This window comes from Caulobacter sp. RHG1 (assembly GCF_013181195.1).
Taxonomy (GTDB): Bacteria; Pseudomonadota; Alphaproteobacteria; order Caulobacterales; family Caulobacteraceae; genus Caulobacter.
Map to the genome: position 1 here is coordinate 279,121 of NZ_SMZP01000008.1, position 55,147 is coordinate 334,267.

At 69.1% G+C, this 55,147-nt stretch carries 54 protein-coding genes and 2 pseudogenes (2 of these 56 running past the window's edge); 26 read left to right on the top strand and 30 right to left on the bottom strand.

From position 1 onward, the window contains the following. Together E1H18_RS21660 and E1H18_RS21665 are read left to right on the top strand one after the other, a co-directional pair. Nucleotides 1-624 carry the 3' portion of a glycine zipper domain-containing protein gene (locus E1H18_RS21660; protein WP_172272592.1) on the top strand. 387 nt of this gene lie to the left of the window's left edge, so 624 of the gene's 1,011 nt are visible here — the last part of the coding sequence; its start codon lies beyond the left edge, outside the window; it ends in the stop codon at nt 622-624. A gap of 110 nt (nt 625-734) precedes the next feature. Further along, the gene (locus E1H18_RS21665) at nt 735-1,034 is read left to right on the top strand and encodes a glycine zipper 2TM domain-containing protein (RefSeq protein WP_172272595.1); all 300 of its coding nucleotides are present in this window, start codon (nt 735-737) and stop codon (nt 1,032-1,034) included. A 79-nt stretch (nt 1,035-1,113) separates the two neighbouring features. Here E1H18_RS21665 and E1H18_RS21670 read toward each other — a convergent pair whose 3' ends face one another. The 7 genes from E1H18_RS21670 to E1H18_RS21700 all read right to left on the bottom strand — a co-directional run bounded on the left by E1H18_RS21670 (nt 1,114) and on the right by E1H18_RS21700 (nt 8,515). Beyond that, nucleotides 1,114-1,626, bottom strand: a complete 513-nt coding sequence (locus tag E1H18_RS21670; protein ID WP_172272828.1) for a DUF6702 family protein — start codon at nt 1,624-1,626, stop codon at nt 1,114-1,116. A 2-nt stretch (nt 1,627-1,628) separates the two neighbouring features. Continuing rightward, nucleotides 1,629-4,091 carry a M1 family metallopeptidase gene (locus E1H18_RS21675; protein ID WP_172272831.1) on the bottom strand — a complete coding sequence of 821 codons (2,463 nt, stop codon included), beginning with the start codon at nt 4,089-4,091 and terminating at the stop codon, nt 1,629-1,631. A gap of 64 nt (nt 4,092-4,155) precedes the next feature. Then, complete coding sequence (locus tag E1H18_RS21680) at nt 4,156-6,153, bottom strand: TonB-dependent receptor (RefSeq protein ID WP_172272598.1); 1,998 nt, start codon at nt 6,151-6,153, stop codon at nt 4,156-4,158. A 41-nt stretch (nt 6,154-6,194) separates the two neighbouring features. Then, nucleotides 6,195-6,629, bottom strand: coding sequence for a DUF1178 family protein (locus tag E1H18_RS21685; protein ID WP_172272601.1), 435 nt, complete (start codon nt 6,627-6,629; stop codon nt 6,195-6,197). 5 nt (nt 6,630-6,634) lie between these two features. Next, entirely contained in the window at nt 6,635-7,462 is an 828-nt protein-coding gene (locus E1H18_RS21690; RefSeq protein WP_172272604.1) for a carbon-nitrogen hydrolase family protein, read from the bottom strand. Further along, nucleotides 7,459-7,713, bottom strand: coding sequence for a glutaredoxin 3 (grxC, locus tag E1H18_RS21695; RefSeq protein ID WP_172272607.1), 255 nt, complete (start codon nt 7,711-7,713; stop codon nt 7,459-7,461). Before grxC ends, E1H18_RS21690 begins: the two co-directional genes overlap by 4 nt. A 25-nt stretch (nt 7,714-7,738) precedes the next feature. Further along, the gene (locus tag E1H18_RS21700) at nt 7,739-8,515 is read right to left on the bottom strand and encodes a ComF family protein (RefSeq protein ID WP_172272610.1); all 777 of its coding nucleotides are present in this window, start codon (nt 8,513-8,515) and stop codon (nt 7,739-7,741) included. On the opposite strand from E1H18_RS21700, the gene E1H18_RS21705 reads away from it, so the two are divergent. Continuing rightward, nucleotides 8,515-9,426 carry a methyltransferase domain-containing protein gene (locus E1H18_RS21705; RefSeq protein WP_172272613.1) on the top strand — a complete coding sequence of 304 codons (912 nt, stop codon included), beginning with the start codon at nt 8,515-8,517 and terminating at the stop codon, nt 9,424-9,426. The two genes, E1H18_RS21700 and E1H18_RS21705, sit on opposite strands and share 1 nt — an antisense overlap. Here the strand turns inward: E1H18_RS21705 and E1H18_RS21710 are convergent. Together E1H18_RS21710 and mutT are read right to left on the bottom strand one after the other, a co-directional pair. Continuing rightward, nucleotides 9,423-9,575 carry a Flp family type IVb pilin gene (locus E1H18_RS21710; protein WP_241736133.1) on the bottom strand — a complete coding sequence of 51 codons (153 nt, stop codon included), beginning with the start codon at nt 9,573-9,575 and terminating at the stop codon, nt 9,423-9,425. The two genes, E1H18_RS21705 and E1H18_RS21710, sit on opposite strands and share 4 nt — an antisense overlap. Continuing rightward, nucleotides 9,572-9,976 carry an 8-oxo-dGTP diphosphatase MutT gene (gene mutT, locus E1H18_RS21715; protein ID WP_172272619.1) on the bottom strand — a complete coding sequence of 135 codons (405 nt, stop codon included), beginning with the start codon at nt 9,974-9,976 and terminating at the stop codon, nt 9,572-9,574. The genes E1H18_RS21710 and mutT overlap by 4 nt, the downstream gene beginning before the upstream one ends. A gap of 406 nt (nt 9,977-10,382) precedes the next feature. On the opposite strand from mutT, the gene E1H18_RS21720 reads away from it, so the two are divergent. Together E1H18_RS21720 and E1H18_RS21725 are read left to right on the top strand one after the other, a co-directional pair. After that, nucleotides 10,383-11,876 carry a DEAD/DEAH box helicase gene (locus E1H18_RS21720; RefSeq protein WP_172272622.1) on the top strand — a complete coding sequence of 498 codons (1,494 nt, stop codon included), beginning with the start codon at nt 10,383-10,385 and terminating at the stop codon, nt 11,874-11,876. Nucleotides 11,877-12,034: 158 nt separating this feature from the next. Next, nucleotides 12,035-14,302, top strand: a complete 2,268-nt coding sequence (locus tag E1H18_RS21725; protein ID WP_172272627.1) for a sensor histidine kinase — start codon at nt 12,035-12,037, stop codon at nt 14,300-14,302. Between the two features lie 130 nt (nt 14,303-14,432). Here the strand turns inward: E1H18_RS21725 and E1H18_RS21730 are convergent, their stop codons facing one another. The 7 genes and pseudogenes from E1H18_RS21730 to E1H18_RS21755 all read right to left on the bottom strand — a co-directional run bounded on the left by E1H18_RS21730 (nt 14,433) and on the right by E1H18_RS21755 (nt 18,966). Next, entirely contained in the window at nt 14,433-15,974 is a 1,542-nt protein-coding gene (locus tag E1H18_RS21730; RefSeq protein ID WP_172272630.1) for a hypothetical protein, read from the bottom strand. Continuing rightward, nucleotides 15,971-16,711, bottom strand: coding sequence for an ABC transporter ATP-binding protein (locus tag E1H18_RS21735; RefSeq protein WP_172272633.1), 741 nt, complete (start codon nt 16,709-16,711; stop codon nt 15,971-15,973). The genes E1H18_RS21730 and E1H18_RS21735 overlap by 4 nt, the downstream gene beginning before the upstream one ends. Nucleotides 16,712-16,766: 55 nt before the next feature. After that, a complete protein-coding gene (locus tag E1H18_RS21740; protein WP_172272636.1) occupies nt 16,767-17,177 on the bottom strand; it encodes a lysozyme inhibitor LprI family protein in 411 nt (136 codons plus the stop codon). Nucleotides 17,178-17,191: 14 nt separating this feature from the next. After that, nucleotides 17,192-17,710: a hypothetical protein gene (locus E1H18_RS21745; RefSeq protein ID WP_172272639.1), complete on the bottom strand. Its 519-nt coding sequence runs from the start codon at nt 17,708-17,710 to the stop codon at nt 17,192-17,194. A 77-nt stretch (nt 17,711-17,787) separates the two neighbouring features. Further along, nucleotides 17,788-18,264 (bottom strand): hypothetical protein, encoded by a 477-nt coding sequence (locus E1H18_RS21750; RefSeq protein ID WP_172272641.1) that lies wholly within the window; start codon nt 18,262-18,264, stop codon nt 17,788-17,790. Nucleotides 18,265-18,317: 53 nt separating this feature from the next. Then, a pseudogene (locus tag E1H18_RS26940) lies at nt 18,318-18,427 on the bottom strand (hypothetical protein); the annotation flags it as partial. Next, a complete protein-coding gene (locus E1H18_RS21755) occupies nt 18,424-18,966 on the bottom strand; it encodes a TetR family transcriptional regulator (protein WP_172272644.1) in 543 nt (180 codons plus the stop codon). The gene E1H18_RS21755 and the pseudogene E1H18_RS26940, both read right to left, overlap by 4 nt. Nucleotides 18,967-19,041: 75 nt before the next feature. Between E1H18_RS21755 and E1H18_RS21760 the strand changes: the two genes are divergently transcribed. Next, nucleotides 19,042-19,359 carry an SMR family transporter gene (locus E1H18_RS21760; RefSeq protein WP_172272647.1) on the top strand — a complete coding sequence of 106 codons (318 nt, stop codon included), beginning with the start codon at nt 19,042-19,044 and terminating at the stop codon, nt 19,357-19,359. Nucleotides 19,360-19,500: 141 nt separating this feature from the next. Here the strand turns inward: E1H18_RS21760 and argJ are convergent, their stop codons facing one another. Both argJ and E1H18_RS21770 read right to left on the bottom strand, forming a co-directional pair. Beyond that, nucleotides 19,501-20,982, bottom strand: a complete 1,482-nt coding sequence (argJ, locus tag E1H18_RS21765; RefSeq protein ID WP_172272650.1) for a bifunctional glutamate N-acetyltransferase/amino-acid acetyltransferase ArgJ — start codon at nt 20,980-20,982, stop codon at nt 19,501-19,503. Next, a pseudogene (locus E1H18_RS21770) lies at nt 20,930-21,899 on the bottom strand (peptidyl-prolyl cis-trans isomerase). The gene argJ and the pseudogene E1H18_RS21770 overlap by 53 nt, the downstream one beginning before the upstream one ends. 337 nt (nt 21,900-22,236) lie before the next feature. Here E1H18_RS21770 and secA point away from each other — a divergent pair. Next, nucleotides 22,237-25,005 carry a preprotein translocase subunit SecA gene (secA, locus tag E1H18_RS21775; RefSeq protein WP_172272653.1) on the top strand — a complete coding sequence of 923 codons (2,769 nt, stop codon included), beginning with the start codon at nt 22,237-22,239 and terminating at the stop codon, nt 25,003-25,005. Between the two features lie 60 nt (nt 25,006-25,065). On the opposite strand, the gene E1H18_RS21780 is transcribed toward secA, so the two are convergent. Then, nucleotides 25,066-26,397 carry an MFS transporter gene (locus tag E1H18_RS21780; protein ID WP_172272656.1) on the bottom strand — a complete coding sequence of 444 codons (1,332 nt, stop codon included), beginning with the start codon at nt 26,395-26,397 and terminating at the stop codon, nt 25,066-25,068. An 83-nt stretch (nt 26,398-26,480) separates the two neighbouring features. On the opposite strand from E1H18_RS21780, the gene E1H18_RS21785 reads away from it, so the two are divergent. Further along, complete coding sequence (locus E1H18_RS21785) at nt 26,481-27,182, top strand: helix-turn-helix transcriptional regulator (RefSeq protein ID WP_172272659.1); 702 nt, start codon at nt 26,481-26,483, stop codon at nt 27,180-27,182. A 157-nt stretch (nt 27,183-27,339) separates the two neighbouring features. Here E1H18_RS21785 and E1H18_RS21790 read toward each other — a convergent pair whose 3' ends face one another. Then, complete coding sequence (locus E1H18_RS21790; protein ID WP_172272662.1) at nt 27,340-28,398, bottom strand: DUF2855 family protein; 1,059 nt, start codon at nt 28,396-28,398, stop codon at nt 27,340-27,342. Nucleotides 28,399-28,547: 149 nt separating this feature from the next. Between E1H18_RS21790 and E1H18_RS21795 the strand changes: the two genes are divergently transcribed. The 3 genes from E1H18_RS21795 to E1H18_RS21805 all read left to right on the top strand — a co-directional run bounded on the left by E1H18_RS21795 (nt 28,548) and on the right by E1H18_RS21805 (nt 31,764). Then, nucleotides 28,548-29,444, top strand: a complete 897-nt coding sequence (locus tag E1H18_RS21795) for an EamA family transporter (RefSeq protein WP_172272665.1) — start codon at nt 28,548-28,550, stop codon at nt 29,442-29,444. Between the two features lie 104 nt (nt 29,445-29,548). Then, on the top strand, nt 29,549-30,688 hold the full coding sequence (locus E1H18_RS21800; protein WP_172272668.1) for an epoxide hydrolase family protein: 1,140 nt from the start codon (nt 29,549-29,551) through the stop codon (nt 30,686-30,688). Between the two features lie 56 nt (nt 30,689-30,744). Next, nucleotides 30,745-31,764: a low specificity L-threonine aldolase gene (locus tag E1H18_RS21805; protein ID WP_172272671.1), complete on the top strand. Its 1,020-nt coding sequence runs from the start codon at nt 30,745-30,747 to the stop codon at nt 31,762-31,764. A 66-nt stretch (nt 31,765-31,830) separates the two neighbouring features. Here E1H18_RS21805 and E1H18_RS21810 read toward each other — a convergent pair whose 3' ends face one another. The 4 genes from E1H18_RS21810 to E1H18_RS21825 form a co-directional block, all read right to left on the bottom strand. Further along, nucleotides 31,831-34,041 carry an EAL domain-containing protein gene (locus E1H18_RS21810; protein WP_194248131.1) on the bottom strand — a complete coding sequence of 737 codons (2,211 nt, stop codon included), beginning with the start codon at nt 34,039-34,041 and terminating at the stop codon, nt 31,831-31,833. 164 nt (nt 34,042-34,205) lie between these two features. Next, complete coding sequence (locus E1H18_RS21815) at nt 34,206-34,838, bottom strand: carboxymuconolactone decarboxylase family protein (RefSeq protein WP_172272674.1); 633 nt, start codon at nt 34,836-34,838, stop codon at nt 34,206-34,208. Further along, on the bottom strand, nt 34,838-35,362 hold the full coding sequence (locus E1H18_RS21820) for a VOC family protein (protein WP_172272677.1): 525 nt from the start codon (nt 35,360-35,362) through the stop codon (nt 34,838-34,840). The genes E1H18_RS21815 and E1H18_RS21820 overlap by 1 nt, the downstream gene beginning before the upstream one ends. Nucleotides 35,363-35,475: 113 nt before the next feature. Then, a complete protein-coding gene (locus E1H18_RS21825) occupies nt 35,476-35,829 on the bottom strand; it encodes a phage holin family protein (protein ID WP_172272680.1) in 354 nt (117 codons plus the stop codon). Nucleotides 35,830-35,947: 118 nt separating this feature from the next. On the opposite strand from E1H18_RS21825, the gene E1H18_RS26945 reads away from it, so the two are divergent. The 7 genes from E1H18_RS26945 (at nt 35,948) to E1H18_RS21855 (ending at nt 43,088) form a co-directional block, all read left to right on the top strand. Beyond that, nucleotides 35,948-36,052: a hypothetical protein gene (locus E1H18_RS26945; RefSeq protein ID WP_370526568.1), complete on the top strand. Its 105-nt coding sequence runs from the start codon at nt 35,948-35,950 to the stop codon at nt 36,050-36,052. Then, nucleotides 36,049-36,945, top strand: coding sequence for an RNA polymerase sigma factor RpoH (gene rpoH, locus E1H18_RS21830; RefSeq protein ID WP_172272683.1), 897 nt, complete (start codon nt 36,049-36,051; stop codon nt 36,943-36,945). The genes E1H18_RS26945 and rpoH overlap by 4 nt, the downstream gene beginning before the upstream one ends. Nucleotides 36,946-37,019: 74 nt before the next feature. Beyond that, on the top strand, nt 37,020-37,448 hold the full coding sequence (locus tag E1H18_RS21835; protein ID WP_172272686.1) for a hypothetical protein: 429 nt from the start codon (nt 37,020-37,022) through the stop codon (nt 37,446-37,448). Nucleotides 37,449-37,658: 210 nt separating this feature from the next. After that, a complete protein-coding gene (locus E1H18_RS21840; RefSeq protein WP_172272689.1) occupies nt 37,659-38,753 on the top strand; it encodes an HPP family protein in 1,095 nt (364 codons plus the stop codon). 50 nt (nt 38,754-38,803) lie between these two features. Continuing rightward, a complete protein-coding gene (locus tag E1H18_RS21845) occupies nt 38,804-39,466 on the top strand; it encodes a glutathione S-transferase family protein (RefSeq protein ID WP_172272691.1) in 663 nt (220 codons plus the stop codon). A 153-nt stretch (nt 39,467-39,619) separates the two neighbouring features. Next, entirely contained in the window at nt 39,620-40,909 is a 1,290-nt protein-coding gene (locus tag E1H18_RS21850) for an alginate export family protein (protein WP_172272693.1), read from the top strand. Between the two features lie 133 nt (nt 40,910-41,042). Next, complete coding sequence (locus E1H18_RS21855) at nt 41,043-43,088, top strand: TonB-dependent siderophore receptor (RefSeq protein WP_172272695.1); 2,046 nt, start codon at nt 41,043-41,045, stop codon at nt 43,086-43,088. A gap of 2 nt (nt 43,089-43,090) precedes the next feature. Here E1H18_RS21855 and E1H18_RS21860 read toward each other — a convergent pair whose 3' ends face one another. Together E1H18_RS21860 and E1H18_RS21865 are read right to left on the bottom strand one after the other, a co-directional pair. Further along, entirely contained in the window at nt 43,091-43,726 is a 636-nt protein-coding gene (locus E1H18_RS21860) for a hypothetical protein (protein ID WP_172272697.1), read from the bottom strand. Then, nucleotides 43,723-44,031 (bottom strand): PadR family transcriptional regulator, encoded by a 309-nt coding sequence (locus E1H18_RS21865; RefSeq protein ID WP_172272699.1) that lies wholly within the window; start codon nt 44,029-44,031, stop codon nt 43,723-43,725. Before E1H18_RS21865 ends, E1H18_RS21860 begins: the two co-directional genes overlap by 4 nt. A gap of 110 nt (nt 44,032-44,141) precedes the next feature. Between E1H18_RS21865 and E1H18_RS21870 the strand changes: the two genes are divergently transcribed. Further along, nucleotides 44,142-44,567, top strand: a complete 426-nt coding sequence (locus E1H18_RS21870; protein WP_172272701.1) for a VOC family protein — start codon at nt 44,142-44,144, stop codon at nt 44,565-44,567. Here the strand turns inward: E1H18_RS21870 and E1H18_RS21875 are convergent. Further along, nucleotides 44,564-45,358: a LytTR family DNA-binding domain-containing protein gene (locus E1H18_RS21875; RefSeq protein ID WP_241736134.1), complete on the bottom strand. Its 795-nt coding sequence runs from the start codon at nt 45,356-45,358 to the stop codon at nt 44,564-44,566. The two genes, E1H18_RS21870 and E1H18_RS21875, sit on opposite strands and share 4 nt — an antisense overlap. Before the next feature lie 93 nt (nt 45,359-45,451). Between E1H18_RS21875 and E1H18_RS21880 the strand changes: the two genes are divergently transcribed. The 6 genes from E1H18_RS21880 to E1H18_RS21905 all read left to right on the top strand — a co-directional run bounded on the left by E1H18_RS21880 (nt 45,452) and on the right by E1H18_RS21905 (nt 51,525). After that, nucleotides 45,452-46,069 carry a DUF2306 domain-containing protein gene (locus E1H18_RS21880; RefSeq protein ID WP_172272840.1) on the top strand — a complete coding sequence of 206 codons (618 nt, stop codon included), beginning with the start codon at nt 45,452-45,454 and terminating at the stop codon, nt 46,067-46,069. Nucleotides 46,070-46,203: 134 nt separating this feature from the next. After that, the gene (locus E1H18_RS21885; RefSeq protein WP_172272703.1) at nt 46,204-47,391 is read left to right on the top strand and encodes an alpha/beta fold hydrolase; all 1,188 of its coding nucleotides are present in this window, start codon (nt 46,204-46,206) and stop codon (nt 47,389-47,391) included. A gap of 139 nt (nt 47,392-47,530) precedes the next feature. Beyond that, nucleotides 47,531-48,004, top strand: coding sequence for a transcription elongation factor GreA (greA, locus tag E1H18_RS21890; RefSeq protein WP_172272705.1), 474 nt, complete (start codon nt 47,531-47,533; stop codon nt 48,002-48,004). A gap of 97 nt (nt 48,005-48,101) precedes the next feature. After that, entirely contained in the window at nt 48,102-49,250 is a 1,149-nt protein-coding gene (locus tag E1H18_RS21895; protein WP_172272707.1) for a mitochondrial fission ELM1 family protein, read from the top strand. A 406-nt stretch (nt 49,251-49,656) separates the two neighbouring features. Next, nucleotides 49,657-50,619 (top strand): UDP-2,4-diacetamido-2,4,6-trideoxy-beta-L-altropyranose hydrolase, encoded by a 963-nt coding sequence (pseG, locus tag E1H18_RS21900; protein WP_370526570.1) that lies wholly within the window; start codon nt 49,657-49,659, stop codon nt 50,617-50,619. 51 nt (nt 50,620-50,670) lie between these two features. After that, nucleotides 50,671-51,525 carry an SDR family NAD(P)-dependent oxidoreductase gene (locus E1H18_RS21905; RefSeq protein WP_172272709.1) on the top strand — a complete coding sequence of 285 codons (855 nt, stop codon included), beginning with the start codon at nt 50,671-50,673 and terminating at the stop codon, nt 51,523-51,525. On the opposite strand, the gene pseI is transcribed toward E1H18_RS21905, so the two are convergent. Then, the gene (gene pseI, locus E1H18_RS21910; protein WP_172272712.1) at nt 51,522-52,574 is read right to left on the bottom strand and encodes a pseudaminic acid synthase; all 1,053 of its coding nucleotides are present in this window, start codon (nt 52,572-52,574) and stop codon (nt 51,522-51,524) included. The two genes, E1H18_RS21905 and pseI, sit on opposite strands and share 4 nt — an antisense overlap. A 68-nt stretch (nt 52,575-52,642) precedes the next feature. Continuing rightward, nucleotides 52,643-52,843 (bottom strand): hypothetical protein, encoded by a 201-nt coding sequence (locus tag E1H18_RS21915; RefSeq protein ID WP_172272716.1) that lies wholly within the window; start codon nt 52,841-52,843, stop codon nt 52,643-52,645. A 61-nt stretch (nt 52,844-52,904) separates the two neighbouring features. Here E1H18_RS21915 and trxB point away from each other — a divergent pair, with 61 nt between their 5' ends. After that, nucleotides 52,905-53,912, top strand: coding sequence for a thioredoxin-disulfide reductase (trxB, locus tag E1H18_RS21920; protein WP_172272719.1), 1,008 nt, complete (start codon nt 52,905-52,907; stop codon nt 53,910-53,912). Nucleotides 53,913-54,048: 136 nt separating this feature from the next. Here the strand turns inward: trxB and E1H18_RS21925 are convergent, their stop codons facing one another. Beyond that, nucleotides 54,049-55,147 carry the 3' portion of a cell wall hydrolase gene (locus tag E1H18_RS21925; protein WP_172272722.1) on the bottom strand. The gene runs 134 nt beyond the window's last position, so 1,099 of the gene's 1,233 nt are visible here — the last part of the coding sequence; its start codon lies off the right edge, out of view — the gene reads right to left on this strand; its stop codon occupies nt 54,049-54,051.

Genomic DNA, 55,147 nt, shown 5'->3' on the forward strand with positions numbered 1-55,147 from the left:
GAGGGCGCTTACGACCGCCGCAACCCGCGCGAGGCCGACCGTTTCCGCATGAGCGGGGTGAGCCAGGCCTCGGGCTATGACGCCAATCGCGACCAGTGGGAGCGCGATCGCGACCGCTACACCCGCGCCCGCGACGACTATGACCGCCGCTATGGCTACGGCGCCTATGACCGCCGCAATCCGGGCGAGGCCAGCCGTTACGGCGCACCCTACGCCGGGGCCGTGGGCATCGACACCAGCGCCAGCGTCAACTATCGCGACGACTGTCGTCAGGACGCCAAGAAGAACGCCACCGTCGGCGGCGTGATCGGCGCCCTGGCCGGCGCGGCGCTGGGCTCGAACGTCGCCGCCCGCAACGCCCGTCCGGAAGGCACCGTGCTGGGCGCCCTGGTCGGCGCAGGCGTCGGCGCGGCCGTGGGCAACGCCTCGGCCAAGTGCGACACGCGCGGCAACTACTACAGCTACGACCAGACCCAGCCCTATCGCTATAGCGACGGCCGCTACGCCAGCGCCAGCGAACGCTGCCGCCTGGCCCCTGCCCCGGCCGAGTACAATGGCCGCGTCGAGAACCGCTACGTCCGCGTCTGCCCCGACGCCGACGGCCGCTATCGCGTCGAAGGCTGACGCGTCCCCAGGCCGACGGTCGAGTTTCCGACTTTGATTGGAAACCGGCCGTCAGCTTGGGCGTTTAGGTCTCGAGGGATCGAAAATAACAAACGATCGGAGAGCTCGTCATGCGCCCCCGTATTAAAGCCATTGTCCTGGCCACCGCTGTCGCCTTCACCGCCAGCAGCGTCGCCATCACTGCCGCCGAAGCCCAGGGCCGTCGCGAACGCGTCCTGGTCTGTAACAAGTCCAAGGCCAAGAACGGCGCTATCATCGGCGCGCTCGGCGGCGCCCTGGTGGGCAACACCGTCGCGGGCCGCGGCAACAAGACCGAAGGCGCCCTGCTGGGCGCCGGCGTCGGCGGCCTGGCCGGTCACGAGATCGGCAAGGGCAAGAAGAAGTGCCACTACGAGTACCGTTATCGCTAACGGCTAGCTCGGCACTGAGCCTTCAGAAGGGCGTCGGACTCGAAGGGTCCGGCGCCCTTTCTGCGTTTGGCCTCAAGCCCTAAGGCCCGACCGCGTCGAGGCTCTGGGGCTGCCAGGCCTCGCCCGAGGCGAACACCAGGGTGCGGGTCGTGCCCAGGCGGCGGATGTTCACTTGGTTGACCTCGTCGTCATAGACGTCGGCGAACATCGCCGCCCGCACGGTGATCTCGGCCCTGACGTCGGCGGGCGCGACCTGGCCGGCATATTCGAAGCGGACCTCGTCGGCGCCCAGGGTCATGTCCTTGAGCGCCAGATCGACGGCCTGGCCGTTCACCGCCACCCGGAAACTACGCAGCATGTAGGTCTTCAGCGCCGCGATGGCGTCGGGATCGTCCAGGCTGGCCTGGGCGTTCGGCGCGATCAGGGCCAGAGCCGGCTCGGCGTCATGGGCGGGGATGCGGTGCGTGACCTTCATCCCGCCGGTCTTGGCGTCGATCTCCACGACGCTCAAGGCGCCGTGGCCGCGGTGCGCGGCCGCCGGCAGCGGGGCGAGCACAAGGCCCGCCGCCGCGATCAGGACGGCCGCACGCATCGTCACTTGGGGGCTTCGTCCTTCTTCGGCTCGGCCGCCGGCGTGAAGTCCAGACCACCCGGCTCGACCTTGACGTTGGCGTCCTTCATCCGGTTGGCCGTTTCCGGCGCCTTCTGGATCTTCAGCGTCGTGGGCGTGATGGCGCCGTCATAGACGTTGTTGCCACGGTCGGCGTCGGCGGTCTCCCACAGCGGGTCGATCTCGGCGCCCTTCAGGTCCTTGGCCGAAACGTACTGCCAGGTGACCTGCTTGGAGTTCTTGCGCCAGATCTCAGCCGGGATGCGGACGGTCTCGGACGTGCCATCGGTGAAGTCCATCTTCAGGATCACCGGCATCACCAGCCCGCCGATGTTGCGGAAGGTGAAGCGGTAGAAGTTGTCCTTGGTCGACTGCGCGGCGGCCTCTTCCGGCGTCAGGTCGTCACGCGCGGTCTTGGCCTTCTTGCGGGCGCTGTCGAAGACGGCGAACTGGTCGTTCTTGTCGTAGAAGTCGCGGGTCTTGGGATCGCGCTCGACGACCGTCTGCCCCGTATTGCGGCTGGCGGTCAGCGAAGCCGGCTCCTTGTCGTTTTCGCCCCTGCGGACCCCGGCCTCGACGTCGGGATCGCCGCTGTCGATGCGGGCGCGCACCACCTTGTCCAGCGAGATGTCGACGTGGTCGGTCGAGTAGAACCAACCGCGCCAGAACCAGTCGAGGTCGATGCCCGACGACTCTTCCATCGTGCGGAAGAAGTCGTACGGCGTCGGATGCTTGAAGCGCCAGCGGTTGGAATATTCCTTGAACGCGCGGTCGAACAGCTGGCGGCCCATGATCGTCTCGCGCAGGATGACCAGCGCGGTGGCGGGCTTGGTGTAGCCGTTCGGGCCGAACTGGATCACCGAGTCCGACTGGGTCATCAGCGGCACCTGGTCCTGGCTGACCATGTACTCGACGATGTCCTTGGGCTCGCCGCGACGGGCGGGGAACTTCTTGTCCCACTGCATCTCGGCCTGGAACTCGAGGAAGCTGTTGAGGCCCTCGTCCATCCAGGTCCACTGGCGCTCGTCGGAATTGACGATCATCGGGAAGTAGTTGTGGCCGACCTCGTGGATCACCACGCCGATCAGGCCGTACTTGGCGCGCTCGGTATAGGTCAGCTCGCCGGTCTTTTTGTCCTTCACCGGCCGCGGGCCGTTGAAGCTGATCATCGGATATTCCATGCCGCCGACCGGGCCGTTGACCGACTGGGCGGTCGGGTACGGATAGGCGAAGGTGAAGTCCGAATAGACCTTCAGGGTGTGGGCGATCGACTTGGTCGAATAGGCGTCCCACAGCGGCCGCGCTTCCTTGGGGAAGAACGACATGGCCATGACCACCGGGTGCTCGGCGGGGCCGTCCTGCTTCACGCCCAGGGCGTCCCAGACGAACTTGCGCGAGCTGGCCCAGCCGAAGTCGCGGACGTTGCTGGCCTGGAAGACCCAGGTCTTCTCGGTCGTGGCCTTGCCCTTCTCGGCGGCCAGGGCCTCCTCGGGGGTGACGACATAGACCGGCTCGGCGGCGGTGCGGGCCTTGGCCAGGCGGTCGCGCTGGGCGGCGCTCAGCACGGCGGCGGGGTTCTGCAGCACGCCGGTGGCCGAGACCACGTGGTCGGACGGCACGGTCAGGGCGACGCGATAGTCGCCGAACTCCAAGGTGAACTCGCCAGACCCCAGGAAGGCCTTGTTGTGCCAGCCTTCATAGTCGGAATAGACGGCCAGGCGCGGGAACCACTGGGCGCCCTCGTAGATGCAGTTGCCGTCCTCGCCCTTGCCGGTGAAGCACTCGTAGCCGCTGCGGCCGCCGATCACCTTGTTCTCGATCATCGGCAGCGACCATTCGATCACCAGCTTGGTCTCGCCGCCGTTGCCGCGCACCGCCTGGGGCAGGTCCACGCGCAGCAGGGTGTCGACGACGGTGAAGGTCAGCGGCCGGCCCGAGGCGTCCTTCACCGACTTGATGGTGAAGCCGCCTTCCCACTCCTTGAAGCGCTGGATGCGGCGCAGCTGGCCCAGGCTGATGCTGTCGCCCGAGACGGTCTCGGTCAGCTTGCTGATCGAGTCGCGCTTGGCGTCCTGGTCCAGCAGCAGCCACAGATAGGGCAGGCTGTCGGGCGAATTGTTCTTGTAGGTGATGGTCTCGCGACCGGTCAGCAGCTTGCTGTCCTCGTCGAGGCGGACGGCGACGTCGTAGTCGACCTTCTGCTGCCAGTAGCGATAGCCCGGCGCGCCGGCGGCGTTGCGATAGTCGGTCGGGGTGGGCCAGTCCTCGCCTTCCAGCTGGCGGAACTTGTCGTCGAAGGGCGCCTTGGTCTGCTTGATGGCGTCGGCCTGGGCGACCGAGACGAAGGTCGCGCCGGCGAGCGCGGCGGCGATGACGCCGGCCACGGCGTAGCGGATAGAGCGCTTGGACAAGTTCGGAAAGCCCCTCGGAAAACCCGGTACCCGGATGAAACCCCGCGCGGACCTTGGCGAGGGGACGGGGGGAAATCCACCCCCAATTTCGCGGGTCTGATCAGAAATTGATCTTCAGACCCGCCCGAACCGCGCGCGGTTCCACCGGGTGGAAGTGGACGTCGTCGACGCCCTGCGCCGGCTCGCCCGGCAGGCGCGAGGCGTAGGCATAGGCGATGTCGTCACGCTGGCTGCCGGTCAGGTTCAGCACCTCGACCATCAGGCTGGCCTTGCCGAAATTCTGCACGAACAGGGCGTTGACCAGGCTGGTCGGGCGCGAGCGCACCGAATTGTCCTCGATCAGCGGGGCCGCGCCCAGCCGGCGCCAGGTCAGGGAGAGGGTCGAGCCCTGGCGCAGGGTCCAGCTGGCTCCAGCGCTCATCACCGAACTGACGGCGTTGGGAATGCGGTCGCCCTCGGCCGGATCGCCGGTGAAGCGGGCGTGGGTGGCCGCGTAGGAGCCCGTCAGGTTCAGGCCCGGCAGCGGACGCCAGTCGGCCAGCAGCTCGATCCCTGCGCGCCTGGTCCCGCCGCTGGCTTCGGTGAAGCCGGCGTCGCCGACATAGACGAGCTCGGACTGCACCTTCAGCGCCCAGGCCGCCGCCGTCAGCATGAAGTCCCCGCGCTTCCAGCGCAGGCCCAGCTCGGCGCCGTCGGCGGGCGACAACAGCGGCGCGCGCTCGGCTGGATCGCCGGTGATCGGATCGACCGTGATCACCGCCCCGCGGGCGTCGTTGGAGTGGAAGCCGCGCCCGGCGTCGGCATAGAGCTCGAAGGTCTTGGACACCCGCCAGGCCAGGGCCAGCTTGGGGCTGACCAAGAGGTCGCTGACCTCGCCGGCGTTGCGCGGGTCGCCGGCGTCGACGTCCGCGCCCATCGCATCGGCGCGCAGGCCGAAGGTGGCGTCCAGCTTGCCGAACGACTTCGACGCCTCGCCCCACAGGGCCGTCGACCATTCGGTCAGGGCGTCTTGGCGAACGGTCTCGCGGCGCACGCGGGCCGTGGTGCGATAGAGGCCGACCTTGCCGATGTCGTCGACCCGGGCGGTGACGCCGGTGCGGGCGCTCCAGCCATCGCCCAGGGTCCAGCGCTTGGTCAGCGCCCCGCCATAGATCCAGCGCTGGTCGGCCTGCTGGAACTGGTCGCCATTGACCGGATCGTCGAGGAAATAGGTGAAGTTCGAAAAGAGATCGAGCTTGTAGCGCTGGACATAGACCACCGTATCCAGGCCACGCAGCAGGTCGCGGCGGCGGGCCGACAGGATGTAGCGCGAGGAGCTGCCGCCATCGGTCGTGTCGATGGCGTCCAGCCGGCCCAGGGTCCCGGCCTCGACCGCGCGGCGCGGGATCTGGTCGGTGGCGTTCCAGTCGGCGTCATAGGCCAGGGCGGTGATCGACCAGCCGCCGACGATGGCCCGGCCCAGCAGGTTGATCTTCTTGAGGTCCTCGGGCGTCGACCAGGCGCCGCGCGTGGTCGACAGGTCCGCGGCGACCATGAAGTCCTGGCTCAGCGCCTTGGAGCCAACGGCGCGGTAGTAGTCGTACTGGCCGGCCCAGGCCTGCAGGCCGTCGCCGTGCAGGTGGTCGGCGGTCTCGAAGGCTACGGCCCCGGCGGTGGCGAAATCGCCGCTCTCGGCCGAATAGGGCCCCTTCTTGAAGCCGATGTCGTGGACGAACTCGGGGGTGAGGATGTTGAGATCCAGATAGCCCTGGCCGTGGCCGTGGCTGGGCAGGTTCAGCGGCACGCCGTCCAGCGAGGCGGCCAGGTCCGTGCCGTGGTCCAGGTTGAAGCCGCGCAGGAAGTACTGGTTGGCCTTGCCCGCGCCGGAGTGCTGGGTGGCGACCAGGCCCGGCACCGCCTCGATCAGCTCACCCGGGCGCAGCAGCGGCCGCACGGCGAAGTCGGCATAGGCGATGCGGCCCTCGCTGGCCGAGGTCGCGCGGCCCAGATCATTGGCGCGCCGGCCCCAGACCGAGATCGGCTCGACGTCCTGGGCGTAGGCGGCGACGGGCAGGCAGGCGGTCAGCAGCAGCGCTGCGGAAAGACGATAGAACCCCATGCGGCGTCATAGGGCCTGGCCGCGGCCAAGCCAACGCCCCGCTAGTTCACATCCGTCTTCTTCGGCGCGGCCGGCGGCAGCGGGGCGACCCTGACGCCGTCCTCGACCAGGGCCTTGACCTCGGTGGGCGAGGCCTCGCCGTAGATGCCGCGCTCCTCGGAGGTCCCTTCGTGGATGGCGCGGGCCTCCTTGGCGAAGGCGTCGCCGACATAGTCGAAATTGTCCTCGACGTGTCGGCGGACCTCGCCCATGGCCGTCATCATCATCTCGCGCATCTTCGGGTCGATCGCCGGCGACGCGCTCTGGGCCTTCGTGCCCGCCACGGCCGGGGCCATGATCTGCTTGCGCACGCCGCGCGAGCCGCAGATCGGGCAGTCGACGAGGCCGCGCGCCGACTGGTCGTCATAGTCGGACGACGAGCCGAACCAGCCCTCGAATTCGTGGGCCTGGTCGCACTGGAGGGCGTACTTGATCATGTGCCTTACGGACCGGCGAAGGGCCGGGCGTTCTGGAGGGCCGGGATCGCCGCGCGCGCCGACAGGGCGGACGGCAGGTCGAGGTCGGCCATCAGCACGCCGGGCTCGTCGTGGTCAAGCTGGGCGATGATCTCGCCCCATGGCCCCACCACGATCGAGCGGCCCCAGGTGCCGCGGCCGTCCTCGTGGAAACCGCCTTGCGCGGCGGCCATCACGAACGAGCCGGTCTCGATGGCCCGGGCGCGCAGCAGCACTTCCCAATGGGCCTCGCCGGTCGGACGGGTGAAGGCGGCCGGGACTGTCAGCACCGTCGCGCCGGCCAAGGCGAGCGCGCGGTGCAAGGCCGGGAAGCGCATGTCGTAGCAGATCGACAGGCCGAACTTCGCCAGCGGGGTGTCGACCACCACCGCCGCGTCGCCGGGCTGGTAGGCGGCCGATTCCCGCGCCGTCTCGCCGGTCGGCAGGTCGACGTCGAACATGTGCAGCTTGTCGTAGGTCGCCACGATCGCCCCGGCCGGGTCAATGACCACCTGGCGGTTGGCCGCGCGGCCGTCGCCGTCCGGGCGCGTCACGAGGGCCGAGCCGACATCGATCCAAGTCCCGGTCTCGGCGGCGATGGCGCGCAGGCCGTTTACCACCGGATCGTCCTCGAGAGACGTCAGGGCGGGCAGCAGCTTGGCGCGGTCCTTTTGAACCACGTTGGTGCATTCCGGCGTCAGGACGAACTGAGCGCCCTGCCCGATCGCCTCGCGCACCAGCGGCGCGACATGCGCCAGCGCCGCCGCGTGCGTGGCCGGCGTACGCGTCTGAATCAGGCCGACTCGCAGGCTCATGCGGCGAGCAGGCCGTCCAGCTTGCCCTCGCGCTCCAGCGCCATCAGGTCGTCGCAGCCGCCGATGTGGCTGTCGCCGATGAAGATCTGCGGGAAGGTCGTGCGGCCCGAACGGGTCATCATTTCCTGGCGCAGGGCCGGGTCCATGCCGGCTTCGATCTCGTTGAAATCGACGCCCTTCTCGGTCAGCAGAGCCAAGGCGCGGGCGCAGTAGCCGCAGAAGGGACGGGTGTAGAGAGTGACTTGGGCCATGATCCAGCTCGACTGTGGAGCGACCTCATATAGGACGCGCTTGCGTTTCTGTAACGCGGGCGACGACCGATAGGCTCACGGAAGCCGCGCCTGCGGCCAGAAGCGCCCGCGCGCAGCCCTCGGCGGTGGCGCCGGTGGTCAGGACGTCATCGACCAGGACGATGCGCCGCCCCTCGATCTGTTTGCGCTTGCCCGGCGGCACGGCGAAGGCGGCGGCGACGTTGCGCTTGCGGCCCGAGGCCGACTTGCCGCCCTGGCTGGCGGTGTCGCGCTTTCGGATCAAGGCGTCGGGCAAGTACTGAATCCCCGCCGTCCGGGCCAGCGGCCGGGCGATCTCGGCGGCCTGGTTATAGCGACGGGTCAGCAGGCGGGCGCGGTGGACGGGCACCGGGACCACCGCATCGGCCTCGCCCAGCAGCTCCGCGCCGGAACGCGACAGCCAGCGGGCGAACAGACCCGCCAGGTCCGTTCGGTCGGCGTGCTTGAGCTTCAGGATCAGGTCGCGCGAGTGCTCGTCATAGACGCAGGCCGCTCGCGCTCGCCCGAACGCCCGCGGCTTGGCCAGGCACGACAGGCACCGCTCGGCCGACGCGTACGACATCGCCAGGCCACAGCCGTCGCAGACCGGATCGTCCAGGAAGGTCACCCGCGCGAACGCCGCCGCGGTTAGCCCGCCGCTCAGCGCCGCCTCCCCGTCCAGGCTGGAGGGCGGCAGCAGGAGATCCAGAAGCGACCGCCCAAGACCCCTAAGATGAGGCCGCGCTTTCCATCCCGGTTCGGAATCGCCATGTTCCGCGCGCAATGACCGCCTCGCCCCTGCTCTTCGACCGAACCCTGCACCGCCAGCGCCTCGACCGCGCCGCGCCCGACTATGCGTCCGCCGACTTCCTGAAGGCCCGGGCGGCCCAGGACGTGGTCATGCGGCTGGAGACGATCCTGCGACGCTTTCCGGTCGCCGTCGATCTCGGATCCAGAAACGGCAGTTTTTCCAAAGCCTTGGCCGACAGCGACGCGGCCGCCAACATCGACGTGCTGTTCGAGACCGACCTGTCGGCGAAGATGCTGGCCGGACGGCCGGGCCTACGGGTCGCGGCCGACGAGGAGCGCCTGCCATTCGGCGACGACACCCTGGATCTCGTGGTCTCGACCCTGGCCCTGCACTGGACCAATGACCTGGTCGGCGCCCTGATCCAGGTCCGTCGGGCGCTGCGGCCGGACGGCCTGTTCATCGGCGCGATGTTCGGCGGCGCCACCCTGACCGAGCTGCGCCAATGCCTGCTAGCCGCCGAGGCCGAGGTGTCGGACGGCGCGGCCATGCGCGTCTCGCCCTTCGCCGACGCCAGCGACGCGGCCGCGCTGCTGCAGCGGGCGGGCTTTGCCTTGCCGGTGGCGGACGTGGATCGCGTCAAGGTGCGATACGCCCATCCGATCAAGCTGCTGCAGGACCTGCGGGCCATGGGCGAGACCAGCGTGCTGCTGGACCGCTCCAAGAAGCCCCTGCCCCGCAAGGTGCTGCTGCGGGCGCTGGAGCTCTATGTCGAGAGGTTCGCCGAGGCCGACGGCCGGGTGCCGGCGACGTTCGAGATCGTGGCCGTCACCGGCTGGGCGCCGCACGACAGCCAGCAGAAGCCGCTGCGTCCCGGCTCGGCCAAGATGCGGCTGGCGGATGCCTTGGGAACGACCGAGCAGTCGACGGGCGAGAAGCCCGGCTAGGCCATCTTCCCCGACAGCTTGGTGAAGACGCCATTGAGGTTGCCGCCCAGGGCGCCCAGGGCGCTGATCAGCATCACGCAGATGACGGCGACCATGATGCCCAGCTCGACCGCGGTCGCGCCGGAGCTGTCAGCCCAGAAAGCGCTCAAAGAACGTCGCGCAGCCACGCGACCAGGGGCTCGTCCGCGGGGGGCATCGGATAGTCCGAGAGTTTGTCGGGCTTCACCCATGCCAGCGCCTCGTGCTCCTTGCGCGTCACCTGGCCCTCCCAGCGACGCAGCAGATACAGTGGCATCAGGAGGTGAAAAGACTCGTAACTGTGGGATGCGAACACGAACGGGGCGAGGCACGCCTGGGCGACCTTGATCCCCAGCTCCTCGTCCAGCTCGCGGATCAGGCATTCCTCGGGGGTCTCGCCCGGCTCGACCTTGCCGCCCGGAAACTCCCACAGCCCGGCCAGTTGCTTGCCCTGCGGCCGCTGGCAGATCAGCACCCGCCCATCGACATCGATCAGGGCGGCGGCGGCGACGAGAACGGTGGGCTTGCTCATGACGGCGGGTGTGGCGTGACGGAATGTCGCTGGCAAGCCCCGAATAGCTGCTCCCCCGCGATGCGGGGGAGCTGTCGCGGAGCGACTGAGGGGGCGAGCTGGATATGGGCCGAGTTGGCCCCCTCCGGCCCTCTGGGCCACCTCCCCCGCATCGCGGGGGAGGATCCGTCTTTCCCACAAAACTTGACTTCCCCGCTCGGATAACCGATATCCGCCCCGCGCCACCTTGGCGCTATTGGCGCTCCAGCCGCGTGAGGGTCCGTTTCGGACCAGCCTGTCGAGCGCTTTGAGAGCTTTCTCATCAGATCGCCCGTGCACGCGGGGCGCTCCCCGACCGACTAGCCGAATGGGCCAGCCGTGCGAGGACGCATGGGCTGTCTTTCGGCGCACGAAAGACGAAACACCCGTGACTCAATTTGCTGACCTTGGCCTGGCCAAGCCGCTGCTGAAGGCCCTTGCCGAAAAGGGCTACAAGGAGCCGACCCCGATCCAGGCCCAGGCCATTCCGGTCGTGCTGCAAGGCAAGGACCTATTGGGCATCGCCCAGACGGGCACCGGCAAGACCGCCGCCTTCGCCCTGCCGATCCTTCAGCGCCTGGCCGAAGACCGCAAGCCGGCGCCGCGCCGCGGCTTCCGCTGCCTGGTGCTGTCGCCGACCCGTGAACTGGCCACCCAGATCGCCGAGAACTTCAAGGCCTACGCCGTCCACATGGGCCTCAGCGTCCACACCATCTACGGCGGCGTGAAGTACGGCCCGCAGATGAAGGCCCTGGCCGGCGGCATCGACGTTCTGGTCGCCACCCCGGGCCGCCTGATGGACCACATGGCCGAGAAGTCGGCCACGGTCTCGGGCACCGAGATCTTCGTCCTCGACGAAGCCGACCAGATGCTGGACCTGGGCTTCGTGGTCCCGATCCGCAAGATCGCCAGCCAGCTGACCAAGAACCGCCAGAACCTGTTCTTCTCGGCCACCATGCCGTCGGAAATCGGCAAGCTGGCCGGCGAGCTGCTGAATGATCCCGTACAAGTCTCGGTGGCGCCGCAAGCCACCACCGTCGAGCGCATCGACCAGCGCGTCCTGTTCATCGAGGCGCAGCGCAAGCGTCCCCTGCTGGCCGAGATCCTGGCCGCGCCGGGCGTCGAGCGCACCATCGTCTTCACCCGCACCAAGCGCGGCGCCGACCGGGTGGCCAAGTATCTGAACGCCGCCGGCATCGAGGCCGCCTCGATCCACGGCGACAAGACGCAAGGCCAGCGCGAGCGCGCCCTGGCCGCCTTCAAGGCCGGTGAGATGCGGGCCCTGGTGGCCACCGACATCGCCGCGCGCGGCATCGACGTCAACGACGTCAGCCACGTCATCAACTACGAGCTGCCCAACGTGCCGGAGGCCTATGTCCACCGGATCGGCCGCACCGCCCGCAAGGGCAAGGACGGCATCGCCATCAGCTTCTGCGCCGATGACGAGCGTAACCTGCTGAAGGACATCCAGAAGGCCACCCGCCAGACGATCCCGTCCTTCGACCGTCGCAACGACAAGCAGCTGGCCGCGGCCGCCGCCGTCGCCGACAAGCTGGCTCCGGCCGAGAAGTACGTCGATCCGCGCAAGGCCGACCCGCGCAACGACGTGCCGTCGGAACTGCGCCGCAAGCGCAACCGTCCCGGCGCCCGCAATGGCGGCAATGGCGGCGGCGCCGGCGGTGGCGCCAAAGCCGCTGGCGGTCGCTCCGAGGGCGGACAGAAGGCCCAGGGTCAGGGCCGTCCCGGCGGTCAGGGCCAAGGTCGTGGCGGGCCGCAAGGCCAGGGCCGCAACAAGCCGAAAGGCAATGGTCCTCAGAACGAGTTTCGCGGCCCCAAGCGCGACGCCGCACCCGCGGAAAAACGCTGGTCGCCCATCGACTGAACCATAAGCAATTCCAAGAGTTTGAAGCCCGGTGCGACAGTTCGTCGCGCCGGGCTTTTCTTTTGCGCCTATGTCGGAGTCCGCCTTGTGCCAAGCCCGACGATGGGTCCACTTTAGCTCTTGGGCCGATCGGTTGATCGGATGGGGGACCACAGGGAATGAGTGAGGGCAGGCCTCGCGCCACGCCTGAACTGACGCGCATTGCCGGCGGCGAAATGGCCGCGCGGGTGGCGTCGTTCGACTGGGCGAAAAGTCCATTGGGGCCAAGGGACGACTGGTCGCCCTGCCTGCGCCTGGTCGTCGACATGATCCTGGCCACCAACTTCCCCATGGCCGTGCGCTGGGGTCCGCAGTTGGCCCTGATCTATAACGACGCCTACGCCCTGTCCCTGCACGAGCGTCACCCCGAAGCCCTGGGCATGCCGTTCGAGGTCCATTCGCCGGACTTCCAGGAGACGCTGCGCCAGATCCACGACGACATCATGAGCGGGGCCAGCGGCGGCTTCGCCTTCGAGAAGCTGCCCCTGCGCCTCTCGCGCAACGCCGGCGAGAGCGAGGTGGCGTTCTTCACGGTCAGCTACAGCCCGATCCCCGACATCGCCGCGCCGACCGGCGTGGGCGGCGTGCTGATCACCGCGGTCGAGATCTCCAAGGCCGTCCGTACCGAGAAGACCCTCAAGACCACCCAGGATCGCTACGAGATGGCGCTGGAGGCGGCCGGCGGCGTCGGCGCCTGGGAGTGGGACCTGAAGGCCGACCGGATCTATGCCGATCCGCGCTATGCCGCGCTGCATGGACTGTCGGCGGACGAGGCCGAGGGCGGGCTGCCGCTGGACCGCTTCACCCCGGCCGTCCATCCGGCCGACGCCGAGCGCGTCCGCGAGCAGGCGGTCCTGGCCCTGCGCAGCGGCGGCGACTTCACCGAGGAGTACCGCTTGGTCCAGGCCGACAGCTCGGTGCGCTGGGTCTATGTGCGCGGCAAGGCCTATCTCGGCGCCGACGGCAAGGCGCAGCGCGCCGCCGGGGTGATGGTCGACATCACCGAGCGCAAGGCCACCGAAGCCGCCCTCGCCGCCGCCCGCGCCGGTCTGGACCTGGCCGCCCAGGCCGCCGGCATGGGCCGCTGGGACTACGACCCCGACGCCCGCACCCGCTACTGGGACCCGCAGGTGCGCGCCATCTTCGGCATTCCGGCCGACACCCCGGCCTCGGCCGAGGTGTTCGAGGCCCTGATGCACCCCGATGATCTGGCCATGGTGCAGGCGGCAGTCGCGGTGGCCACCGACCCGGACGGCCCCGGGACGATCAATCTGGAGTACCGCATCTATCGCGGCACCGACGGCGACCTCCGCTGGGTCGAGGTGTCCGGCCGGGCGTTCTTCGAGCGCGGGCGCTGCGTGCGCTTCGTCGGCGTGGTCTCCGACGTCACCGAGCGGCGCCAGGCGCTGGAGCAGCAGCTGCGCCAGGACGAGACCCTGCGCCTGGCCGTCGACGCCGCCGACGTCGGGGCCTGGGACTTCGACCTTCTGCGCGACGAACTCTCCTGGTCGCCGGGCTGCTACGCCCTGTTCGGCGTGCCGCAAGGCCAGCCGGTGTCGCTGGAGATGTTCTATCCGCTGGTCCATCCCGACGACCGGCCCCGCGTGCGCGAGGCCATGCGCCTGGCCCTGGATCCGGACCTTCGCGCCGACTACGCCATCGAGTTCCGGGCCATCAACCCCACCGACGGCGTCGAGCGCTGGATCGCCGTGCAGGGCAAGACCTTCTTCGGCGACGACGGCCGCCCCGAGCGCTTCGTCGGCGCCGTGGTCAATGTCACCGAACGCAAGCGGGCCGAGCTGCACCTGCGGCTGCTGGTCAACGAGCTGAACCACCGCGTCAAGAACAGCCTGGCCACCATCCAGGCCATCGCCAACCAGAGCTTCACCGACGGTCGCGCGCTGGACGACGCCAGAGCCGCCTTCTCCAGCCGCATCGTCACCCTGTCGGAAGCCCACGACCTGCTCACGCGCGAGAACTGGGAAGGGGCGGACCTGCACGACGTGACCATGCGCCTGGCCTCGCTGCACGGCGGCGCGGGACGCTTCACCCTGAACGGTCCGGCGGTGCGGCTGTCGCCCAAGACGGCCCTGTCGCTGTCGATGGCCCTGCACGAGCTGGCCACCAATGCGGTCAAGTACGGAGCCCTGTCGGCGCCGGAGGGCCGGGTCGAGATCGTCTGGACCCAGGTCGCCCAGCCCGGCGCGCCGCGCCTGGAGCTGATCTGGACCGAACGCGGCGGCCCGCCAGTGACCCCGCCCGAAAGCCGCGGCTTCGGCTCGCGCCTGATCGAGCGCGGCCTGGCGGCGGAACTGTCGGGCTCGGCGGACATCGACTTCCGGCCCGACGGCGTGGTCTGCCGGATCGAGGCGCTGCTGGAGGCGTAAGGCCGCAGAGCGCCCCCTCCGGCGCTTCGCGCCACCTCCCCCGCTTCGCAGGGGAGGAAGGTTTTCTCCTCACCCGCCTGCGGGGGAGGTGGATCGCTGCGGATACGCAGCGAGACGGAGGGGGCGCTCCCTACGCCGCCGCCCGCAACGCCGCGGCGATCTGCTCGTCCGTCCGGCGCAGGGCCATCATCAGCGCGCCGGCGACGATCAGCGGCAGGACCGCCCAGACCAGTAGGCCGGCGATCGCCAGCGCCGTGGCGGCGCCGATCAGCAGCGACACTGCGATCTCGGCGATGGCGACCAAGAGCGAACCGCTGCGCCGGCGGCGGAAGTCTGCGCGCTTGCCGGGCTTCTGGCGCCAGACATGAACGAGGCCCGCGCACCAGGCCGACAGCCCCGCGCCGATCGCGGTCCAAAGGCCGGCCAGCGGCTGATACCAGGCCAGCACTGCGACCGGGGCGACCAGCAGGATCGCCACCGGGATCAGAGCCGCCGCCAGCTTGGCCTGGCGCAGCACCTTCATCTGCGTTGGGGCGACGGCCAGCAGATCGGGCGCGTCCTCGGCCGACAGGGTGATCCAGGCCAAGCTCCCGGCCACCTGCCCGGCCAGGATGATCACCGCCGCCGCCGAAGCCGCCAGGCTGGCGGTCGGCAGAGTCCCGGCGTTGCGGGCCATGACCAAGGCCAGCGGCGCCAGATACAGCACTCGCAGCAAGACCTGCGAGAGCAGGGCCGCATCGCGCCGCATCAGCCGCAACTCCTTGCGCACCGTGGCCTGGAAGGCGCCAGCGGCGAAGGCGCGCGTCGGACCGCGGGCGGCCTTGCGGGTCTCTGCCCCTTGGGTGGCCGCGGCCGCATCGGCGAAGCGGCGGCCCAGCACCACGACGGCCAGGGCGAAGACCCCCGCCCCGATCGCCACCATGGCCAGCAGCGGCAGCGGCTCGCCCACCGCCGCCCTCAGCGGCAGGTCGGCGAAGGGCGGCGGCTGGATCCGGCCTTCCTTGGCGTCCAGCGCGATGCGGGCGATCAGGCTCTCGGACCTCTGCTCACCCAGCAGATTGCGGTACTGGCTGGCCAGGAAAAAGCCGGCGCCGATCAAGGCGGCCAGGATCTGGGCCACGGTTCGGGTGCGGCGCGGACCGATCAAGGCGAACAGCGCCATGGCCAGCAGCAGGCCGACACCCGTGGCGCACAGGGCCGCGGCGATCAGCACGACGAACACCGCCGCCCAGGCCGGATGGCCCAGCACGATCGACGGGGTCAGCAACAGCAGCGTCGGCAGCAGGAACCAGAGACCCGCATTGACCGCCAGGCCCAGCGCCCGGATCAGCAACACCCGTCCAGGCCTCAGCGGTGAGGAAAACAGCAGGTCCAGGTCCCCGCGCTCGTAGAGGGCGTCGGCCGAGGCCGCCAGCGTGCTGGACAGCATCAGGGTCAGGACCACCGCCAGGGCGAGGTCGGCGATCACCACCGCCAGCGGAACGATCGGGACCTCGATGTCACGCAGGGCCAGGCCCATGGCGACGCCGCCGACCAGGATCAGCACGCCCAGGATGGCGAAGGCGACCATCGCCCCCTTCGACTTGCGCCCAGCCCGGAAGCCCCGCCAGGCCAGCCGCAGCTCGTGGGCCAGCAGCCAGGGCGCCGAGGCGGGCCGGAACGGCAGGCTCACGTGTGAACCTCTGCCGTCAGTTGCAGGAAGACGTCCTCGAGGGTCTTGCCGCTAGCCTCGCCCGCCCGGCCGCGCAGCTCGTCCAATGTGCCCTCGGCCAGCAGGCGGCCGCCGGCGATGATGCCGATGCGGTCGGCCATGCGCTCGGCGACCTCCAGGATGTGGGTGGTCAGGATCACCGTACCGCCGGCGTCGACCCGCGCCTGCAGCATGTCCTTGACCAGGCGCGCCGCGGCGGCGTCCAGGCCCGTCAGCGGCTCGTCCAGGATCAGGAGCTTGGGATCATGGATCAGCGCCCCGGCCAAGGCCACCTTCTGCTTCATGCCGCGCGAGAAGCCCTCGCACCGGCGGCGCGCCTCGTCGGCCAGACCCAGGGTGGACAAAAGCTGCTCGGCCTTCGCCTTGGCCGTGCGCGGCTCAATGCTCCACAGGCCGGCGACGAACTCCAGATATTCCAGCGGCGTCAGCTTGTCGTAGATCATCGCCTCGTCGGGGGCCCAGGCGACCAGGGCCTTGGCGCCGGCGGGATCCTTCCGGGCGTCCACCCCGAAGATCGCGATCTCGCCCGCGTCCGGCTGGGTCAGCCCCGCCACCATCCGCAAGGTCGTGGTCTTGCCCGCCCCGTTCGGCCCCAGCAGCGCATAGAGCTCGCCGGCCCGCACCGTCAGGTCCAGATCCGACACTGCAGGCTTGGCGAAGGCCTTGCTCAGCCCCCGCACGATCAAGGCGTCCGTCAAACCGCTCTCCTCTTGATCCCCAACCCTCTCCCGGCGAGAGAGCGGGTTCAAGTCCTCAGCGGCGGGGCCTGGCCATGCGCTCCAGCTCGACGGCGCGTTCGATGGTCAGGTTCAGGTGGCAGCTGGGACGCTCGATGAAGTCGATGGTGCCGCCGGTCAGGTTGGCGCTGCACTCGGCGTCACGGTTCTTGATCCAGGCGCGCTGGACGGTGCGCAGGTTGGTCTTGGCCTTCGGCGACAGCCGCGCCATGGCCCCGGCATAGGCGGTGTTCAGCCGCTTGTCCTGGCGGGCCAGCTCGGCGTTGATGCAGCCCGCCATGGCCGGCGTCACGCCCCGCGCCGCGTCGCCGGTCCGCAGGCAGCGCGTATAGGTCACCGAATATTCCTTCTCGACGTCGATCGAAGAAGCGGCGGCGGTCGGCGGCGCCAGCAAGGCGGCCGCCAGGGCGAGGGCGAACAGCGTCATCGCAGGGCTCCCGCTCAGAACTTGGTCTTGCAGCCTTGCCGCAGATGCACCCCGCGAAGGAAGCCGCGACGGGCCAGGCCGGCGTCGACGGCGGCGTTCATCTGGCGGTCGGCGGGGGCCGCGCCCGTCACTTCGCGCACCAGGCCGCGGAACGGGATGATGCTGTTGATGATGGTCTTGCCGCCGGCCTCGGCCAGCTTGCCGCCGCGGTTTTCCTCATAGGTGTTACCGACCACGTAATCGGGACCCAGCGTCGCGTTCAGGTCCTTCACCTCGGCGGCCAGCGCCTTGCAGGTCTTCAGGCCCTTGAGGCTGTAGGGGTCGTCGAACGCCTTGATCAGCACCGGCGGGACCTCGCGCTTGGACATGCCCACGTCGCGGGCCGGCTGCGAGCCGATGTCGATGGCCTTCTGGCGCGCCTCGCCCCAACGACCGGCGGGCTCGTCGGGCTTGGCCGGCGGCTTGGTCTGGGCGTGCGCCGCCGAGGCCGTCAGCAAGGCCGCGCCGAGAACAATGCAGAATTTCCGGGTCATTTTACGCCCTCCAGCTGAACACCGATCAGGAACGACAAGCTTGGCCTGAGGTTCCACTCACGGGCGAGTATGGAATCCTAGTTCGGCGGCGTCGCCGTTTCCAGGTCGAAAGCCGCGTCGAACGCGTCGTCATTGGGCACCGCGCCGGTCAGCGCCGCCTCGAACAGGCCCTCCAGCGCCTCCCAGACGAAACCCAACTGCTCCAGAACGGTCGGCACGCTGTAGGCGTCGAAGCCCGGATAGAGGTCCTCGACCAGCCACAGGCCCGAGCCGGGATCGAAGCCGAAGCGGCAGCCGATCAGGCGGAACTGGGCGCGGGCCATGGTCTCGAACAGCGCGGTCAGGTCGCGGGCGTCTTCCAGGTCCTCCGGACCCAGCACCAGGCAGCGGATCTGCAGCCAGCCGTGGTCGGGCAGCAGGTAGAAGGCGCTTTCGTCCTCGCCGGAAACCTCCAGGCCCCGGTCGATCGCCTCGACCACGAAGCCGGCCTCGCGGCAGACATTGGTCAGGCTCTCCAGCATCGCGCCTTCCTGGTCGGGAGTGAGATCGGTCATGGGAAGGCTCCGGGGGATGGGGATGGTGGTGTGTAGCACGGTGGCGGGCCCTGTGCGTCCTTCGAGGCCTGCTGCGCAGGCGCCTCAGGATGAGGAAATCTGTGAATCCCTCATCCTGAGGCGTGAGGCGAAGCCGAGCCTCGAAGGACGCACGACGCCTCAGTCCTCCCCGACCAGCGCCAGCAGGTCGGCGAAGATCTCGCGCCACAGCGCATCGTCCATCGGGAAGCCGACCACGTGGCGCAGCAGGAAGGCGCCCTCGACGGCCAGGAAGGCGATGCGGCGGCGTCGCTCTTCGGGGGTGGCGGCCGAGAGGTCGCCGGCCCGTTCGGCGTACCAGTCGGCCATGGCCCCGACCGTCTGGCCCGTGCCGGCGACGGCGGCCAGCAGGGTGGCCGTGCGGCTGATCGTGTCGTGGTCCTCGATTGCGGTCGAGCGGATGTGCTCGGCGATCACCGCCTGCGGCGTGGGGTCGGGACCGACATTGCGGGCGAACCGAGCCTTCTCCTGCTCGGCCCAGCGATTGAGCAGAGCGTCCAGGAGACCTTCCTTGGTCCCGAACGCCGACTGCACGCTGGCTTTCGGGACATCGGCGGCCTCGGCGACCTTGCCGAAGGTCAGGGCCGCGGCCCCGGCGTCGGCGACGACCGCCTCGGCCGCATCCAGCAGGCGATTACGATCCAGACTGCGCGGCCTTGCCATTCCCGCTCCTTGAAACTAATTAGATACGATCGTATTTAAACTGCGAAATCAGACGCACGACAAGGAGATCATACCGTGGCCTGGACCTATCTGTTGCTAGCGGGACTTCTGGAAATCGGCTGGCCGGTCGGGCTGAAGCTGGCCCAGGCGCCGGGCACGCGGATCACCGGCATCGCGATCGCCATCGCCTTCATGGCCGCCAGCGGAACCCTGCTGTTCCTGGCCCAGCGCCAGATCCCGATCGGCACCGCCTATGCGGTGTGGACCGGCATCGGCGCGGCCGGCACCTTCCTGGTCGGCGTCTTCGTGTTTGGCGATCCCAGCTCGCTGGTGCGCTATCTGGGCGTGAGCCTGATCGTCGCCGGCGTGGTGGCGCTGAAGCTGGGGCATTAGGGCTGCCAGCGCCCCCTCCGTCCGCTTCGCGGCCACCTCCCCCGCAGGCGGGGGAGGAGAAACACCCTCCTCACCCGTGAAACGGGGGAGGTGGCGCGCTGCGAATACGCAGCGTGACGGTGGGGGGCGCTCGACGCAGATCTAGCTCCGGTAGTCCCCGTTGATCGCCACGTACTGCTTGGTCAGGTCGCAGGTCCACACCGTGGCCGAGCCCTTGCCGACGCCGACGTCGACGCTGACCTCGAACTCCTGGTTCTTGACGTAGGCGCTCATCTTGGCCTCGTCGTACTCGGGCGAGATCAGGCCGTCGCGCGCAGCGTAGAGGTCGCCGAACTTGACGCTGATGCGCTCGCGGGCGACCGGCTCGTCGGCGCGGCCAACAGCCATGACGATGCGGCCCCAGTTGGCGTCCTCGCCGGCGAAGGCGGTCTTGACCAGCGGGCTCTCGGCGATGGTGCGGGCGATCTTGCGCGCGCTGGCGGGGCTCTCGGCGCCGTTGACGGTGATCTTGACGAACTTGGTGGCGCCCTCGCCGTCCTTGACCAGCTGCAGGGCCAGATCCAGCAGCACGTGCTCCAGCTTGTCCCTGAAATCGGCCAGGCGCTTGTCGCCCGGACGGCTGATCTTGGGCGCGCCCGACTGGCCCGTCGCGAACAGCAGCAGCGTGTCGTTGGTCGAACGGTCGCCGTCCACCGTCACGCAGTTGAAGGTCGTGCGGGTGTAGAGCGAAACCAGGGTCTGCAGGGCGGCGGGCGCGATGGCCGCGTCGGTGGCCACGAAGGCCAGCATGGTGGCCATGTCGGGCGCGATCATGCCCGAGCCCTTGGCGATGCCGGCGATCTTGACCTCGACGCCGTCGATCATCGCCGTCGCATACGACCCCTTGGGGAAGGTGTCGGTGGTCATGATCGCCCGACCAGCCTGGGCCCAGGCGTCGGGCGTCAGGCGCGCTTCCACGTCCGGCAGGCGGGCGGTGATCTTGGCGTCGTCCAGGATGACGCCGATGACGCCGGTCGAGGCCATCATCACGTCGCGCTGGCGGCAGTCCAGGCGTTTGCCCACGGCGGTGGCCACGCGGCGCACGGCGTCGGCGCCCGGGCGGCCGGTGAAGCTGTTGGCGCAGCCGGCGTTGACCACCAGGGCGCGCACGTCCGCGCCGCCGGTGGCGGCCAGCTGCCGCTTGCACCAGTCGACAGGGGCCGAGCCGACGCCGTGGCGGGTGAAGACGCCCGCCGCCGAGGTGCCCTCGGCGAAGCGCATCAGCAGCAGGTCTTCGCGCTCGTGCTTGTAGAAACCGGCGCGGCCAGTGGCGATCTCGACGCCGGCGATCGGCGGAATGACCGGGAACGGCACGGCCAGCGGCGAGACGGCCAGGCCAGGCTTGCCGGCCCCCGTCGCGGCCGGCTTGGCGGGCGCGGCGGCCGGGGCGGGATCGACCTCGCCGGCCGACTTCTGGGCGCGACGCAGACCGGCGCGCTTCAGGGCCGAGGTCAGCGGATCGACCAGGGCGCGCTCGATGGCCGCGCCCGCGCGCTCCACAGGGCCCGGCCCCGTGGCATTGGGCGTCGCTTCAGGCGCCGTCTCGGCGGGGGTCTTGCCGGAGGCTTTCGGAGTCTTGGTCATCTTGAGCCGCTTTAGTTCTTGGCGGTTGGAGCGGGGGCAGTTTCTGGCGGCGCCGAGGCCGGCTCCTGGGCGCCGCCGGTGTTCGGCGCGTCCTGGGGCTTGCCGATCAGCATCTCGACCTTGGCCGAGCCGCGCAGCTTCTCGAGGATGTCGCGCACTTGATCATAGGTCAGGAAACGCACGATCTGCGGTCTGGCCGCCTCGAGCGTGATCGGCTCTTCGGTGCGCTTGTCCTCGACCCGGACCAGGACCCAGCCGCCCTCGGCCGCGAACGGCCCGACCAACTGGCCCTTCTGAGCGTCCTTCAGGGCCGCGCCATAGGGCTCGGGCATCACGTCCAGGGTGAAGTAGCCCAGGTCGCCGCCGTTGAAGCGGGTGGCCTGGTCGGTCGAGCGCTCCATGGCCAGGGCGTCGAACGAGGCGCCGGTGGCCAGCAGCTTCTTCACGCTCTCGGCCTCGGCCTGGCTGCCGACGATGATCTGGCGGGCGCGGATCTCTTCCGAACGCTTGGAGAGCTTCTGCTGCTCGGCATAGAGCTTGCGGATGGCGTCCTCGGTGACGGCCTTTTCCACGACGCCCTCGACCAGCATGTCGCCCAGGATGCGCTCGCGGGCGGCGTCCAGGCGGCGCTGGGCCACGGTTTCCTTGTCCAGCTTGCGCTTGGCGGCCTCGGCGGCGAGGAGTTTCTGGTCGATGACCTCGTCCAGACGCTGGCGGAAGACCTCGCTGGAGATGTCCAGCGGCTCGCCTTCGCTGATCAGGCCTTGCGCGACGGCCTCGCGCTTGACGTCCGACGCCCAGATCACCTGGCCGTTGACGCGGGCCACGGCGGTGTCGCCCGGCTCCGGCGGCTTCTCGGCGACCTTGTTCTGACCACAGGCGGCCAGCAGCAGGGCGCAGGTCATGACGCTGAGCATGCTCAAGGCGCGAAGGGACGCGAAAGTCTTCAAGGCCCAAGTCTCCGGCTTTGCTTCAACCGGCTCTAGCGCGGTTTTTCGAGAAGAGGAAACGGCTTCGCCGCACAAAGCGTTCGAGGTGACGAAAACCGCCGTCCAGAGCCCCGGTTACGGGCGATAACCCCTCTTCGCCGAGGGGTCTTCGCGTTGACACCAAGGGGGGCGGTGCTTAAGTCTCCGGCCGCGCAGGACTAACGGATTTTTCCGTTGATCCCGCGTGACTTCATTCCCGTAGTCGAGGCCGCAACGCCTTAGCGCCGGCCTCCTCGTCACACCGTCCCCGTTCGGAATTCCCTGCATGCTTGGTTTCGCCAAAAAGCTCTTCGGCTCTTCCAACGAACGCAAGGTCAAGACCTTCCAGGCGCGGGTCGCCAAGATCAACGCGCTGGAAGCCGAGTACGCCGCCCTCTCGGAAGAGGCGCTGAAGGGCAAGACCGAAGAGTTCAAGGCGCGCCTGGCCAAGGGCGAAAGCCTGGACGACATCCTGAACGAAGCCTTCGCCGTGGTCCGCGAAGGCTCCAAGCGCGTGCTGGGCATGCGCCACTTCGACGTCCAGCTGGTCGGCGGCATGGTGCTGCACTTCTCGGGCATCTCGGAAATGCGCACCGGCGAGGGCAAGACGCTCGTCGCCACCCTGCCGACCTATCTGAACGCCCTGGAAGGCAAGGGCGTCCACGTCATCACCGTCAACGACTACCTGGCCCGCCGCGACGCCGACTGGATGGGTCAGCTCTATAACTACCTGGGCCTGTCGTACGGCGTGATCGTCAACGGCCTGTCGCAAGGTGAACGTCAGCGCGCCTATCGCAGCGACATCACCTACGGCACCAACAACGAATTCGGCTTCGACTACCTGCGCGACAACCTCGTCTACAGCGTCGAGGAAATGGTCCAGCGCGGCCACAACTTCGTCATCGTCGACGAAGTGGACTCGATCCTGATCGACGAAGCCCGCACGCCGCTGATCATCTCGGGCCCGACCGAAGACCGCAGCGAGTTCTACAAGACCGTCGACGTCCTGGTGAAGCAGCTGATCCAGGACAAGGGCACCTACGACCACGACGAGAAGCAGAAGCAGGTCATCCTGACCGAGGACGGCCAGGAGAAGATCGAAGAGATCCTGATGTCGGGCGGCCACCTGGCCGAGGACTCGGCGGGCCTCTACGACGCGGCCAACGTCTCGGTAGTGCACCACGTCAACCAGGCCCTGCGCGCCAACGTGTTGTACACGCGCGACAAGGACTACATCGTCAAGGGCGACGAGATCGTCCTGATCGACGAGTTCACCGGCCGCATGATGACCGGCCGCCGCCTGTCGGAAGGCCTGCACCAGGCCATCGAGGCCAAGGAAGGCGCCGCCATCCAGCCCGAGAACCAGACCCTGGCCTCGGTGACCATCCAGAACTACTTCCGCCTCTACACCAAGCTGTCGGGCATGACCGGCACGGCCTCGACGGAAGCCCAGGAATTCGACGACATCTACAAGATGGGCGTGTCGGAAATCCCGACCAACCGCACCATCCAGCGCATCGACGACGACGATGAGGTCTATCGCACCGAGCGCGAGAAGAACGAAGCGATCCTCAAGCAGATCGCCGACTGCCATGTGCGCGGCCAGCCGATCCTGGTCGGCACCGTCTCGATCGAGAAGTCCGAAGAGCTGTCCAAGCTGCTGTCGACCTTCGCCTTCGAGAATGACGGCAAGAAGCAGAAGGGCATCCCGCACCAGGTGCTGAACGCCCGCTTCCACGAGCAGGAAGCCGGGATCGTCGCCGACGCGGGCTTCCCCGGCGCGGTGACCATCGCCACCAACATGGCCGGCCGCGGCACCGACATCCAGCTGGGCGGCAATGTCGACATGCGCCTGGCCAGCTGGCGCCAGCAGCAGCGCGGCATGGGCCTGGAGATCGACCACCAGGACGAACTGGCCCAGAGGGCGACGTTCGAGGCCGAGATCGCCGACTCCAAGGCCAAGGCGCTGGCCGCTGGCGGTCTGTTCGTGCTGGGCACCGAGCGCCACGAAAGCCGCCGCATCGACAACCAGCTGCGCGGCCGCACCGGCCGTCAGGGCGACCCGGGCCGCTCGAAGTTCTTCCTGTCGTGCGAAGACGACCTGCTGCGCATCTTCGCCGGCGAGCGCCTGGACGCGATCATGCGCACCTTCGGCGTCCAGGAAGGCGAGGCGATCACCCACAAGTGGCTGAACAACGCCATCGCCACGGCGCAAAAGCGCGTCGAGCAGCGCAACTACGAGATCCGCAAGAACCTCCTGAAGTACGACGACGTCGTCAACGACCAGCGCAAGGCCGTGTTCGAGCAGCGCCAGGAGTTCATGGAGTCGACGGACCTCTCGGACATCATCACCGAGATGCGTCAGGACACGATCGACGATCTGGTCGCCCGTCACCTGCCGCCCAAGGCCTATGCCGAGCAGTGGGACATCGCGGGCCTGAAGGAACGCGTCCAGTCGGTCCTGGGCCTGGATCTGCCGATCGAGACCTGGGCGGCCGAGGAAGGCATCGCCGACGAGGAGATCAAGGACCGCATCGTCAAGGCCGCCGACGAGTACGCCGCCCAGCGTGAAGTGATCATCACGCCCGAGCAGATGCGCGGCGTCGAGAAGAACTTCCTGCTGCAGATGATCGATCTGCAGTGGCGCGAGCACCTGATGCACCTGGACCACCTGCGCAACGTCATCGGCCTGCGCGGCTACGGCCAGCGCGATCCGCTGAACGAATACAAGACCGAGGCCTTCTCGCTGTTCGAGAAGCTGCTGGGGGATCTCCGCACCAACACCACCCGCTGGCTGATGACGGTCGAGATCGCCTACGCCGATCCCGAGCCGCTGGAGAGCCCCGACAACCTGGTCGAGGTCCACCTGGACCCGCTGACCGGCGAGAACGCCGCCGTCGCCGGCGCAATCCCCGACGGCCTGTCGCCCGACCAGCGCGAAGCCCTGCCGGTCTCGTCGCTGCCGGAAGACTGGGAACGCACCGGCCGCAACAGCACCTGCCCCTGCGGCTCGGGCAAGAAGTTCAAGCAGTGCCACGGCTCGCTGGTGAAGTGAGACGGGGCCTGAAGGTCTGAGTTCGAAGCGCCCGCTCCGGGAAACCGGGGCGGGCGTTTTCTATTTGCGGGCCGGAAAACCCGCCACCACCGCCGCCCCCACCAGCATCACCGCCGCACACACCCCCGACACCCGCAGGCCCGTCACCGCATCCGCCCCGGCCAGCGCGCCGAAGATCGCGACGCCGGCCGCGCCGCCGACCTGGCGACAGGCGTTGAGGGTTCCGGAGGCGGCGCCGGCGTCGTGGCGGTCGACGCTGGCCAGGAGGCCGCTGGTCAGGGCCGGGATGGCCAGGCCCATGCCGCCGGGGATCAGGGCGAAACCGGGAGCCATGTCCCAGAGGCCGCTCCCCGCCCCCAGCCGGGCGGTCAGGGCGTAGCCGCAGGCGGCGATCAGCACCCCGCCGGTGGTCACCGCCCGCGCGCCGAACTGCGCCACCAGGCTTCCGCTGATCAGGTTGGAGACGATGAAGGTCGCGGTCAGCGGCAGGAAGGCCAGGCCCGCCTTGCCGGGGGCCCAGCCTAGGGCGCGCAGCATGTAGAGGCCCAACACGAAGATCAGGCCGTAATAGGTGAAGTTCAGCGCCGAACCGACCACCACCGCCGTCCACGCTGGGCGCTTGCCGAAGGCGGTCAGCGGCATGGCCGGATGGGCCGCGCGGCGCTCGACCCACACGAAGGCGGCGGCCAGGATCAAGCCGGTAGCCAAGGCGATCAACGGCAGGCCGGTCCACCCACGATGGCCGCCCTCGATCAGCCCGCCGACCAGCAACGTCACCGCCGCGACCGCCAGGACCTGGCCCGGGATGTCGAACGGGACGCGCGGCTTCTTCGGCGCTTCCGGCGCGACCAGCAGGGTCAGCAGCGCGCCCGCCACGCAGACCGGCAGGTTGACGAAGAACACCCAGCGCCAATCCAGCGCCTCGACCAGCAGGCCGCCCAGCACTGGTCCGGCGGCGATCGACACCCCGCCGGCCGCCGTCCACCACCCCACGGCCGAGGCCCGCGCCCGGTCGTCGCCGTGCGCGGCGTGGGCGATCAGGGCCAGGGAAGGCGGGATCAGCAGCGCCCCCGCCGCGCCCTGGGCCACGCGCGCCAGGATCAACATCAGCGGACTGCTTGCCAGGCCGCACGCCGCCGAGGCCAGGCCGAACAGCAGCAGCCCCGTCACGAACGCCCGCCGCGGTCCCACCCGATCGGCGATCGCCCCGGCCGACAGCAGCATGGCGGCCAAGGCTAGGATGTAGGCGTCGACCACCCATTGCAGCTGGGCGGTCGGAGCGCCGAACGCCGTCCCGATGGCGTCCAGCGCCACATTGACGATGGTCACGTCCAGCTGGGTGACGAAGAAGCCGAAGCTGGCGGCGGCGGTAATGAGCGGGAGCTTTCTCATGCCGTCTCCATGCCCCGCCCCACACCGCGAATGCTACACGCGCCGATGAACCATTCCGCGCCGGATGCGCCTAGAGTGCCGCCATGGACGCCAATATCGCCACCCCCGCCGCCCTGATCGGCGACCCGACCCGCGCGGCGATGCTGCAGGCCCTGCAGGACGGCCGCGCCCAGCCCGCCAGCGCCCTGGCCTGGGCCGCCGGGGTCACCGCCCAGGCGGCCAGCAACCACCTCTCCAAGTTGGTCGACGGGGGCCTGCTGGCGGTCGAGCGCGAGGGCCGGCATCGCTACTACCGGCTCGCCTCAGCCGAGGTGGCGCACGTCATCGAGGCCCTGTCGGTTCTGGCGACGCCGGTGCGGTCGCTGGCGGTTCCGAGATCGCCGAAGGCCCGGGCGCTGCGGGATGCGCGCTGCTGCTACGGCCACCTGGCGGGGCGACTGGGGGTGCGGGTGTGCGAGGCGCTGGTCGAACGCGATCTGATCCGGCCCGAGGCGGACAAGCTCTATGCCGTCACCGACGAAGGCCGCGCCTGGTTCGAGGATCTGGGCGTCGACGTCGGCGCTTTGCGCTCGCCCAGAGGCGTGGCGCGGCAATGCCTGGACTGGACCGAGCGGCGGCATCACCTGGCGGGACCGCTGGGGGTTCGGATGCTGGAAGCGATGACGGCGCGGGGGTGGTTCGTGCTGGAGGCGCAGGGGCGAGCGGTGCGGGTGACGGCGGCGGGCGAGCGGGCGCTGCGGGAGCGGTTGGGGGTGAGCCTCAAGGAAGAGCGGGTGGCCGCCTGATCGTCGGTCTCTCTCCTCCCCCTTTGGGGGAGGGGGACCGCCGAACGGCGGTGGAGGGGCCGGCGCCGGAACTGTGACTCAGCACAAGCCCCCTCCGTCTCGCCCGGCTTCGCGGGCGATCCACCTCCCCCAGACGGGGGAGGAGAGATGAACTCGCTCAGGGTTCGAGAATGATCCCCACATCCGGCGCCGTCCCGCCATCCACCTGCGCCAGGTACGCCGCCTGCACCGCCTCGCGGCCGCTCGAGCGCTCCACCTTCAACCACCGCGGCGCATCGGCCACGAAGCCGCTCCATGCCGCGCCGTAACGCTGCTCGAAGCCGCCCGGGCCCCAGTCCTGCTGGCGCTTGGTCACGCGATCGGGCGCGAAGAAGAACGCCGGCGTCGGGCCGGGCAGATCGCCACCGCCCTCGCGCGGCGCCTCCCAATGGGTGCCGCCGACCAGGATCGAGGCCTTGAGCTCATCCCCAAACCGCCGGTGCACGCCGCCCAGCACCGCCGCGTCGCCGGCAAAGTCGACATAGGCCGCCGGTCCCTCGATCGGCGCGGTCGCCAGGTCGTCGTACAGCACCACCTGGTCGTAGAACCCCAGCCCCTCGACAAAGGCCTTGTTGCGCGCCGAGGTCAGGCCAACGACCTTGGCCCCGCCGCGCTTCTTGAGCAGCGCCGCCAGGCCGATCGCGGTCTTCGACGAGGCGCTGGAAAGGATCACGCTGCTGGCGTCGTAAAAACCGTTCTCGTCGAACTGGTCGTCGATCAGGAAGGCGGTGATGAACAGCGGCTGCAGCAGCGCCTGATGGGCCTGAAGGCCGTCGTCCTCCCCCACCGCCTGGTACTGGTTGTAGATCGGCGGCAGCGGCGTGCGGTGCGCGGACACGTCGGTGAAGCCGCTGCGGCCAACCTTGGCCTGCACGGTCAGATGGGTCGACATCGGCCAGTAGCCGTAGAACCGCTGGCCCACCGCGATGTCGGGATGGGCCGAGGCCTCGACCCTTGCATGCCCCCAGACCGGCACCCGGCCAAACCCTTCCGACGCCGGGAAGAAGTCCCAGTAGCGCATCATCTCGCCGAACACCGCGTAGGTGATGTTGTTGGCGGTCAGGGCGAAGCTCTCGATCGCCAGCCGGACCTGCCCCTCGGCCAGCGGCGGCGGTTCCGCCTCGCGGAATTCGCTGCGGCGAAGGTCCGACTTGGCGACGACGAAATCCCAGGCCATGGCGCTGCTCCCCTTATGATCGCGGGACGTTCGCCCGCGCCTGGATCGAAGTCAAACACCCGTTGGAATTGTCACACGGGACAATGTTTCCGTTGCGGCAGGGGGTGCGAAGGCTCAAGTCCGGCTCATCCGTTCCCTGGAGCCGACCGATGACCCACGCGTCCCTGCCCTTGCGCCACTTCCTGCTGGCGCTGGCCGTGGTCGCGGTGTGGGGCACCAACTTCGTGGTCATCCGCATCGGCCTGGACCACCTGCCGCCGCTGCTGTTCGCCACCCTGCGGTTCACCCTGGTGCTGCTGCCGGTGGTGTTCTTCGTCAAGCGCCCGGCCGTGCCGTGGAGCAACCTGGCGGCCTATGGCCTGCTGATCGGCGCGGGGCAGTTTGGCCTGCTGTTCGTGGCCATGAAGGGTCACATCTCGCCAGGCCTGGCCTCGCTGCTGCTGCAGACCCAGGTGTTCTTCACCATCGCCCTGGCCATGCAGATCAACCGCGAGCGGGTGCAGGGCTTCCAGATCGCGGCCCTGCTGCTGGCGGTCGCCGGCATCGTGGTCATCGCCGCCCACGGCGGCGGGGCGGCGACCCCGCTGGGCGTGGGCCTCGCTTTGCTGGCCTCGCTGAGCTGGGGCTGCGGCAACATCGTCGCGCGCCAGGCCGGGCCGGTGAACATGCTGGGCTATGTGGTCTGGGCCAGCCTGTTCTCGATCCCGCCCCTCTTCGCCATGTCGCTGTGGCTGGAAGGCTGGCCGGCCATGGTCAAGGGCGTGACCGAGGCCGGGATCGGCACCTGGATCGCCGTGGCCTGGCAGGCCATAGGCAACACCATGTTCGGCTATGCCGCCTGGGGCTGGCTGCTGCACCGTCACCCCGCCGCCACGGTCACCCCGATGGCCCTGCTGGTCCCCGTCTTCGGCATGAGCGCCTCGGCCCTGTTCCTGGGCGAGGGTCTGCCGGCCTGGAAACTGATCGCCGCGGCCCTGGTGCTGACCGGCCTGGCGGTGAACATGCTGTGGCCGAAAGTGCGGGCGCGGTTCCTCGCTCCAGCCTGACCCCTTAGACTGCTTCCCCGGCGAAGCCGGGGAAGCGGAATGAGTGGTGCTTGACCTCCCCCACGTCACCCGCCTGACCCTCCTGCGCAAAAGGGAGGGCCGCGATGCCGACACCGTTCGAGGTCAACTGGACGAAAGCCCAGGTCGACAAGGTGCTGGACCAGGTCCGCGCCTATGAGTTTCCGTCGGCGCCGGAGGGCGGCGGCTGGGCCTATGGCTGCGACGCCGACTTCCTGCAGGCCCTCTGCGCCTACTGGACCGACGGCTACGACGTCGCCGCGGCGCAGGCGACCCTCAACCGCTTCCCGCAATTCACCGCCACGATCGAGGACCTGGACATTCATTTCGTCCACGTCGTCGGCGAGGCGCAGGGAAAGCGTCCCCTCCTCCTGACCCACGGCTGGCCGGGCAGTCACTTCGAGTTCTGGGACGCCATCGAGCCCCTGGCCTTCCCCTCGCGCCACGGCGGCGACCCGGCCGACGCCTTCGACCTGGTGATCCCGTCGCTGCCGGGCTTCGGCTTCTCCGGACAGCCCAAGCGGCCGCTGGGCCAGCGGGCGACGGCACGGCTCTTCAACACGTTGATGACGCGGGAGCTGGGTTACGAGACCTACCTGGCCCAAGGCGGCGACTGGGGCGGCCTGGTCACCTCGTGGCTGGGCCTGGACCACGCCGCGCACGTCCGCGCCATCCACCTCAACATGATCGGCCTGCGCCCCCACGGCCCGCCGACCACGCCCGAGGAGATCGCCTGGATCACGGGCTTCGGCGCGCAAATGGATCTGTGGGGAGCCTATTTCCGGCTCCAGGCCAGCAAGCCGCAGTCCGTCGCCTGGCTGGGCGCCAACAACCCCGTCGGCCAGGCCGCCTGGATCCTGGAGCGCTTCCACGACTGGGCCGATCTCTCGGCCAAGCCGTTCGAGCAGGTCTTCACCCGCGACCAGCTGCTGACCAACCTGATGCTCTACGTGATGACCGGCAGCTTCACGACCGGCGCCTGGTACTACCGCGCCATGCTGGAGGAAGGCGGCGTCGTGCTGCCCGAAGGCGTGCGCTGCGAGACCCCGACCGCCTTCGCCAACTTCCCCGGCGAAAGCATCTACAAGCCCCCGCCCCGCTCCTGGGCCGACCGCGCCTACGCCATCACCCGCTGGAGCGAGATGCCGCGCGGCGGCCACTTCGCGGCGATGGAGGAGCCGGGGCTGTTCGTGGAGGATGTGAGAGGGTGGGCGCGGGACCTGTAGACGGCCGAGGCTCCGCCATGGCATCCGGGCGCTCTGCTTTCCTGGAGTTCGCCCGCATGGCCCGCTACGATTTCGCGTCCGACAACGTCGCCGGAGCCATGCCCGAAGTGATGGACGCCCTCGTCGCGGCCAATGCCGGGACCGCTTCAGGCTATGGCACGGACCACGTCAGCCAGGCCGCCGCCGACCGCATCCGCGGCCTGCTGGACGCCGACGCGCAAGTGCGGTTCACCGCCTCGGGCACGGCCGCCAACGCCTTCGCCCTGACCCTGCTGGCCCAGCCGCACGAGGCGGTGCTGGCCCACGAGCACGCCCACATCTGCACCGACGAAACCGGCGCGCCGGGCTTCTTCGGCCAGGGCGTCGGCCTGATCGGCCTGCCCGGCGCATCGGGCAAGATCGAACTTTCCGGCCTGGAAGCCGCCCTCGCCAAACCGGACGTCTCCTACCACCAGCCCGCCGCCGCCCTGTCGCTGACCACCGCCACCGAGTACGGCACGGTCTATTCGCAGGCGCACCTGGAAAGCCTGGTCGCGCCGGTGAAGGCCAAGGGCTACGGCGTCCACCTGGACGGCGCGCGCCTGGCCAACGCGGTGGCGGCCGGCTTCGACCTGAAGAGCGTCGCCAAGATGGGTGTCGACATCCTGGTGATGGGCGGCACCAAGGCCGGCTCGACCCCGACCGAGGCCGTGGTGTTCCTCAACCCCGCCCATGCTCGCCGCCTGGACGCGCGCCTGAAACACGCCGGCCAGCTGGTCAGCAAGGGCCGCTTCCTGGCCGCTCCGTGGCTGGGCCTGCTGGGCGAGGATGGCGGGACGGGTCCGTGGGCGCAGCGCGCGGCTCACGCCAACGCCATGGCGCAAAAGCTGGCGGCCGTGATGCCGTTCGAGATCAAGCACCCGGTCGAGGCCAACGGCATCTTCGTCGAGATGGACGAACCGACCCTGGAGCGCCTGCGCGGCGAAGGCTGGTTCGTCTACCGCTTCCTGGACGGCACGGTGCGCTTCATGTGCTCCTGGGCGACGACGCCGGAGATGGTCGAGGAGCTGGGTGCGGCGCTGAAGCGGGTTCGATAGATGCTCCCCCGCGATGCGGGGGAGCTGTCGCGGAGCGACTGAGGGGGCCAGCTGGAATAGGCCGCGTTAGCCCCCTCCGGCCCTCTGGGCCACCTCCCCCGCATCGCGGGGGAGGATCATCGGGACAGTGTCCTTGGCGCTTAGCACCGCCACCGACGCTCCAGCCGCCACCACCCGCTCCACGCCCAACAGCCTGGCGATATCCGCCGCCGGCGCGGGGCGGCTGATGAAGTAGCCCTGGATCTCGGCACAGCCCTGGCCGCGCAGGGCGTCCAGCTGTTCCTGGGTCTCGACGCCCTCGGCCGTGGTGACCACGCCCATGCTGGCGCCCAGGTCGAGCACGGCCTTGATGATGGCCATGGCGTCGCTGTCGTCGAGGATGTCGCGGACGAAGGTCTGGTCGATCTTGATCTTGTCGAACGGGAAGCTGCGCAGATAGCTCAGCGAGCTGTAGCCCGTGCCGAAGTCGTCCATCGAGATGCGCACGCCCAGGGCCTTCAGGTCGTGCAGCATCTGCATGTTGGCGACATTGTCCTGCAGCAGCACCGACTCGGTGATCTCCAGCTCCAGGCGTTGGGCGTCCAGGCCCGAGGCGGCCAGGGCCGAGACCACAGTGCGCACCAGGCCACGATCGCGGAACTGGGCCGGCGACAGGTTCACCGCCAGGCGCACGTGCTCGGGCCAGTGGGCGGCCTCGGCGCAGGCTTCGCGCAGCACCCATTCGCCCAGCGGGACGATCAGGCCGATCTCCTCGGCCAGCGGAATGAAGTCGGCCGGCGAGACCATGCCCCGGTCGGGGTGGCGCCAGCGCAGCAGGGCCTCGCAGCCCGTCACGCGCTCGTCGCCCAGGTGGTAGAGCGGCTGGTAGAACAGCTCGAACTCGCCGGCCTGCAGCGCGCGGCGCAGGTCCAGCTCCAGGGCGCGGCGCGCCTGCAGCTGCTCGTCCATGGCGCGTTCGAAGAAGTGGAAGGCCCCTCGGCCGTCGCCCTTGGCGCGGTACAGGGCCATGTCGGCCTTCTTCAGCAGTTCGTCGGCGTCCTCGCCGTCCGAGGGCGCGGCGGCGACGCCGACGCTGGCGCCGATCACCACCTGATGGCCCTGCAGGTCGAACGGGGCCGACATCGCCTCGACGATGCGGCCGGCCAGGCGGGTGGCGCCGGTCATGTCGTCCAGGCCGGTCTGGACCACGGCGAACTCGTCGCCGCCCAGGCGCGCGACGGTGTCGCCCTCGCGCACGCAGCCGCGCAGGCGTTCGGCGGCCTCGCGCAGCAGGGCGTCGCCCAGCGGATGGCCCAGCGTGTCGTTGACGGTCTTGAAGCGGTCCAGGTCGATGAAGTGCACGGCCAACTGGTCGCCCTTGCGCGCCCGGCGGGCCAGGGCCTCGGACAGCGACTTCTGGAACAGCACCCGGTTGGGCAGCTCGGTGAGCGGATCGTAGTGAGCCAGACGCGCGATCTGGGCCTCGGCCCGCTTGCGCTCGGCGATGTCCTCGGAGACGCCCAGCAGGTACTCGGCATGGCCCTCGGCGTTGCGCAGGGCGATCTTCTTGGTGCGCAGGATGGCCGTCGAGCCGTCGCGGCGCGGCACCAAGTCTTCCTCGATGACCCGGACCTCGCCGGAATCGAGCACCTCGCGGTCGCGCTCCACATAGAGGGCGGCGAGCGCCTCGCCATGGACGTCGGCGTCGGTCCTGCCGATCACTTCGCTGCGCGGCAGGCCCAGGGTCTTCTCGCCGGCGCGGTTCAGCAGCACGTAGCGATGGTCGTGGGCGTTCTTGACGAACACCATCGAGGGCATGGCCTCGACGATGGCGGTCATGAAGGTCTGGGCGCGCTCGACCTCCGCCTTCGCCTCGGCGAGTTCGGCCACACCGCGGCGGTTGGTCTCGTTGGCGGCCTGCAGCAGCCCCAGCACCGTGCCGACGCCCAGATAGCGGCCGGCCTCGGTGACGATGAAGCCGCGCAACAGGTCCGAGGCGCGGTACGACAGGCTGTCGGTGGTGAACGAGGCCAGCTCGGTGTCGGCGTCGACGACCAGCGGCTCACGATCCATCAGGGTCGAGATCGGTCGGTTGGCATACAGGGCGCGGCCGTACTCGGCGGCCATGCGCAGGAAGAAGGCGTTGCGCTCGACGATGCCGATCGGCCGGTTGTCGTCATCGACCACCGGAACGATCAGGGTGTCGGGCTCCGCGCGGAACCGCTCGTACAGAGACTTGCCGAGATCCTCCTGACGCGCCGGCGCCAGCGAAGAAACCGTATCCCTCAAGGTGAACATCAATACGCCTCCACTCGCGAGCGGAGGAGCCATTCACTCGGCTAACGACGTGATAATGGCGGAGCTGTTGACGGCGGATTTCGCGAAACATTCATGCAGCCGTCACAGTGCTTGCAGGCATTTTTACCGGTTTTCCCGCCAAGCGGTGAGATGCAACCCTGGCGCTACTTTTCCGTGTCCAGGAAATCGCGGCCTGCAAAGTCCGGCGCCGCCACCTCGACCACCGGTTCGTCGCGGTCGTCGAACTCGGTGCGCAGGGCCCGGCTCATCACCGCATGCATCTCGTAGAGGCAGGTGATGTAGGTCAGCTCCAGGATCTGCTCGTCGTCGAGAAACGCCTTCAGGGCGGCGAACACGCCATCGGCGATGCGGCCGCCATCGAGCACCAGGCCGTCGGCATAGGCCAGCACCGCCCGCTCGTGCGCGTCGAACAGATCCGACACCGGCCAGTGCGGCACGGCGGCGATCTTCTCCTCCGAGACCCCCAGCCCCCGCAGCGACTTGCAGTGCTGGGAGAACACGAACTGGCTGCCCCGCGCCCAGCCGGCCCTCGTCTGGGCCAGTTCGCGCAGGATCGGATCCAGCTTTCGGGCCGGGTCGCGGTAGAGGGCGAAGCCCTGCGAGGCGTGACGGAGGATGTCGGGACTGCCGGCGAACACGGTCCACCAGTCGCCGCGCGTGCCGGTGGCGGTGCCGGGCTCGCTCACCGGATCCCGGTCGTCGAAGAGCAGGTCGTAGAGCTTGCGGGTGCGCTCGTCGGCGACCTCGGCGCGGGGGACCTGGCGCAGGCGCGGCATCAGGCGTGCGCCGTGACGCCGGCCGGCTCGTGCGCGACATCGGCGGCGGCGAAGTCGCGGGTGAAGGCGGCCAGCTCCATCATGATCCCGTTGGGATCGGTGAAATAGACCGAGCGCACGAAGACGCCGGGATGCGGTTCGCGCGCCACGCCCATCGGACTGTCGTCGTGGCTGACCACCATGGGAAAGGCCGGGACGCCGGCGGCCTGCAGCCGCTGCAGGCAAGCCTCCAGGTCGGCCTCGTCGACGGTGAAGGCCACGTGATTCATCGAGCCGACCGCGGTCTTGGAGTCGGCCGGGAACGACCGCACCGAGGCGATCCCGGGCGCGGCCGCGGGGGTCGTCGGCCACCAGAAGAACGCCAGGCACGACCCGCCGCCGCAGTCGAAGAAGAAGTGCTGCCCGCCGTCCGGCAAGGCCACCGTCTTGACCAGCGGCATGCCCAAGACCTCGGTATAGAACCTGACGGTCTCGCCCATGTCGCGGCAGACCAGAGCCAGGTGATTGACGCCGGTGATCTTCATCTCGGCTTCCTCCCTGGGCGGGAGGTTACGCCGATGGGGCTGGGCGTCGAGCTTGCCGTTGGGGCGCCTGCCCAAACCCCAAAAATCCGTTTCCCCGGCGAAACGGTAGGCGGCTACTCCCGCTTGGCGTCGCCGATCACCACCTGGCCGATCCAGCTGACGACGCCCGTGACCACAGCCGCCTGCACACCCGCCCACAGGCCGTTGACCTCCATCCCCGGCACGACCAGCGACACCAGGCCGATCATCGCAGCGTTCACCACCAGCAGGAACAGGCCCAGGGTCAGGACCGTGAGGGGGAAGGTCAGCACCGTCACCACCGGCCGCACGATGGCGTTGACGATCCCCAGCAGGAAGCCGGCCATCAGCAGGGTCTTCCAGCCTTCGGCGACGACGCCGGTGATCAGGCGGTCCGATAGCCACAGCCCGGCGGCGGCGATCAGGATGCGAAGAATGAAGCGGATCATGCGACTCTCTTTCCTTGGGATTCGGACCCAGATTTCCTGAAGAGTGGCCGATCGCGCGGCCCGATCAAAGTGCCGCCGCATTCGTACAATATCCAAGCGCTGAACTCGGACATTACAAATGCGTTACCACCCTTTCGCCCGCAATTTCGCGAACTATCTATCCTCTCGTGTGGGGGATGATCGCGCGCGATTGGCGAGCGGATCCGCACGCAAGGGGATATGAAGACCATGGCCGTGAATTCTCTATCGGTGATGTCGCCGGACGGCGGCCTGTCGCGCTACCTGACCGAAATCCGCAAGTTCCCGATGCTGCCCAAGGACGAGGAGTTCATGCTCGCCCAGCGCTGGAAGGAACATCAGGACAGCGACGCCGCCCACAAGATGGTCACCTCGCACCTGCGTCTCGTGGCGAAGATCGCCATGGGCTATCGCGGCTACGGCCTGCCGATCGGCGAAGTGATTTCCGAAGGCAATGTCGGCCTGATGCAGGCGGTCAAGAAGTTCGAGCCCGACAAGGGCTTCCGCCTGGCGACCTACGCCATGTGGTGGATCCGCGCCTCGATCCAGGAGTACATCCTGCGCTCGTGGTCGCTGGTGAAGATGGGCACGACCGCCGCGCAGAAGAAGCTGTTCTTCAACCTGCGCAAGGCCAAGAGCCAGATCGCCGCCTTCCAGGAAGGCGACCTGCGCCCCGACCAGGTCAGCGCCATCGCCACCAAGCTGGGCGTGCTGGACAGCGAGGTCATCTCGATGAACCGCCGCCTGTCGGGCCCTGACGCCTCGCTGAACGCCCCGCTGCGTTCGGACAGCGAGAGCGAGTGGCAGGACTGGCTGGCCGACGACGACCAGGTGTCGCAAGAGACCATGGTCGCCGAGAACGAGGAGAAGTCGCTGCGGATGTCGCTTCTGGAAGAAGCGATGGTCGAGCTGACCGACCGCGAGCGTCACATTCTCACGGAGCGTCGCCTGAAGGACGACCCGACCACCCTCGAGGAACTGGCCGCCCAGTACGGCGTCAGCCGCGAGCGGGTCCGCCAGATCGAGGTCCGGGCGTTCGAGAAGCTGCAGAAGAACATGCGCGAGGCGGCCGTCGCCAAGAACATGGTCGAAGCCTAAGCTTCTTCCTCAAGGTCTAGAGATCACGCCCGGCGGCCTTGCGGTCGCCGGGCGTTTTCGTGTGAAGCTTGGGCATGACCGACGCTGACATCGCCAAGCTCGCCGAGGGCCTGCTGGATCACAGCCTGCCCAAGGCGGAATGGACCCACGCCGCCCACCTGACCGCCACCCTGCGCCTGGTCCGCACCCGCGACGCGGGGCTGGAGCGCGACCTGCCTGGCATCATCCGCGCCTACAACGTCGCCGTCGGCGGGGTGAATGACGATGCGGGCGGCTATCACGAGACGATCACCCAGGCGTACCTGGCGGCGATCCGGGCGTTCGCGGCGGCGCTGCCGGCGGGGACTTCGGACAGCGAGGCGGCGCGGCGACTGCTGGAGACGCCGCTGGCCGACAAGGACTGGCCGCTGACCCACTGGTCGCGCGAGCGGTTGTTCAGCGTCGAGGCGCGACGGGGCTGGGTCGAGCCGGACTTGAGGCCGCTGGAGGCCGGGCCAGCTTAGCGCCCCCTCCGTCACGCGGCTTCGCCGCGCGCCACCTCCCCCGTTTCACGGGTGAGGAGGATGCTTCTCCTCCCCTGCAAAGCGGGGGAGGTGGATCGGCGCGAATACGCGACGAGACGGAGGGGGCGCTCCAGATCCTCGATCTTTCTCGCACCATCCCCATAAAAAACAGGAAGACCGCCCCCACCTCTCCAGTCTATCCCCGCCGCCATGACCGGTCGCCTTTACGCCGTCCTGCGGGGCAAGAGCCCCATCCGTCCCATCGACGCCCTGCGCGGCGGGGCCGGCGCCCTCGTCGGCCTGCTGTTCGCCGGCTTGCTGGGGCGGTTCGCGGTCGGCGGCGGCGATTGGCTGCATCCGCTGCTGGTCGCCCCGATCGGCGCGTCGGCGGTGCTGGTCTTCGCCGTGCCCGCCAGCCCCCTGGCCCAGCCGCGGTCGGTGCTGGGCGGCAACCTCGTCTCGGCCTTCATCGGCATCACCGTAGCTCTGCTGGTTCCGCAGACCCTGGTCGCCGCGCCGCTGGCCGTGGGCCTGGCGATCGGAACCATGATGCTGCTGGGCTGCCTGCACCCGCCCGGCGGCGCCGTGGCGCTGATCTGCGTGATCGGCGGTCCGGCCGTGCGCGAGGCCGGTTTCCTCTTCGCGCTCAATCCGGTGCTGGTGGACTCAGCCCTGCTGGTCGCCGCCGGCATGGCCTGGGGACGGGTGACCGGCCACTCCTACCCCCACCGCGTTCCCGCGCCAGCCGCCAGCCCGCACCATACCAAGGACCCCACTCCCGCCGCCCGCATCGGCTACAGCCCCGTCGATCTGGACGCGGCCCTGGCCCGTTACGGCGAGCTGCTGGATGTCAGCCGCGAAGACCTGGACGCCCTGTTCCGCGAGGTCGAGATCTCGGCCCACCAGCGGCTGCACGGCCAGATCCGCTGCGGCGAGGTGATGTCGCGCGACGTCATCCGCCTGGACCGCGACCAGTCGGCCCAGAGCGCCCTGGCCTATCTCCAGGAGCACGAGTTGCGCGCCGCCCCGGTGGTCGACGAGGCCGGCCGCGTCATCGGCATGGCCCGCCGCGCCGAACTGCAGGCCAACCACCGCCGCACGGTCGAGGCGGCGCTGGATCCCTTCGTGCACAAGGTCATGGAAGGCACGCCGATCGCGGCCCTGCTGCCCATCCTGTCCAGCGGCCACACCCACGAGGCCATGGTCGTCGACGGCGAGCGGCGGCTGGTCGGCGTCATCACCCAGACCGACCTGATCGCGGTGCTCTATCGCGCCCACATCGTCGAGAGCGTCGCGGCCTCTTGACGGGAGCGGGCATCGTTCCGCCACTGTCGGAAAAAGGCAGGGAGCGCCGCATGATCATCGTCCACCACCTGAACAACTCGCGCAGCCAGCGGGTGCTGTGGCTGCTGGAGGAGCTGGGCGTCCCCTACGAGGTCAAGCGCTACGAGCGCGACGCCAAGACCATGCTGGCCCCGCCCGAGCTGAAGGCCATCCATCCACTGGGCAAGTCTCCCGTGATCACCGACGGCGACAAGGTGGTGGCCGAGACCGGCGCGATCGTCGAATACATCATCGAGACCTATGGCCAGGGTCGGCTGATCCCGGCGGCCGGGAGTCCCGAGCGCCTGCGCTATACCTACTGGCTGCACTATGCCGAGGGCTCGGCCATGACGCCCCTGCTTCTGAAGCTGGTCTTCACCGCCCTGCCCGCCCGCGCGCCGGGCCTGATGAAGGGCCTGGTCAAGTCGATCGCCAACAAGGCGCAGGCTGGCTTCGTCGACCCGCAGATCAAGGCCCATGTCGACTACTGGGAGGCCGAGCTTTCCAGGTCCGAATGGTTCGCGGGCAGCGCCTTCACCGCCGCCGACATCGCGATGAGCTTCCCGCTGGAAGCCGGCGCGGCGCGCGGCGGCGCGGGCAGCCGGCCGCATGTGAAGGCGTTCCTCGACAGGATCCACGCCCGCCCCGCCTACCAGCGGGCCCTCGAGCGCGGCGGTCCCTACGCCTATGCCTGACACGCTGCAGGCAGGTACGAACGAAAGTTAAACGAAATAACAACGGTCGGACTCTGACCGCGACAACTTGCCGCGCATGACCAATACCTGAAATGAGGCGGATCATTTCCCCATGGGGAAGCGATTAACCTTTATGGCCCAAGAAGCAGGGCCATGGAAAAGACGTTATTGGCATGCGCGCTCGGGGCTCTGGCTTCCGGGCTGGTGGGGATTTCGGCCGCACAGGCGGGCGAAGCATCGTCGGTTCTGGACGCGATCACGTCCGGCAAGCCGATGCTGGAGGTCCGCACGCGCTATGAGCACTGGGACCAGACCAAGACCGCGACCCTGACGGAGAACGGCCAGCAACTGACCACCCGCGCCCGCTTCGGCTGGGAGACGGCGTCCTACAAGAACTTCAAGGCCCTGGTCGATTTCGAGCACGTCGAATGGCTGGGTCCGGTGCGCTTTGCGATCACCGCCAACGGCGGCCCGCCGCTGAACGGCGCCGACAAGGCCAAGTATCCCGCGATCAACGACCCCGAAGGCACCGAGGTCAATCGCCTGCAACTGGCCTGGACGCCGAACAAGACGGTCGGGCTGGTCGTGGGCCGCCAGCGCATCCAGCTGGACGACTCGCGCCTGGTCGGCGCCGCGCCCTGGCGCCAGGACGAACAGACCTGGGACGCCTTCCGCGCCGACGTCAGCCGCGGCCCCTTCAAGGCCACCTACATCTATGCCGACAAGGTCAATCGCACCCTGGCCGAGCTGCGCGACTGGGACAGCGACAGCCACTTCGTCAACACCAGCTGGACCTTCTCGAAGGCCCTGACGGTGCAGGCCTATGTCTACGCCATGGACTTCGAGCAGGCCCCGGCCAGCAGCGTGATCACCAAGGGTGTCAAGGCGTCGGGCAAGCACAAGGTCGGCCCGCTGGATGTGGCCTACAACGCCACCTTCGCCCGCCAGAACGACTGGCGCGGCCGCACCGCACCGTTCGAGCTGGACTATTTCGGGGCCGACGTCGCCGCCACCCGCGGCGCCTACACCCTGCGCCTGGCCTATGACGCGCTGGAAGGCGACGGCGTGCGCGGCTTCGGCTCGGCCACCGGCGCGGCCCACGGCTTCAACGGCTGGGCCGACGCCTGGAACAGCCCGGGCGGCTTCAAGAACTTCGCCGACGGCCTGCAGGACACCAATGTCATGCTGACCGTGAAGCCCAAGTGGTCCTGGCTGCCGGCCAAGAGCGAGCTGATGGCCCGCTACCACGACTTCGACAACTATCGCACCAACGTGGACCTGGGCCACGAGTGGAACCTGATGTACGCCGCGCCGATCAACGCCCACTGGTCGATGCAGTGGAAGTACGCCGACTTCAACCGCGCCAACACCGTGCCCAAGGGGGCCATGGCGCCGCCGGCCTCGCGGACGAAGTGGTGGCTGACGATCGAGTACAAGCTCTGACGATGATGGCGGGTCCCACGGGCCCGCCATTTTTCTTGGCGCCCGGCCAGGTTCGTTCCGGGGCCCGCCGATCCGGCTGGTTCAAACGGCAAACTCTCGTTATGCAGTTGCACTTCATAACGCGGACAAGACCATGGCCTTTCGGATCGCTCTCCTCGCCGGCACGCTGCTGACGGGCGTCGCCCACGCCCAGACCACCACCCCGAAGGTGAGCGACGTCTATGCTCTGGGCGAGGTGCGGATCACCGCCCGCGGCAGCGACGGCGGCCTGGTCGGCGGAGCCGTGGTCAAGGGCGAGGACCTGCGCAAGTTCGACAAGGTCAGCGTCGATCAGGCGCTCGACCTCGTGCCCGGCGCCTCGGCCGGCAACAGCGGCGGCTCGCGCAACGAACGCCTGGTGTTCATCCGCGGCTTCGACCGCTTCCAGACCACGATCTCGATCGACGGCGTCCGGGTTTTCCTGCCCGCCGACAACCGCATCGACTTCGCCCGCTTCCTGACCGCCGACCTCTCGGAGGTCCAGGTGTCCAAGGGCTATGTGTCGGTGCTGGACGGTCCGGGCGGCATCGGCGGCGCGATCAATCTGGTCACCCGCATGCCCTCGGCTCCGTTCGAGGGCGAGGTGCGGCTGGGCGCAGGCTTCGACGCCGACGGCTCGCTGAACAGCAATGCGGTCTCGGGTCGGATCGGCGGCCGCAGCGAGCACTTCTATGTCCAGCTCAGCGGCGCGCGCAACGAGCGCACCCACTGGGCGCTGCCGGACGGCTACCGCCCCACCGGCCTGGAGAACGGCGGCTATCGCGACCACTCCGAAAGCGAGGACTGGCGGGTCAACGCCAAGGTCGGCTTCACCCCGCGCGAGGGCGACGACTACTCGCTGACCTTCACCCGGCAGGAGGGCTCGAAGAACGCGCCCTTCCACGTCACCGACACGGCCAGCACCCGCTTCTGGACCTGGCCCTACTGGAACATCAACAGCCTGGCGTTCCTGTCACGCACCCAGATCGCCGACAACGCCTATCTGAAGCTGCGCCTGTACCGGAACACCTTCGAGAACGCACTGTTCTCGTACGACAACGCCCGCCAGAACAGCCAGACCCTGGGGCGCGCCTTCCGCTCGTACTATGACGACGTCGCCTATGGCGGCAATGTCGAGCTGGGCTTCGCCCTGACCCCGAGCAACACGCTGAAGGCCGCCGCCTTCTACCGCCGCGACGAGCACGTCGAGTGGCAGCAGTCCTTCGCCCCGCCGTCGACCGAGCCGCGCCAGACCACGATCGAGGACACCACCTCCATCGCCCTGGAAGACACCCAGCGCTTCGGCGAGAACGTCGACCTGGTGGTGGGCGTGTCGCGCGACCACCGCGACCTGTCGATGGCCCAGGACTACAATTCCAACGCCTTCGTCTCGTACCCGCTGACCGGCGACAGCGCCTGGAACGGTCAGGCGGCCCTGATCTGGCGGCCGACCGCCACCAGCAGCCTGCACGCCAGCGTCTCGTCGCGCGCCCGCTTCCCGACCCTGTTCGAGCGCTTCTCCTCGCGGTTCGGCACGGCGATCCCCAACCCGAACATCAAGGCCGAGCGGGCGGTGAACTACGAGCTGGGCGGCCGCGCCGAGCTCACGCCCGCGGTGTCGGTCGAGGGGGCGGTGTTCTACAGCGACGTCCGCGACGCCCTGATCCAGATCCCGGTCGCCCTGGGCGCGCCGTTCGGCACGGTGAACCAGACCCGCAATGTCGGCGACGGCGAGTACTACGGCGCGGAAGCTTCCGTGACCGCCAAGCTGTCGCCGCGCCTGACCCTGGGCGGCAACTACACCTATCTGCACCGCGACTTCACCGACCCGACCAATGCCGCCTTCCGGCCGCAGGGCGTGCCCGACCACAAGGCCTTCGCCTATCTGGACTGGGCGGCGGCCGACCGCCTGACCCTGACGCCCAGCGTCGAGGCCACGTCCAAGCGCTGGACCGTGACCTCCAGCAGCCTGATCACCCCGCCGCGCTACTACCGCACCGGGGCCTATGTGCTGGTGGGGCTGACCGCCCGGGCGGCGATCACCGACAAGATCGACCTGATCGTCGGGGCGCGGAACCTGCTGGACCAGAAGTACCAGCTGGTCGACGGCTTCCCCGAAGAAGGCCGCAGCTTCCGCACCGACCTGCGGGTCAAGTTCTAGGTCTAGCGCCCGGCCAGGCGCTGCTCGTCCCAGCGCCAAAGCCGGGCCAGCCCCCAGGCGGCCAGCGCCATCAGGCCGATCTGGGCCAGGTAGATGACCGGCAAGGTCAGGCCGCCTGCGCCCAGGCCCGGCATGGCGATGGCCAGCACGGCGACCGCCACGGCGATCCGCGACACCGCCTTCGTTGCGCCCAGCATCATGGCCGCGGCGGCCGCCACATGCAGCGCGCCCATGCCGCCCAGCACCGCGAACTTCCAGCTCCAGTGCGCCAGGGAATGCTGCTCGATGACGCCGACCACATAGGGCGTGGCCTTGGCCAGGCAGGCCTCGCCGCCGGTCATCAGCGACACCTTGCGGCACAGGTTCATGCCGGCGATCTGCAGGTGGACATGGCCCAGAAGGCCCGCCGCCAGACCGATCGAGAACCGCGCGGCGACGATGCCCGCCGCCGGCGCGCTGAACCGTCGCCGCCATGCCGCCAGCACGCCGCCGCTGGCGAACATGACCGCCTGCAGCGGGTCGTCGACATGCGCGATCTCCGCCGCGATCGCCCGCCCCTGCTCGGGATGGACGACGGCCAGAACGCGCTCGGCATGGCGGCCCAAGGCGCGGGCGAGGCTGTGAAGGAAGGTCATCATGTCGCCAGTCCCAGCTTGCCCCCCGCGACGGGCGGCGCGTCTTGCGTCCAGAGCTCGGCCTGGACGCGCCCCGCGCCCGTCAGGCGATAGGCATGGCGCGGCGGCCGGCCCGGCGTGTCCGAAGGCCGCCATTCCGAAGCCAGCAGCCCCTGCCCGGCCCAGCGCTCCAACAGCGGATACAGCGTCCCCGCACCCACCCCGGTCGCGCGGGTCAGGTCATAGCCGTAGCGCCAGTCCGCGGGCGCCGTCAGCAGGGCGCGCAGCAGGCGAAGAGCAGGCTCGGAAGGGCGTCGATTTCGCTTCATGCATTTAAATCGACATATATCGAGTTAAGAGTCAACGCGCGCTCGCGCTTGCCTCCGCCGCGTCGCCGGGTCAGCCTCCGACCCGGCCGACAATGGCCAGGAGGATCGCCATGAAGATCGTCACCAGCCTCAGCTTTCAGGGTCAGTGCCGCCAGGCCTTCGACTTCTACGCCCAGGTGCTGGGCGGCACGGTCACCGCCGCCTATCCGTTCGGCGACGGCCCGCCCGACATGCCGGTCGACGCCAAGTACAAGGACTGGCTGATGCACGCCTGGCTGGACGTCGGCGACCAGTCGATCATGGGCGCGGACATGCCGCCTGAGTTCGCGCCGAACATCGACAAGCCCAAGAACGGCTTCGACGTCACCTATCACACCGACGATCCCGTCGAGGCCCGCCGCGTGTTCGACGCCCTGTCGGAAGGCGGCACGGTCAGCATGGCCTTCGCCGAGACCTTCTGGTCGCCCGGCTATGGCAACTTCATCGACAAGTTCGGCATCCCGTGGATGATCAACACCATCCCCAAGCAGCTCTAGAACCAGCCGGCGTCTTTCAGCACCGGCGCATGGGTTCGGCTGACCGGCGCGGTCAGACCGCCGGCGAGACCGATCTCGCCGGCCCCGCGTCGCCAGCGCACCGTCTCCACGGCGTCGGCCGCCACCCACCACGAGCGGTGGACGCGCCATCCGTGGGCCTGGGCCAGCTCTTCCAGCGCATCGGCAAAGCGCAGGGTGATCAGCTCCTCGCCGGCGCCGGTGTGGACCTTCAGATAGTGGTCGTGCGCCTCGACTGCGATCAGCCGCGCCGCCCGCCGCTTGGCCGACAGTCGCCGCCGGAACGCCGCCTCGGCCTCGGGCAGGGGCGCGGCGATGACGGTGCGCGTCTCGACCCGAACGGGAACGTTGCGCCAGACCAGCGCCCGCACCGCCATCATCGCCAGCGAGATCGGCCCGACTTGCCAGAACAGCCACCAGTAGCCCGGCCAGCCGAACGGCGCGTTGGCCAGGACGTGCTCGGTCGTCAGGACCAGCAACGAGACGGGCGGCGTCATCACAGCGGAGACCGCCACGACCCGTCGCCAGGTCGCCGCCATGCGCAGGCTCGCAAGGTCGTCGACGAGGATCCCGATCACCCCGCCGCCGACCATGCAGATCATCCAGTGGACATAGCGAGTCACCACCGGCGCGCGCTCCGAGGCGAACGGCGCCAAAAAGCCCATCAGCAGGCCGATGGCGACGAACATCGCCAGGTCGATCGCCCAGCGCCGCGCACTCGCTCTGCCCGCCTGCCGTATCGCCCCGCCGTCCATGCCGCCCCGTTCGCGCAACCCCGGCGCCGTTCGCGAAGCAAGGCCTAGCGAGCCGCCAGCCATCGGGCAACGAGGTTCGGCCAGATCGCTCACGAGAACCTCGCCTTGACCATGCTTCCCCTCCGGCCCACGCCATGGCCCTCCCGCATCGCCTGGACGGTCCTGACCGTCCTGTGCCTGGGCGTCGCCGCCTATTCGGCGCGCTACGTGCTGCACCCGCCCTCCACCCCGGCCCAGGCGCTGAACAATCCGCGCGGCGTCCCCTGGCTGCTGGTCCATGTCGCCGGCTCGATCACGGCGCTGGGGCTGGGGTCGCTGCAGTTCCTGCCCGGACTGCGCCGCGGCCGCACGCATCGCTGGACCGGCAGGGTCTATGTCGCGGCTTGCCTGATCGGCGGCGTCGCCGGCGTCATCCTGGCCTTCGGCTCCTCCGCTGGCCCGATCGCCTCGGCGGGTTTCGGCAGTCTCGCGGTCCTCTGGATCGCGGTGAGCCTGCTGGGCTGGCGCGCCGCCGTGCAGGGTCGTTTCGCCGATCATCGCCGCTGGATGATCCGCTCCTGGGCGCTGACCCTGGCCGCGGTCACCCTGCGCCTCTACCTGCCGCTGGTCATGATCTTGGACCTGCCGTTCCTGCCCTGGTATCGCGCGATCTCGTTCCTGGCCTGGGTCCCCAACCTGATCGCCGCGGAGCTCTGGCTGCGCGTCTCGCCCCAACCGCTCAAAGGCTGACCATGTCGTTTCTCGCCCTGTGAGCCGCGCTTCTCGTCGCCGCCCCGCCACAACTGGACGCCACGCCGCAGACGCGGCTGGACCCCGCCCTGCACTGTCGACTGGGCGCCTATGCGCTGCCCGCGGGACAGGTCGTGACCATCACCGGCCACGCCGGTCACCCGCGCAATCTGCAGTACACGCTGTCGACGGGCGCGTTCGGCCGGCTGCAGGAAGGCGCGGACGGGGCCTATTCCGGCCGGGGCCTGACGGTCGCCTTCGAACCCTGCGCCGCCGGCCGCCTGGTCCTGACACGCGGCGAGACGGTCCAGACCGGCGTCCGCCTGCCGCTGGCCGAGCGCGAGACCACCTTCGCCAGCGGCGACGTCACCCTGCGCGGCAAGCTGGTCCTGCCGCAGGGCGGCCGGCCCAAGGCCCTGGCGGTCTGGATCGATGGCTCCAACAACGATCCCTCGACCGACGACACGGCGTGGCAATACGAGTTGGCGCGCCGCGGCGTGGCGGTCTTCGTCTACGACAAGCGCGGGACCGGGGCGTCGACGGGCGCGCTCTCGGCCGACTTCCAGGTGCGGGCGCGGGACACGGCCGCGGCGGTCGCGGAGGCTCGCCGCCTTCTGCCGGGCGTAAGGCGCGTCGGCGTGATCGGCGGCAGCCAGGGCGGCTGGGTCGCGCCGCTGACGGCGACCCTGACGCCGCTGGATTTCGTCATCCCCGCCTTCGCGATGGCCGAGGGGCCGATCGCACAGGACCGCCTGGTGGTCGAGGATCAGGTGCGCCAGGCCGGCTTCGGCGACGACGCCCTGGCCCAGGCCCGAGCCCTGACCGCGATCACCGAACGCATCGTCCGCTCCGACTTTCGCGAGGGCTATGCCGCGCTGGACGCCTTCAAGGCGCGGCACGCCAGCGCCCCATGGCTGAAGGCCATCCAGCCGCGCTCCTACACCGGCGTGCTGCTGACCCTGTCCAGCGCCGACGCCAAGGCCGGCGGCCCGGCGGCGTCTCAGGGGCTGAGCTTCGCCTATGAGCCGCGCCCGGTCATCGAGGCGATCAAGGCGCGCCAGCTGTGGCTCCTGGGCGGCGACGACCACCAGGCCCCGAACGCCGGCACCCAGGCGATCCTGCGGCAGGTGCAGACCCGGCGGAAAGATCTGGCCGTCGTGGTGTTCCCCAAGGCCGATCACGGGCTGATCCAGCGCACGCGCACCGCGGACGGGACGACGACCGCCTACGCCGCCGGCCTGTTCGACATCGCCGCGGTGTGGATCCAGACCGGGCGGCTTCCGGGGCCGGGAAACTTCGTGATCCTGCCGACAAACGACTGAAGATCGCCGTCCGCATGCCCTTAAGGTCAAGCTGAACCCCTTGCGCACCGGGAGATGGGCGCCTATCCTCCCAGCCCCCGGTTGTGAACGCCCGCGACTGGAAGTCATTCCTCCCAAGGCGACCGAGCTAAAATCCGCAATGGAAAAAGTGCCGATGACCGTCGGGGGTTATCAGACCCTCGACGAAGAACTGAAGCGTTTGAAGACCGTCGAACGACCGGCCGTGATCGCCGCGATCGCCGAGGCGCGCTCGCACGGCGACCTGTCGGAAAACGCCGAGTACCATGCCGCCAAGGAGCGTCAGGGCTGGATCGAAGGCCAGATCGCCGAGATCGAGGACAAGATCGCCCGCGCGCAGGTGATCGACGTCTCGAAGCTGTCGGGCAAGCAGGTGAAGTTCGGCGCCACGGTTAGCGTGGTCGACGAGGACACCGAGGACGAGGCTCGCTACCAGATCGTGGGCGAGCACGAGGCCGACGTGAAGTCGGGCCGCATCTCGGTCTCCTCGCCGCTGTCGCGCGCGATGATCGGCAAGGAAGTCGGCGAGGTGGTCGAGGTCAACACGCCTGGCGGCGTCAAGGCCTACGAAATCCTCAAGGTGGAGTGGCTGTAGGGCCTCGCCCTAGCTACGCCACAACTACGGTTCAATGGAACAAGGTCGCTTCTCAACGAGCGGCCTTGTTTCGTTTCGCGTATCGGGGGTCAACCGTTTGACCGAAGCTCCGAAACTGCCGCTTAGGGTCTCCCCCCTCAAGGTATGGGCCGTCTCGGACGGCCGCGCCGGCATCGAGGCCCAGGTCGTGGGCCTGTCGGAAGCGATCGCGCGCCTGGTCCCCTGCGAGGTCGAGGTCAAGCGCGTGGGCTGGAAGGGCCGCACCGGCCGTCTGCCGTGGTGGCTGCATTTCTTGCCCAAGCGCTGGCTGACGCCCGAAAGCGGCATCCCCCAGGGCAAGGAAGGCGAGTGGCCCGACATCTGGGTCGCCGCCGGCCGCGCCACCCTGCCGCTGTCGATCCGCGCCAAGCGCTGGTCGGGGGGCAAGACCTATGTGGTGCAGATCCAGGACCCGCGGGTCCCGGCCCACATGTTCGACCTGGTGATCCCGCCCAAGCACGACCGTCTGGACGGCGACAACGTGCTGCCGATCAGCGGCTCGCCGCACCGGGTCACGCCCAAGCGGCTTGAGGCCGAGTACGAGGCCTTCAAGGATCTGATCGATCCCCTGCCCCGGCCGCGCGTCGCGGTGCTGGTCGGCGGCAAGTCCAAGGCCTTCGACCTCTCCAGCGAGCGGGCGGCGCAGATCGCCCACTCGATCCAGATCCCGCTGGAGCAGGAAGGCGGCAGCCTGCTGATGACCTTCTCGCGCCGCACGCCGGACGCCGCCCGCGCTCTGATGACGGCCCGCCTTCGCCACCTGCCGGGGACGACCTGGGATGGTCAGGGCGCCAACCCCTATTTCGCCTTCCTGGCCGGCGCCGACTACATCCTCGTCACCGAGGACTCCACGAACATGGCCACCGAGGCGGCCTCGACCGGCAAGCCGGTGTTCGTGCTGAAGATGGACGGTTCCAGCCTGAAGTTCCGGCTCTTCCACGAGGAACTGGAGCGCATGGGCGCAGCCCGCCCCTATGGCGGCGCGTTCCATGGCTGGACCTACGATCCGGTCGATGAGACCGATCGCGCCGCCCGCGAGGTTCTGGCCCGGATCGGCGTGGAGATTCCCGCGCCGGTGGTCGAGCCCGTGGAGATCGAGGAGGCTCCAAAGCCGAAGCGGAAGCCTCGCGTGAAGCCGATCGAGGGGACTGTGGAGAGCCCCACCCCCAAGCCGCGCAAACCGCGTGCGATCAAGCCGAAAGTTTGATTTTTCTCGTTGCCGGCGCGCAGACGTTCGCGTTATGTTCGCGACATGGTTGAACCGCCAAGCATACCTCGCCCAGGCAAGGCCGCGCGGAATGAACAGCGCAAGGCGTTGGCGGCGACCTGTAACGCCACGGCCGTGGCGTTCCTGGGCTCAGCGCTCCTGCAGCCGCTCGTATCCGGCCGCGCCACCCCCTTACTAGTGGTCGGCGCGCTCGTGAGTTTCATTGCCCTTCAGGGCGCCCTGCACTACGTTCTTTATCGAGTGGAGGACTGAATGGATCCTGTCTTTCAATCCATGCTGATCTGCTTGGTGTTCATCGCCTCGGCGTTCGGCGTCCACTGGTTCTTCATGCGGGACTACAATCGCGCGAAGAAACGGCGCGACTGAACTGCCGCGCATCCTCTTCATCTGCAACGCGGGCCCCGCCATCGGCGGCGGACACGTCATGCGTTCGATCACCCTGGCGCGGGCTCTGCAGGCGCGGGGCGCGGCGTGCGCGTTCCTGGCGACGCCGGAAACAGCGCGGGTGCTGGAAGCCTTCGCGCCGGACATGGCGCCGGTCGCGGACGACGACGGCTTCAGCGCCGTGGCCTTCGATCACTACGGGCTCTCGGCCGACGACCACCGCGCGCTGGCCAAGGGCCGGCCCAGCCTGGCGCTCGACGACCTGGCCGACCGGCCACTGGCTGTCGATCTCGTCCTCGACTCCGGCCCGGTCCGCAAGGCCGAGGACTATGCGGGCCTCGTCTCGCCCGAAACACGCCTGTTGCTGGGCCCGGCCTATGCCCCCGTGCGGCCGGCCTTCGCCGCCCTGCGCGAAACCGCCCTCGCCCGCCGAGCCGAGCGTGGCCCAGTGAAGCGGATCCTGGTGTCGCTGGGCCTAACCGACGTCGGCGGAATCACCGGCCGGGTGGCGGACCTGCTGCGCCCGCTGGCTGGCGAGGCGAGGCTGGATCTCGTCCTGGGCGGGGGCGCGCCCTCTCTGCCGGGCCTGTGGGAGATCGCCGCGCAGGATCCCCGCGTGACCCTGCATGTCGACACCCAGCACATGCCCGAACTGGTGCTGGAGGCCGACCTGGCCATCGGGGCCGGCGGGTCCACGACCTGGGAGCGCTGCACCCTGGGCCTGCCCGCCCTGAGCCTGATCCTGGCCGACAATCAGGTCGCTGCGGCCCAGGCGCTGGACGCAGCCAGCGCCTCGCCATGCCTGGACGTCGCCGCCCCCCACTTCGAAGCCGCCTTCAAGGCGATGGTCGCCGACCTGCTGACCAACACCGACCGCCGCGCGGCCCTGTCGACCGCCAGCGCCGCCGTCTGCGACGGACTGGGCGCGGACCGGGCGGCGGAAGCGCTCCTGGCCGCCCTCTAGGCGTTTGCCGTCGTCAGGCGCATCCTCCCCTCATCAAGCGAGGGGCAGGGCATGACGAAGACATCCGTGGTGATCACCGGCGTGTCCACCGGCATCGGCTGGGGCGCGGCCAAGGTGCTGACGGCCAAGGGCTTCCACGTGTTCGGCAGCGTGCGAAAGCGCGCCGACGCCGACCGGCTGAAGACCGAGTTCGGCGACGCCTTCACCCCGCTCCTGTTCGACATCACCGACGAAGCGGCCGTGCGCGAAGGCGCTAGGCAGGTCGAGGCCGCGCTGGACGGCGCGACCCTGGCGGGCCTGGTCAACAACGCCGGCATCGCCGTCGCCGGCCCCCTGCTCTATCTGCCGGTCGAGGAATGGCGCCAGCAGCTGGAGGTCAACCTGACCGGCGTGGTCGTCGCCACCCAGGCCTTCGCGCCGCTGCTCGGGGCGGGTGAGGCCCGCCGGGGCCGGCCCGGCCGGATCGTCAACATCTCGTCGGTCGGCGGCCGAAACGCCAACCCGTTCATGGCCCCCTACTGCACCAGCAAGTTCGGACTGGAGGGCCTGTCGGAGTCGCTGCGCCGCGAGCTGCTGCCGTTCGGCGTCGACGTCGTGGTGGTCGCTCCCGGTGCGGTCGCGACGCCGATCTGGGCCAAGGCCGACGAGACCGACACCAGCCGCTACGCGGGCACGATCTACGCCCCAGCCCTGGAGCGCCTGCGCCAGTACATGCTGACCATCGGCAAGGCCGGCCTGCCGCCCGAGGCCATCGGCGAAGTCATCCACACGGCCCTGGCCGCGGCCCGGCCCAAGGTCCGCTACGTCGTCTCGCCCTCGCCCGTGCAGGTGCTGATGACCGAGATCCTGCCCAAGCGCACGCTGGACCGGATCACGGGCAAACGGCTGGGCCTGATCGAGGGCTAGCCGACCATCGACCAGTCCAGCGGCTCACCACGGACGAGGTCACGAGCGGCGGTTTTGCCCAGGACGTTGTCCAGCTCGCCGGGCGGCAGGCCGCTGCCGGGACGGACCGAGCGGACGTTCTGGCGGCTCAGCGCCTCGCCGGCCTTGACGTCGGCGCTGACATAGAGCGAGCGGCGGAACTGCAGATTGGCCTGTTCTGCCCCCAGCACGTCGTAGTGGGCGACGCCCAGCGCCGCCCAGGCGTTCCTGGTGTCGTCGACCAGGGCCTTGAACTCGACCGGCTCCAGGCTGAAGGCCGCGTCGGGGCCACCGTCGGCGCGCGCCAGGGTGAAGTGCTTTTCGATCACGCAGGCGCCCAAGGTCACCGCCGCCACCGAGGCGGCCGTGCCCGGCGTGTGATCCGACAGGCCGATCGGGCAGCCGAAGCGCTGGGCCATGTCCGGCACGGTCCGGACATTGGCGTCGGCGAAGGTGGCGGGATAGCTGGACACGCAGTGCAGCAGCAGCACCCCCGCCGCGCCGGCTTCCAGGGCGGTGTCGCGGGCCGTCTGCATCTCCTGAAGGTTGGCCATGCCGGTCGAGATGATCAACGGCTTGCCCTTGGCGGCGGCGTACTTGATCAGCGGCAGGTCGACGGCCTCGAACGAGGCGATCTTGAAGGCCGGCGCGCCCAGGCCGTCCAGCAGGTCGACCGCGGTCTCATCGAACGGACTGGAGAAGATGGTCACGCCGCGCTGGCGCGCGCGGTCAAAGATCGCCGCGTGCCATTCGAACGGCGTCTGGGCTTCCTGATAGAGCTCGTACAGGGTGCGGCCGTCCCACAGACCGCCATGGATCTTGAACTCGGGCCGGTCGACGTCCAGCGTGATGGTGTCGGCGGTGTAGGTCTGGATCTTGATCGCGTCGCAGCCGGTGTCGGCCGCCGCGTCCACCATCGCCAGGCAGCGCTCGAGGCTGCCGTTGTGGTTGCCCGACAGCTCGCAGATCACATACGGCGGATAATCGGCCCCGATCTTGTGGCCGTCGATCTCGATGAAGGGCGCGGTCATGGCGGTTCACCCGGAAAACGTGGTTTCCGTCAGCTTAACGCCGCAAAGGTGGACGAGGCGTCAATCGCCTAGTCGACGGCATGCTCCATGACCGGCGGTTCGACCGGCCGCGTGTCGTAGTCGCGCTTGGCGTTCCAGGCCGAGATCCCGGCCACCGCGCAGAACGCCGCGATCAACGCCGCGCCCAGGGTCACGTCGCCGAACCAAAGATTGGCCAGGCCGGCAAAGAGGGCCACGATCGCTGCGGCCAGCAAGATTGCGAGCTTCATCAGGTTTCCTCCGCGTGGCTTGTGGTCGCCACTGAATGGAATCGACACTATATCTGCGGCCATGTCCACGTCCGCTCCTCGCCACACGCGCTGCCTGATCATCGGTTCGGGTCCCGCTGGCTACACCGCCGCCATCTACGCCGCTCGCGCGCTGCTGAAACCCGTGCTGATCGCGGGCATCCAGCCGGGCGGCCAGCTGACCATCACGACCGATGTCGAGAACTATCCGGGCTTCGCCGACGTCATCCAGGGTCCCTGGCTGATGGACCAGATGCGCGCCCAGGCCGAGCATGTCGGCACCGAGCTGGTCAACGACATCGTGCTGTCGGTCGACCTGTCCAAGCGTCCGTTCACGGTCACCACCGACAGCGGCCAGGACTGGATCGCCGAAACCATCATCATCGCCACGGGCGCCCAGGCCAAGTGGCTGGGCATCGAGAGCGAAGCCAAGTTCCAGGGCTTTGGCGTCAGCGCCTGCGCCACCTGCGACGGCTTCTTCTATCGCAACAAGGACGTCATCGTGGTCGGCGGCGGCAACACCGCCGTGGAAGAGGCGCTGTTCCTGACCAGCTTCGCCAGCAAGGTCACGCTGGTGCATCGCAAGGACGAGCTGCGGGCCGAGAAGATCCTGCAGGAGCGCCTGCTGGCCCACCCCAAGATCGAGGTCATCTGGGACAGCGTCATCGACGAGGTCACCGGCCAGACCGACCCGATGGGCGTCACCGGCGCGCGGCTGAAGAACATCAAGACCGGCGAGACCCAGGACGTGGCCGCCGACGGCGTGTTCATCGCCATCGGCCACGCCCCGTCGTCGGAGCTGTTCAAGGGCCAGCTGGAAACCGGTCCGGGCGGCTATCTGAAGGTCAAGCCGGGCACGGCCTCGACCGCCATCGAAGGCGTCTATGCGGCCGGCGACGTGACGGACGACGTGTATCGCCAGGCGGTGACGGCGGCCGGCATGGGCTGCATGGCGGCGCTGGAAGCCGTGCGCTTCCTGGCCGAGGAAGACCACAAGGCCGCGCATCATCCGATCAGCCACGCGGAAGCGAACAAGATCGGGGTCTGGTAGGGCGGCTTAGCGCCCCCTCCGGCCCTTCGGACCACCTCCCCCGTTGCACGGGGGAGGAGAAAACCTTTCCTCCCCTGCGAAGCGGGGGAGGTGGCGCGGCGCGCAGCGCCGCGACGGAGGGGGCGCTCCCCTCCTTCTAGTTCAGCGGGTTCAACAAACTCGGCGGCCGTGACTTCGGCTTCGGCGGGGGTGGCGGCGGCGGAGGCGGCGCGGGCGGCGCCTCGACCGCAGCCGGCGGCGGGTCGGCGACGGCTTCCAGCGCCTTGTTGATCCGCTCGATCTCTTCGGCCGTCGGGATCCGGCGTCCCGCCACCGAGCCCTGCACCGTCACCCGCTCGCCGCCGTGGCCGTCGGGGACCGAGATCAGCTTGGCTTCCGGCAGCACGAGATTGCCCACGCCCAGGGCCTGGGCCGCGGCGCCGACCATCGGCGTCGGCGCGTTCTGAGCGGCCAGCACCTCGGGCGGGGCCGCTTCCAGCGTGCGCGGGTCGGCGGCCATCAGGATCTCGGCCGAGACGGTCTCGTTGCCGGAATAGCGGCCGTTGAACGCCGCCAGGGTCCCGGACGGGCCCGTCCAGCGATAGAAGATGTGCTGGCCGAACTTCCTCAGCTTGACCAGGGTCGGCGCCCAGTACGGCGAGACGTAGTCGGCATGGTAGTGGGTCGACATGCCCACCGGCTTGAACACGAAGCCGCTCAGCGCCCGCTTGGCCACGGCCTGCGCATTCGCCCACATGGCCGGCACGGGCGTGCGCGCCAGGGAGCCGTCGCAAGCAAAGCTGAACTGGCATCCGGTGACCCGCGCAGCGCCCTCATAGATCACGCCGCAGACCGACTTCGGATAGCCCGGGTGGCGCATGCGGTTCAGCACTGTCTGGGCCACGGCCTGCTGGCCCTCGCCCGGCTCGAAGGCGGCCTCGTAGTAGACGGCCTGCGACAGACAGTTCAGCGCCTTGGCCCGGGCGTCGGCCGAACCGGTCAGCACGAACGGCTTGGCGGCCTCCAGCTCGTCGGGCGCCATCGGGCGCAGGCTGTTGATCAGCCGCGCCTCGTCGAAGTCGGGCGCGCGGTCGCCGATCCGCGGGATGTCCTTGAGATTGATGACCTCCCAGCCCTCCACGCGCCCCCAGTAGTCCGTATGCGGACGAGGATCGTGGCGCTTGGCCAGGGCCAGCATGGCCGGGTCGAAGTCGGCGGTGTAGCGGGCCAGGCCCTTGTCGGTGAAGCTGCGGGTG

What these genes read in the sequence shown, in the direction of transcription:
- E1H18_RS21665 (WP_172272595.1), top strand. Translation starts at nt 735, where the DNA reads ATGCGCCCCCGTATTAAAGCCATTGTCCTGGCCACCGCTGTCGCCTTC.
- E1H18_RS21670 (WP_172272828.1), bottom strand. Translation starts at nt 1,626, where the DNA reads ATGCGTGCGGCCGTCCTGATCGCGGCGGCGGGCCTTGTGCTCGCCCCG.
- E1H18_RS21680 (WP_172272598.1), bottom strand. Translation starts at nt 6,153, where the DNA reads ATGGGGTTCTATCGTCTTTCCGCAGCGCTGCTGCTGACCGCCTGCCTG.
- E1H18_RS21685 (WP_172272601.1), bottom strand. Translation starts at nt 6,629, where the DNA reads ATGATCAAGTACGCCCTCCAGTGCGACCAGGCCCACGAATTCGAGGGC.
- E1H18_RS21690 (WP_172272604.1), bottom strand. Translation starts at nt 7,462, where the DNA reads ATGAGCCTGCGAGTCGGCCTGATTCAGACGCGTACGCCGGCCACGCAC.
- grxC (WP_172272607.1), bottom strand. Translation starts at nt 7,713, where the DNA reads ATGGCCCAAGTCACTCTCTACACCCGTCCCTTCTGCGGCTACTGCGCC.
- E1H18_RS21705 (WP_172272613.1), top strand. Translation starts at nt 8,515, where the DNA reads ATGACCGCCTCGCCCCTGCTCTTCGACCGAACCCTGCACCGCCAGCGC.
- mutT (WP_172272619.1), bottom strand. Translation starts at nt 9,976, where the DNA reads ATGAGCAAGCCCACCGTTCTCGTCGCCGCCGCCGCCCTGATCGATGTC.
- E1H18_RS21725 (WP_172272627.1), top strand. Translation starts at nt 12,035, where the DNA reads ATGAGTGAGGGCAGGCCTCGCGCCACGCCTGAACTGACGCGCATTGCC.
- E1H18_RS21740 (WP_172272636.1), bottom strand. Translation starts at nt 17,177, where the DNA reads ATGACGCTGTTCGCCCTCGCCCTGGCGGCCGCCTTGCTGGCGCCGCCG.
- E1H18_RS21745 (WP_172272639.1), bottom strand. Translation starts at nt 17,710, where the DNA reads ATGACCCGGAAATTCTGCATTGTTCTCGGCGCGGCCTTGCTGACGGCC.
- E1H18_RS21750 (WP_172272641.1), bottom strand. Translation starts at nt 18,264, where the DNA reads ATGACCGATCTCACTCCCGACCAGGAAGGCGCGATGCTGGAGAGCCTG.
- E1H18_RS21755 (WP_172272644.1), bottom strand. Translation starts at nt 18,966, where the DNA reads ATGGCAAGGCCGCGCAGTCTGGATCGTAATCGCCTGCTGGATGCGGCC.
- argJ (WP_172272650.1), bottom strand. Translation starts at nt 20,982, where the DNA reads ATGACCAAGACTCCGAAAGCCTCCGGCAAGACCCCCGCCGAGACGGCG.
- secA (WP_172272653.1), top strand. Translation starts at nt 22,237, where the DNA reads ATGCTTGGTTTCGCCAAAAAGCTCTTCGGCTCTTCCAACGAACGCAAG.
- E1H18_RS21780 (WP_172272656.1), bottom strand. Translation starts at nt 26,397, where the DNA reads ATGAGAAAGCTCCCGCTCATTACCGCCGCCGCCAGCTTCGGCTTCTTC.
- E1H18_RS21785 (WP_172272659.1), top strand. Translation starts at nt 26,481, where the DNA reads ATGGACGCCAATATCGCCACCCCCGCCGCCCTGATCGGCGACCCGACC.
- E1H18_RS21790 (WP_172272662.1), bottom strand. Translation starts at nt 28,398, where the DNA reads ATGGCCTGGGATTTCGTCGTCGCCAAGTCGGACCTTCGCCGCAGCGAA.
- E1H18_RS21795 (WP_172272665.1), top strand. Translation starts at nt 28,548, where the DNA reads ATGACCCACGCGTCCCTGCCCTTGCGCCACTTCCTGCTGGCGCTGGCC.
- E1H18_RS21800 (WP_172272668.1), top strand. Translation starts at nt 29,549, where the DNA reads ATGCCGACACCGTTCGAGGTCAACTGGACGAAAGCCCAGGTCGACAAG.
- E1H18_RS21805 (WP_172272671.1), top strand. Translation starts at nt 30,745, where the DNA reads ATGGCCCGCTACGATTTCGCGTCCGACAACGTCGCCGGAGCCATGCCC.
- E1H18_RS21810 (WP_194248131.1), bottom strand. Translation starts at nt 34,041, where the DNA reads ATGTTCACCTTGAGGGATACGGTTTCTTCGCTGGCGCCGGCGCGTCAG.
- E1H18_RS21815 (WP_172272674.1), bottom strand. Translation starts at nt 34,838, where the DNA reads ATGCCGCGCCTGCGCCAGGTCCCCCGCGCCGAGGTCGCCGACGAGCGC.
- E1H18_RS21820 (WP_172272677.1), bottom strand. Translation starts at nt 35,362, where the DNA reads ATGAAGATCACCGGCGTCAATCACCTGGCTCTGGTCTGCCGCGACATG.
- E1H18_RS21825 (WP_172272680.1), bottom strand. Translation starts at nt 35,829, where the DNA reads ATGATCCGCTTCATTCTTCGCATCCTGATCGCCGCCGCCGGGCTGTGG.
- E1H18_RS26945 (WP_370526568.1), top strand. Translation starts at nt 35,948, where the DNA reads ATGCGTTACCACCCTTTCGCCCGCAATTTCGCGAACTATCTATCCTCT.
- rpoH (WP_172272683.1), top strand. Translation starts at nt 36,049, where the DNA reads ATGAAGACCATGGCCGTGAATTCTCTATCGGTGATGTCGCCGGACGGC.
- E1H18_RS21835 (WP_172272686.1), top strand. Translation starts at nt 37,020, where the DNA reads ATGACCGACGCTGACATCGCCAAGCTCGCCGAGGGCCTGCTGGATCAC.
- E1H18_RS21840 (WP_172272689.1), top strand. Translation starts at nt 37,659, where the DNA reads ATGACCGGTCGCCTTTACGCCGTCCTGCGGGGCAAGAGCCCCATCCGT.
- E1H18_RS21845 (WP_172272691.1), top strand. Translation starts at nt 38,804, where the DNA reads ATGATCATCGTCCACCACCTGAACAACTCGCGCAGCCAGCGGGTGCTG.
- E1H18_RS21850 (WP_172272693.1), top strand. Translation starts at nt 39,620, where the DNA reads ATGGAAAAGACGTTATTGGCATGCGCGCTCGGGGCTCTGGCTTCCGGG.
- E1H18_RS21855 (WP_172272695.1), top strand. Translation starts at nt 41,043, where the DNA reads ATGGCCTTTCGGATCGCTCTCCTCGCCGGCACGCTGCTGACGGGCGTC.
- E1H18_RS21860 (WP_172272697.1), bottom strand. Translation starts at nt 43,726, where the DNA reads ATGATGACCTTCCTTCACAGCCTCGCCCGCGCCTTGGGCCGCCATGCC.
- E1H18_RS21865 (WP_172272699.1), bottom strand. Translation starts at nt 44,031, where the DNA reads ATGAAGCGAAATCGACGCCCTTCCGAGCCTGCTCTTCGCCTGCTGCGC.
- E1H18_RS21870 (WP_172272701.1), top strand. Translation starts at nt 44,142, where the DNA reads ATGAAGATCGTCACCAGCCTCAGCTTTCAGGGTCAGTGCCGCCAGGCC.
- E1H18_RS21880 (WP_172272840.1), top strand. Translation starts at nt 45,452, where the DNA reads ATGCTTCCCCTCCGGCCCACGCCATGGCCCTCCCGCATCGCCTGGACG.
- greA (WP_172272705.1), top strand. Translation starts at nt 47,531, where the DNA reads ATGGAAAAAGTGCCGATGACCGTCGGGGGTTATCAGACCCTCGACGAA.
- E1H18_RS21905 (WP_172272709.1), top strand. Translation starts at nt 50,671, where the DNA reads ATGACGAAGACATCCGTGGTGATCACCGGCGTGTCCACCGGCATCGGC.
- pseI (WP_172272712.1), bottom strand. Translation starts at nt 52,574, where the DNA reads ATGACCGCGCCCTTCATCGAGATCGACGGCCACAAGATCGGGGCCGAT.
- E1H18_RS21915 (WP_172272716.1), bottom strand. Translation starts at nt 52,843, where the DNA reads ATGAAGCTCGCAATCTTGCTGGCCGCAGCGATCGTGGCCCTCTTTGCC.
- trxB (WP_172272719.1), top strand. Translation starts at nt 52,905, where the DNA reads ATGTCCACGTCCGCTCCTCGCCACACGCGCTGCCTGATCATCGGTTCG.